We start from the raw sequence: 56,379 nt of genomic DNA, 5'->3' as shown, positions 1-56,379 counted from the left end.
CGTTGGCCACGTCGACGGAGCCCTTCTTCAGGGCCGCGACGGTCAGCGGGCCGCCGGGGTCGGTCGGCGTGATCTCCTTGAAGGTGACCCCGTAGACCTCAGCCAGGCCCGGGACCCCCTGGGCGCGCGTCTTGAACTCCGGGCTCGCGCCGAGGGTGAGATCCTTGGCCACCGGGGCGAGGTCCTCGATGCTGGTCAGCGAGTACTTCTCGGCGGTCTCCTTGGTCACCGTCAGCGAGTCCTTGTCCTCGGCGGCCGACTGCGGCAGCGTCTGGCTGCCCTCCGGAAGCACGTCCTGGAGCGCGTCGTAGACGTCCTCGGGGGCGGAGACGTTCTCCGGCAGGTTGCCGTCCGTCAGGTAGGACAGCAGGCCTCCGTTGTACTCCGGCAGCAGGTTGATGTCACCGCTCTTGAAGGCCTCCATGTAGACCTCGCGGGACCCGATGTTGGGCTTGGTCTCGACCTTGACGCCCTCGGCCTCGAGAGCCTGGGCGTACATCTCCATGAGCAGCTCGCTCTCGGGGAAGTTGGCCGAGCCGACGACGATCGTGCCGCCGCCTGAGTCGGAGTCCGATCCCGAGTCGAGCGGGTCACCGCCACAGGCGGTGAGGGTGCCTGCCACGGCGAGCGTCGCGAACAGGTACGCGGTGGTGCGGATTCGGCGGGACATTGAGATACCTCTCGGGTTGCTGGGTTAGTCAGCCGGCGGGTTCGGGGCGGAGGGTGGTCGGGCGGTTGCCGGCCTCGCGGCCGTCGACGCCGGGCGAGACGAGGAGTCGCTGTACGCCCGCGAGCGCCAGGTCGATCGCGACCGCGAGCACGGCGAGCACGATCGCTCCGGCGACCACCTGGTCGTACTGGAGCGTCGCCAGCCCGTCGAAGAGATAGCGGCCGAGGCCGCCGAGACCGGCGTACGCGGCGATGGTCGCGGTCGAGACCACCTGGAGCGACGCGTTGCGCAGGCCACCGATGATGATCGGCAGGGCGATCGGGACCTCGACGCGCCAGGCGATCTGGGTCTCGGTCATGCCGACTCCTCGCGCCGCGTCGACGGTCTCGTCGCCGACGGACTGGATGCCGGCGTACGTCGTGGCGAGGATGGGCGGGATGGCGAGCACGACCAGGGCGATCGTGACCGGGACCAGACCGATCCCGACCAGGCCGAGCGCGAGCATGAGTACGCCGAGGGTCGGCAGCGCGCGGCCGGCGTTGCCGAGGTTGATCGCGATCAGGGCGCCGCGGCCGGTGTGGCCGATCAGCAGACCGATCGGGAACGCGATCGCGGCCGCGATCGCCAGGGCGAGGACGGTGTAGCCGAGGTGCTCGAGGATGCGCTGGGGGAAGCCGTCGGGGCTGGTCAGCGACCAGTTGGCGGCGTCGAGCAGGTAGTCGAGACTCATCGCGCACCCGCTCGCGCCCACGGGGTGAGCCCGCGCTGGAGGGCGACGATGAGGACGTCGGCGATGACCGCGAGGGCGACCGAGAGGACCAGACCGATGATGATCGGCGGCAGGTAGAAGCCGAGCTGGAACCCGCGGGTGAAGAGCTGTCCGAGGCCGCCGATGCCGATCAGGGCCGCGATGCTGACCATGCTCACGTTGGCCACGGTCGCCACCCGCAGACCGGTCAGGATCACCGGCATGGCCAGCGGCAGCTGGACTCTGAACCAGCGGCGTACGGGGCCATAGCCCATCGCGGTGGCGGCCTGGAGGACGGTGGTGTCGACCGCGTCGAGACCGTCGGCCGTCGTACGGACGAGCAGGGCGAGCGAGTAGAGGGTGAGCGCGATGACCACGTTGACCGGGTCGAGGACGCTGGTGCCGAGGATGCCCGGGAGCAGCAGGAGCAGCGCCAGCGACGGGATGGTGTAGATCACGCTGCCGGCGGTGAGCGCGATGTGGCGTGCCGGGACGTAGCGATGGACCAGGGCGCCCAGCGGCAGGGCGAGGACGAAGGCGATCGCCACCGGGATCAGCGCGAGCCAGATGTGTTGCACGAGCGCGGTGAGGATGTCGTCCGCGTTGGTCTCGAGATAGCGCCAGAGGTCCTTCACCCGGCCTCCTCCGCGGAAGCCAGGGCCGCCAGGCGCTCGCGGTGCTGCGAACGTACGCTGCCGGCCAGGTCCTCGAGCAGGACCAGCCCGTCGGCTCGACCCTCGGCGTCGACGCGGATCGCCGCGCCGGCGGGCGAGAGGATGACCAGGTCGGTGACCGTACGCAGGTTGGCGCCCTCGCTGAAGGTGCCCTCGGTCGGGAGGAGGCCGTCGGAACCGCGCCAGCCCAGCGGTCGGCCGTCCTGGTCGACCTCGAGGGTGAGGCTATCGACAACGTGATCGATGGGCTTGAGCGCGACCGAGCTCCCGTCGGCGAACCCGAGGCCCCGGAAGCCGCGGTCGCGCCCGACGAGCGAGGCGACGAAGTCGTCGGCCGGGGCGGCGAGAAGGTCGGCGGGCGGGGCGAACTGGGCCAGGCGGGCACCCTGGGCGAAGACGGCGACCTTGTCGCCGAGGCGGATCGCCTCGTCGATGTCGTGGGTGACCAGGACGATCGTCTTGCCGAGCTCGCCCTGGAGCCGGAGCAGCTCCTGCTGGAGGTCGTCGCGTACGACCGGGTCGACGGCCGAGAACGGCTCGTCCATCAGCAGCACCGGCGGGTCGGCCGCGAGCGCCCGGGCGACCCCGACACGCTGCTGCTGGCCGCCCGAGAGCTGGGCCGGGTAGCGCTCGCCGAGGTTGGCGGCGAGCCCGACGCGCTCGAGCAGGTCCAGGGCGCTCGTGCGGGCTTCCCGGCGGGAGATGCCCTGCAGGATCGGGACGGTCGCGACGTTGTCGAGGACCGTGCGGTGCGGGAAGAGCCCGGCGCCCTGGATCACGTAGCCGATCTCGCGCCGCAGCTGCGCCTCCGGGCGGCTGGTGACGTCGTCACCGTCGATCAGGATCCGGCCGGAGGTCGGCTCGATCATCCGGTTGATCATCCGCAGCGCGGTCGTCTTGCCGCATCCGGACGGTCCGACGAACACGGTGATCTTCCCGGTGTCGACCGTCAGAGAGAGGTCTTCCACGGCAACGGTGCCGTCCGGATAGCGCTTGGTCACGCCCTCGAACTCGATCACAGCCACCGCTCCTGTCTGTTGTTCTTCACCTGCGGACGCCGTTGCACAAGATCCTCAGCCTGCCAGATCTGGGGAAGGAACCGAAGATGTTAAACGGACAGGGACGTCGGGTTCGCCGTCCGAGCCTCGCTCCTCGATGCTTGAAATCTGCCACATTCCTGGACCCGATGCCCGAGATGCCGACCCGGCGCGGCGCAGGTCGTTCAGTCCTCCAGCGGGCGCAGCTCGTCGGCGTAGGAGACCGAGACGCGGCGCATCACGCCGTCGTCGCTGATCGCGTACTGCCCCATCCGCCACAGTGGCGGCGAGTACGCGTGGATCGAGACCGCGCCGTCGACCGCACCGCTCATCCGGTGGATGTGATCGGGCCCGAAGCCGAAGCTGCGACCCGCGCCGACCTCCCGTTGCACGGGATCGCCGCCGAACCTCGGCTGCTGCTCGAAGACCGCTCCGTGGGTCACCGCCACCGCGCCCGAGGAGATGTCGTGGTCGTGCCAGCCGGTGTCGTCGACGGTGTTCCAGCACAGCAGCCAGACGTCGATGTCCTTGTCCCGGTAGAGCGAGACGTAGTGGCGCCCGCCGGTGTCGTGGCGCACCAGGTGCTCCCACCGCTCGGGGTGTGCTGCGAGCTCGTCGACCCAGGCGCGCAGCTCGCCGGGAGCGAGCGTACGTCCCGGCAGCTCGGGCAGTTCTGCGCCGCTGAGGACCGTGTCGGCGGCCGGCTCGGTCACGGTCGGTTCGGTGATGGTCATCGGTCTCCTCCGGTGAGCAGGTGGTGCGGGTTGGCGACGAAGATCGCCCGGCTCAGGGCCTCCCCGAGGTCGGGATCGGTCGGCTCGGCGTAGGGCCGGTCCGAGCCGTTCACCAGCGGGTCCACGCCGACCACGCGCGACATCGCGTCGATCGCCTGGGTGCCGTAGGACGAGGTCTCGTAGTAGACGTGCCGGTCGATCGCGCCGAGCTCCCCGCCGCGCTGTGCGAGGCGCTCGTGGTGCAGCGGCGCGAGGCCGGCCAGCGCCACGAACGCGATCCGCAGGGTCGGCAGCAGCGACCGCCCCGCGACGTGCCAGGAGTGCCATGCGGCGCTCTGCTGGGCGACGTACGAGGTGAGTGCGGGCCACCAGCCGGGCAGCTCGCTCGCCGGGCCCGGGTCGGCGGGTCCCGGGTGCACGAGGACGGGCAGGTCGGCCTGCTGGGCCGTGGCCAGGACGGGAGCCAGGGTCTCGAGCGCGGACGGGGTCGTCAGCGCCGTCGCCGGGACCTGGAGGCCGTGGACGCGGTCGTGCGCCAGGACCTTGGCGAGGCCGTCGAGGTCCGGTTCGACGAGCGCCGGTGCGGCCCACAGTCCGTAGTCGGCGGGCAGGTCGTCGGCGAAGCCGTGCCAGGCGTCGAGCAGTCCGTGTGCCTCGCCCGGGGCGAGTGACTCGATCCCCAGTGGGCTCGAGAGCGAGAGCAGGACGAGGCCGTCCTCCTGTGCCGCGTGGCGGGTGAGGTCATGATCTGCCGGGTCGACGGAGTAGGGCGGCTCCCCGTCGAGGTGGAGCACCCAGCCATCGAGGTACGGAGGCTGCCGCCGGCGGCGCAGCTCCTCGACCAGCGCGGGCGGCCACAGGTGCTGGTGGACGTCGACCTGGCGCTTCATGCGCTAAGTCAATAGGTTTAGTTGTGATTAAGCAAGCCTACCCGCCGGTGAGGCACCATGGCGGGATGACCGACACGAACACCCAGATCCTGCTCCGCGCTCGCCCGGTCGGTGAGCCGACCGCCGAAGACTTCTCGATCGTTGCCTCCGAGGTGCCGGCGCCAGCGGAGGGCGAGGTGCTGCTGCGTACGAAATTCCTCTCGCTCGACCCCTACATGCGCGGGCGGATGAGCGATGCACCCTCGTACGCCGCTCCGACCGCCCTGGGCGACGTGCTGCCCGGTGCCACGGTCGCCGAGGTGGTGGAGTCGCGGGATCCGTCGCGGCAGGTGGGCGACGTGGTGCTGGCGTACGGGGGCTGGCAGGCATTCTCCGTCGCACCGGCCCAGCACACCCGCCGCCTCGACCCGTCCGTCGCACCGGTCTCCACCGCGCTGGGCGTGCTGGGGATGCCGGGGTTCACGGCGTACGCGGGTCTGACCCAGATCGGGCAGCCGAAGCCCGGCGAGACCGTCGTGGTCGCGGCCGCGACCGGTCCCGTCGGCGCCACGGTCGGACAGATCGCGAAGATCCTCGGCTGCCGTGCCGTCGGCATCGCGGGCGGACCGGAGAAGGTCGCGCATCTGACCGAGCTCGGCTTCGACGCTGCCCTCGACCACCGCGCACCCGACTTCAAGGAGCAGCTGAAGGCGGCGGTCCCCGACGGGATCGACGTCTACTTCGAGAACGTCGGCGGACATGTGTGGAACGCGGTGCTGCCGCGGCTCAACAAGTTCGCCCGGGTGCCGGTCTGCGGGATCGTCGCGCACTACAACGACACCTCCGCTCCCGAGGGACCCGACCGGGCGCCGGGACTGATGCGGCAGGTGCTCAACAAGTCCCTGCTGATCAGGGGTTTCATCCAGACCGAGTTCGTCCGCGACCACGAGCAGAAGTTCCTCGCCGAGGCGACCGGCTGGCTGGCCGAGGGCAGGCTCCGCTACCGCGAGGACATCACCGAGGGTCTCGAGAACGCGCCTGCCGCGTTCAACCGGATGCTTCGCGGTCAGAACTTCGGCAAGACGGTGATCAAGGTCAGCTGACCCGGATCACGCTTCGGGGGCCCCCTCCTCAGGGGCGGTGGCCTCCGGGGCGGGGTCCTTGACGGTCGGGAACTCTTCGGTTCCAGCGAGGGTGCGGAGGTACTCCCTGATGGTGATGTCCTCGGGCATGGTGGTTCCGGCCGCGAACTCAGCGACGCAGTTGGCGACCACGGCGTCGTACGTTGCCTTGTCCACCTGCTCGAGCGTTGGGTAGACCGTGGTCGTCGCCGTCGTGCAGGGCTCGGTGAGCGTCTCTTCCGTCGCGGCGTCCGTCGGCGTCGGCGTCGGGGTGGGCGTCGGGGTCGGGGTGGGCGTCGGAGTTGGGGTCGGCGTGGGCGTGGGCGTGGGCGTCGGGGTGGGCGTCGCCGTCCCGGTCTCGCCACCCGACGGGCTGTCGTCGGAGCCGGGGTCGCCCGTGGTGTTGTCGGTCGGCACTGGCGACTTGCTCGGTGCTGGATCCTCGACCGGCGCGGCCTTGGTCTCCGACTTGGTCGTCGGCTTGACCGTGCTCGACGTGCGCGGGAGGGGGGACACGGTGGTCCGCATCGAGGAGGTCCCACCGTCCACGCTCGGTGAGCCGGGGAACTCGCCGTTGCGGTACTGGTCGGCGATCTTCAGCACCGCCTCGACGTACGTGTCGCTCTGGTTGTAGCGGTAGACCGCGGACTGGGCGCCGGAGTCGGTGCTGACGTCCTCGGCTCCGGCGCACAGGTAGGCCGCGGTGGCGACGGCAGCATCGTCGACGTCCTGGGGGTCGCGGCGGTTGTCGCCGTCACCGTCGGTGCCCACGACCGTCCAGGTGGAGGGGATGAACTGCATCGGGCCGACAGCGTGGTCGTACACCGTGTCGTGGTCGTAGAGGCCGTTGTCGGTGTCGCGGATCGCCGCGTAGTTGCCGGCGCCGTTGAGCTGCGGGCCGATGATCGCGGGGAGGGCGAGGCCGTTGGAGTTGAGCTCGCTGCCGCCGAAGCGGCCGTGGTTGCTCTCGACCATGCCGATCGCGGCGACCAGCGCCCAGTCGATGCGGCAGGGGGCGTCGGCGTCGTTGAGCACGGTGGCCGAGCGCTGGTACGCAGCCAGGGCGACCGCCGGGATCGACAGCTCCTCGGCGTTGGAGGCCAGCCTCACTGCGTCGGTCGGGGTCAGGTTCTTCACGCCACCCAGGCCGTTGGAGATGCCGAGGGGGTCCTGAAGGGCGCCCGGATCGGGAAGCTCAGGCTGCTGATGACCGGTGTCGAGGCGTGCCTCGTTCGGGGCCAGAACCGCGAAGGCAGCGGTCAGCGCGACGGCGGCAACGGCCCGAGGCCCGATGCTGGTCAGCGCCGCTGTACTGATGCTTCTGGCCCAGAATTTTCGGGGTTCTTTGGTCATGCCGGTCTCACCTCTTCCACGCGTGGGGTACGTGTCCGTCCCATGAGCCTACCCAGGTATTCCATTTCTGCGCCTGGCAATTAGAAATCCCCCCACCTTGGTGATGAACGGCAACGGTCGGGCCACCTGACGTTGGGCTGGTGTTCCCCGGTACGCCGCCTGGGCTCACCTTCCGCCTGTCACCGTGGACGACATGACTGAACGGACTCGTCTGTGGATGGTTCCGCTGGTCGCGGCCGCGGGTTGGGGCGTCGGTTTCCTTCCCCAGCTCGTCCAGCCGCAGCCGCTCCTGCTCGCCCCGATGGTCGCCGAGCTGGTCTCGTTCACGCTGCTCGCCGCCGCGCTCGGCGGGCTCGCTGCGGGGCTGCGTCCGGACCGCCGGCTGCTCAGTGCCGTGCTCGCCGGCACCGGTGTCGTCGCCGCGGTCTTCCTCGGGCTGACGTTCGCCGCCGGGCCGGCGGCGACCAACCCGTCGATGCTGACCCATCTGATCGCCATCGCCGCGATCACGACGGTCGCCGGTCTCGCCGCCGGGATCGCCGCGAGCCTCGGGCCGTGCGTGCTGCGGGCGCCGATGCTGGCCGCGCCGGCCGTCTGCGTACCCCTCTGGCTCGACGGGATGCTCCCCGGCGAGCTGCCGTCGTCGGTCATCGACGCGCTGCTGGCGGCTGCCCTGGTGACCGTGCTCGTGACGTCCGTACGCCGCGCCGTCGATGTCGTCGCCTGGGTGCCCGCCTGGATCCTGGGCTGGGCGATGCAGACGCTGCTGACGGTGCTGGTGGCCATCGGCGTACTCATCCAGGAGGGACGCTCGGTCGACGCCGGGCTGCTCTCCTCGCACCTGGTCTACTTCCACGAGCGCTGGAACGAACCCGCGGTGCACTACCCCGCCGGATGGGCGCTCGCCGGAGTCCTGGCACTGGCGATGGTGGCGTGGAGGCTGCGTGACACCCTTCGGGTGTGAAACGTACGCTCATCACTGGAGGCACCCGCGGGATCGGTGCCGCTGTCGCTCGTCGGCTGGCGGCTGACGGCCACTCGCTCGTGCTCGGGTACCTGTCCGACGAAGCTGCTGCCGTCGCGACGCGCGACGAGATCAGGGCGCTCGGGGTCTCTTGCGAGATCGTGGCCGCGGACATCACCACCGACGCCGGGATCGCCGCCCTCTTCGAGGCTGCCGGCCCGGTCACCGGCGTGGTCAACAACGCCGGCGCGACCTACCGCTACGCGCCCCTCGTCGACACTCCGACCGACGAGATCCGGAGGACGTACGCGGTCAACCTGGTCGGCCCCACGCTCGTCGCCCGCGCGGCCGTGTCCGCGCTCGCCGAGGGTGGGGTGATCGTCAACATCTCCTCGGGTGCCGCCACGCTGGGATCACCGGGAGAGTACGTCCACTACGCCGCCGCGAAGGCCGGCATCGACGCGCTCACCAAGGGCCTCGGGCTCGAGGTCGCCCCGCTCGGCATCCGGGTCGTCGCGGTCGCCCCCGGGCTCACCGAGACCGACATGCACGCCAACACCGGCGACCCAGGCCGGATCGCGCGGATGGCACCCCAGATCCCGATCGGCCGAGCGGGCTCACCCGACGAGGTCGCCGAGGCCGTCGCCTGGCTGATGAGCGAGAAGGCTGGGTACGTCACCGCGACGACGCTGCGGGTGACCGGCGGGCGGTGATGCCCGGACCAGGACCGCGGCGTACACAGCGAGGTAACGCGTTCGACGTCGTGTCGTGCCCCCACGCGGTTGCCCGATGGACAACAATCTCCTCATGAGGCCCCAGGTCGTCGCGCATCGCGGCGCCAGTCATGAGATCGCGGAGCACACCCTCGCTGCGTACGTCGCAGCCCTGGATGCGGGCGCGGACGCCTTGGAGTGCGACGTACGTCTGACCATGGACGGGCATCTCGTCTGCGTCCACGACCGTCACCTGCGCCGTATCGGCGCGCGGGGGCTGGTCTCGGAGATGACCCTCGCCGAGCTGCAGGCGATCGACTTCGCGGCCTGGAAGAACGGGTTCTGGGAAGGGGAGGACGAGCAGCCCGACCGGGACATGCGGGGCGTGCTCACGCTGCACCGGCTGCTGCGGGTCGTGCGGGACTACGGTCGGCACGTCGAGATGGCGATCGAGACCAAGCACCCGACGCGCTACGGCGGGCTGACCGAGGGGCGTCTGGTCGACGTGCTCAACGACTTCGGTTGGGCGGGTCCGGGCAGCCCGGTGCGGGTGATGAGCTTCTCGTTCACGGCGCTGCAGCGGGTAGAGCGGCTGGCTCCGGGCGTACCTCTGGTCCAGCTCGTCGACCGCGCCGCCAACTGGTCGCTCCTGCGGCACGCGATCGGCCCGGACTGGTGGCTCGGTGCCAGCATCGAGATGCTCACTGCCCACCCGAAGCTCGGGCGTCGGCTGGCGTCGAAGGGCCGCAACCTCCACGTCTACACCGTCAACACCGAGGAGCAGCTCAAGCTCTGCCTCGACCTCGGGGTCAATGCGGTCATCACCGACCGGCCGGGGTTCATGCTGGAGCTGCTCGGCCGCTGAGGCGTGTTACCTGGCGCGCGGGCCCGGCAGGTTAGGGTTTGGCCGTGGCCAAGAAGTCCCGAGTCAAGAACCGTCAGGCGGCTGCGGCCCCGACGGACGGTCCCAACCCGCGCGCGGCGTGCCCGTGCGGGTCCGGCAAGCGCTACAAGGCGTGCCACGGTGCCGCCGGCGGCGCGTTCGTGGGGCGCCCGTTCGAGGGCCTGCCCGGCGAGTGCGACCTGGTCGCGCTGCGTGAGCTGGTGCCCTCGGCGACGGTGTCGCTGACGGTGAAGGGCTTCGAGTCGACCCCGGTCACGCTGGGCACCCTGCTGCCCGGCGCCGCGCCGGCGATGTCGCGCGACTCCGGTGAGGTCTGGGCCGGGCTGCAGGTGCAGCACAACTACGGCGACGTGTCGCGCGATGTGGCTGCGGCGCTGCTCCAGGCCCTCGAGGCGCGGGCGTCGGGTGAGTCCGGGATCTTCGGCCTGACCACCGCACCCGGCGACGGGCCGCGGCTGCAGGACCTGATCACCAACTCCTCGCTCGACGTCACCGTCCACGAGGGCTTCGACTGGTGGCTCGCCGACGTCGAGGACAAGGGCGACTTCGAGCACGCGCTCGAGCACGCCAACGAGTCGGTGCTGCCGACGCTGCGACTGGCGTCGGTCGAGGCTGCGTACTGGACCTCGGTCGGCTCCAAGGAGCACCTGCGTTGGGTGATGCCCGAGCCCGAGGACGCGCTGCTGACCGCGCTCGCGCGCCTGCACGTGACCGGCGAGGACGTGATCGTCCCCGACGCTCGTTTCGTCGGCATGTTCCGTGCCCACGGTCTGCTCGCTCCCGTCTGGGACCTGCCGGTCGGCACCGGCGCCGAGGCGCTCGAGGAGCCGGCGGTGGCGTTCAAGAAGCTGCTCGACGAGGCCCTCGCCGACGACTCCGAGATCACCCCCGAGGTGCGCTCCGCTCGCGCCGGGCTCGCCAACCGACAGGTCACCATCCGCTGAGGTGGATGCTGACCGAGTTACCTCGGTCAGCACTCACCTACTTCGTGGAGTTCCGCGAGGGAAGCGACAGTTCACCGAGTTACCTCGGTGAGCATTCGCCGCTCACGCCTGCTCCACCGGCAACCAGAGCTCGCACGAGGCGTACGTCTCGGTGAGCTCGAGGTAGCGCAGGATCGACGGGCCGGGGCGGAGCCGCCACGGGTTCGACGGGAACCAGTCGGTGGCGGTCGCCGCCCAGAGCCGCTGCAGCGTCTCCGGGTGCGGGCCGCTGGAGGCGAAGACCGCCCAGGAGCCGGCCGGCACGGTGATGCTGTCGAGCCCGTCCGGAACCTCGGCCGACGGCGTGACCGCGACCCCGTGCAGGTAGGTGATCATCGATCCCTCCGGTGCATCGGGCGACGCCGACTCGGTGACGGCGAGGATGCCGCGCGGGTCGGTGTCGTTGAGCTCCTTGAGGCGGACATGCTCCTCGGGTGCGAGCGAGGCGATGTGTGCCTGGATGTGCGGGTTCACGCCTTCGTAGATCAGCGGGACCTTGGTGGCGTGGCCGACGAGCCGGAGCTCGGGCATGTCGTTGATGGTGACGTCCATCGGGGTGCTCCCTTCGACGCTCAGACGGAACCTGAGCGTGGGTTGTGTGCGTAGCGGACCACCGGATCGGCGTACGTCGGCCGGAGCCGTTCCGTGCACGGCACGGAACGCGCGCCCGAACGCCTCGGTCGAGCCGTAGCCGTAGCGCACCGCGACCTCCAGGAGGTCAGGGGCACCGGCCACCAGGTCGGCCGCTGCCAGGGTCATCCGGCGGCGGCGTACGTAGTCGGACAGGGGCATCCCGGCCAGCGCCGAGAACATCCGGCGCAGGTGGTACTCGGTGGTGCCGTGGTCGCGAGCGACCCGAGCCACGTCCACCTCGCCGGTGAGCTCTGCTTCGACCAGGTCGACCAGGGTGTTGAGCGTTCCGATCATGTGGTCCTCCTTTCGCCATCAAGCCTCGCCCGGAAGCAACCTCCGGCGCCCGACTATCCTGGCCCGGTTCGATCAGGTTCAGTCGGACCGCGAACGCAGCCGGAAGGCCTGCAGGCGGGAGTAGCCCTTCACGCTCGTACGCCGCATCTTCTCGACCTGGAAGCCGTCGACGTCCTCGAGCGCGGCGGCGGCGTTCTCGTCGACGACCACCGACGAGGGCCGGGCGACGGTCGTGAGGCGGGCGGCGATGTTGACCGTCGGACCGAAGACGTCGCCGAGCCGGAGCACCACGTCGCCGTAGGATATCCCGGCTCTGACGTGCGGAAACGCGCTGTCGCGATCCTCTCCGAGGGCGGCCAGCTCAAGGGCGGTCCGGGCGGCCGCAGCGACGTCCTCGAAGGTGAAGAACACCCCGTCGCCGAGATACTTGATCACCCGTCCGCCGTGCTCGACGACGACGTCGGAGCAGGTGTCCTCGAACTCCTCGACCCAGTCGACCAGCTCCTTGTCGCTGAGCCGCTTGGAACGGGAGGTGTAGCCGACGATGTCGACGAAGCCGACCGCCAGCGGCACGGCGGAGGCGTCCGCGACGGTGAGCATCCGCCGCGCCGCGCTGACCAGATGGCGGCGCCAGACATAGTCCTGCAGCGACTCGACCAGCGGCAGCACCTGCCCTGTCAGGGCGACCAGGTCCTCGACCTCGTCGCCACCCCGCTCCCGGGCGACCTCGGCCAGCAGGGACGTCTGCCACTCGGCCAGGCGCGCGTAGGACCGTCCCCAGGTCCGCACGAGCGCGGCCTGGCGGTCCTCGCTGAGCACCCCGAGGCGTACGAGCTCCTGCGTCATCCGCAGCGCCTCGACATCGGCCTCGGTGAAGGCGATCTCGTCCTCGCCGGCGTGCGGGAAGCCGAGATGGTGCCACAGGTCCTCGGCGACCTCCATAGGCACGCCGACGGCACCCGCGACCTCGGCGCGGGTCAGCGTGGGCGTCTGGCCGAGAACGAAGGACTCGACCACGGCGAGCGCCTCGGCCAGCTCGATGTCTGCCTCACGGCTACGACCCTGACCGAGGCCCTCGTCAGCCTGTTCGTCGAGCGTCAGGAGCCGAACCTGTCCTTGGCGACCTTCTCCAGCGCCCTCGCGAACGTCGGCATCTCGACGGACAGCTGCTGCAGCTTGTCGGCGCTGAGGTGGATCAGGTCGAGCGGGGTGAGAGCGACGATGGAGGCCGTGCGCAGCGAGCCCCTCATGATCGCCGCCTCGCCGATGATGTCACCGGGACCGCACTGGGCGATCTCCTCCTTGTCCCGGCGGACCGAGACGGTGCCGTCGAGGATGATGTAGGCCTTGTCCGGCGGGGTGTCCTCCCAGATCGGCGACCAGCCCTCCGGCAGGTGCACGCGGGTGCCGGTGGCGCTGATGTGCGCGATCTCCTTGGGCGTGAACATGGAGAAGAACGACTCGGTCACGAGGGTTTCCTTCGGGGTCGGCTGTGGGGTGGCTGCCGCTATGTGACGGCAGTTACAGAGATCAACGATGTTCGTCTACAGGGGTTACCCGCGAGTGAAGTTGGCTATGCGGGCAGCGGGTCGCGGGCGATCGGGCAGCTCATGCATCGCGGGCCGCCGCGGCCGGAGCCCAGCTCGGAACCCGCGATCGCGATGACCTCGATGCCGGCGGCCTCCAGGGCCCCGTTGGTCTGCGTGTTGCGCTCGTACGCCACGACCACGCCCGGCGCCAGTGCCAGGGTGTTGTTGCCGTCGTCCCACTGCTCGCGCTCGGCCGCGACCGGGTCAAGCCCGGTGTCGACGTGGTGGAGCTTGTCGATCCCCATCGCCTCGGCCGCGACCTCGAGGAACGGGCGCGGGGCCGCGATGTTCAGCTGGCCGTCGCCCGCGGGGGTCACGGCGTACGCCACCAGCGAGTCGACCGCGTTCGGGTAGATCACCATCTTGTCGGTGTTCACCAGCGTGGCGATGGTGTCCAGGTGCATCGTCGCGCGCTCCTGCGCGATCGGCACCGCGAGCACGGTGTGGGCGAGCTCCTCGGCGAAGACCTGGCGGGCGAGCCGCTCGGCCCCGGCGGGAGTGGTGCGCTCACCGACCCCGACCGCGACGACACCGGGAGCGAGGAGGAGTACGTCCCCACCCTCGACGTGCTCCAGGTGGGCTCCGTGCAGCCGCGGGCTGGCCCGGAAGCGCGGGTGGAACTGGTAGATCAGCTCGGTGAGCGCGGTCTCGCGCTTGCGAGCCGGCATCGCCAGCGAGGTGACCGTGGCCCGGTCGCGGATCCACACCGACGAGTCGCGGGTGAAGAGCAGGTTCGGGAGCGGGTCGATCAGGAAGTCGTCGTGGGCGAGAAGGCTGGTGACCAGGCCGTGGCCGCCGCGTACCTCGTCGTTGCGGACGCCGGCGGTCAGGTGGTCGGTCAGCTCGGCCGGCCCGGCGTCGGCGAGGGCACCGCTCAGGTAGTCGCGCAGGGTGTCGCCGAGGGTGAGCGAGCCCAGCACGTTCTCGAGCGCGAGCTTCCGCGCCTCGGGCACCTCGAGGGTCTCGGTGAGCAGGTCGGTCAGGTAGAGCACCTCGACGTCGCGATCCCGCAGCGCGGCCGCGAAGGCGTCGTGCTCGTCCTGTGCCCGCTTCACCCACGGGATGCCGTCGAAGAGCAGCTTGTCGTTGTTGCGCGGCGTCAGCCGGGTGAGCTCCCGGCCGGGCCGATGAAGCATAACCGTACGCAGTCGTCCGACCTCGCTGTCGGCGCCAAGTTCAACCATGCCGGGCAGCCTAGGCGAACGCCGCTCAGGCGAACACCTCGACCAGCGTCAGGATGCCCAGGACGAGGCAGACGACGGCTCCGACGTAGTGCAGGACGTGCAGCTTGATGAACCGGAGCAACGTACGTCCCAGCAGCACCGCGAGCCCCGAGACTGCGAGCAACGCGGCCCAGGAGCCGATGAAGACCGAGACCGGGTCGTGGTAGCGGGCCACCAGCGAGACGCTCAGCAGCTGGGAGAGGTCTCCCCACTCGGCCGCGAAGAGGACCATGAAGCTGGCCAGGACCTGGCGGAACCCGCGTACGTCCTTGGCCTTCTCGGCGAACTCGCTGCCGTCGTCCTCGGACGCGATGCCGTGGTGGCGGCGCCCCTCGATGAAGAGGAACACCGCGCCGCCCAGGAAGAGCAGCGCCGCGACGACGTGGACCAGGTCGGTCGGGAGGAGCGTCGCCACCCCGCCGATCGCCACCGCGATGAGCGTCTGGACCGCGAACGCCGCGCCCACGCCGAGCCACACGAAGATCGGCCGGTACTTCGTCGACAGCACCAGGGTCGCCAGGAACGTCTTGTCCGGCAGCTCGACGACGAAGATCGCGGCGAAGGCCAGCGCGACGACGGTGATGTCCATCAGGGTTTCCGTTCCAGTTCTTTACGTCCGGCCCTCATCGTCGCACCCCGGCTCGACCAGCGGTCGAGCGAGGGCGGCGGCCTTGGCCTCGGCGAGTACGTCGATCGCCGGGCGATCGAGTGCTGCGGCGACGCGGGCGACGTCGTCCCACTCCGGCTGCAGGTTGACGACCTCGTCGTCGAGGCGGGCGGCCTTGACCGCGATCGGGTGTCCGTCGACGACGACGGTCAGCATCTCGCGGGGCAGGGCGTGCTTGACGACCTCGTGCTCGCGTACGCCGATCGTCGAGGTCTCCCGGAAGAACCCGCGCCGGACCGCCTCGGCGGCGGCGGGACGGGTGAGAGCGTGGAGGGTGTAGGCCGGTCGGCCCTTCTTCATCAGGATCGGCGTGGCCCAGGCGTCGTGGGCGCCGGCGGAGAGGAGCGCGTCGAGGGCACCGGGGATCAGCCGCGGCTCGAGATCGTCGATGTTCGCTTCGATGACGAGCTCGATCTCCGTGCCTGCCTCTGCCGCAGGATCCGCCCGCACTTCCCCGCCATGGCGGGATTCTGCCCCCGCCCCGACAGCCTCGCCGACCAGTATGCGGAGCGTGTTCGACCAACCCTCCGGATCCCTGCCGCCCGCGCCGACACCGATCGCCGTGGTCGTCATCGGCGGCTGAGCCCCCCACCTCGTCGCGAGAGTGGTGAGGAGCGCGGCGCCGGTCGGCGTGCACATCTCCATCGCCGGGTGTCCGGGCGACCCCGCGTAAGAAGGTACGCCGGTGAGCAGCCGCGCCACGGCCGGCGGGGGCACCGGGAGGGTGCCGTGGGCGGCCCGGACCGACCCCGATCCGACCGCGACCGGCGAGACCACGACCGCGTCGGCGCCCAGGTGCACGAAGCCCGCGCAGACCCCGACCACGTCGGCGATCGCGTCCAGCGCTCCGACCTCGTGGAAGTGGACCGACTCGGGAGAGATCCCGTGCACGGCGCCCTCGGCCTCGGCCAGCCGCTCGAAGACCCGCAGCGCCAGGTCGCGCACCGCGTCGTCCAGAGCGGCGTCGGTCAGCAGTGCCCGGACGTCGGTCCAGGTCCGATGGTGGACCGAGTCGGCGATCGAGACATGACACCGGGTCGCGGCCAGCGCGCCACGGGTCACCTGCGAGGCGGCGAGATCCACCGGCTCGGGGGCGACCGCATCCACGGCCGAGGCGATCACCGAGAGAGGCACGCCGGCGCCGACGAGCGCGCCGAGCAGCATGTCCCCCGAGGCTCCGGAGGACGCGTCGACCCAGACGACGCTCACCGAGCTCGCCGCGCGATCCGAGCCGCCGCGACCCCGGCGCCGTAGCCGTTGTCGATGTTGACCACGGTCACGCCCGGCGCACACGAGTTGAGCATCGCCAGCAGCGCGGCCAGCCCGCCGAAGGAGGCGCCGTAGCCCACGGACGTCGGCACCCCGATCATCGGCACCCCCACCAGCCCGCCGACCACGGAGGGCAAGGCACCTTCCATCCCCGCGACGACGATCAGGCAGTCGGCGTCGTCGAGCCGGTCGCGTACGGCCATCAAGCGGTGGATCCCGGCGACGCCGACGTCGGTGATCCGCTCGACACCGGCGCCGTGGACCCGGCACGTGAGCGCAGCCTCGGCCGCGACCGGCCCGTCGGAGGTCCCGGCCGCGACGACGCACACCCGGCCCTGCGGGGTCGGCAGTGGCCCGAGCGTGACCGCACGGGCCTCGGCGTCGTGGACCGCCGTCGGCAGCTCGGCCGCCACGCGGGCGGCCGCCTCGGCGGAGACGCGGGTGGCCAGGACGGCCCGCGCGGGATGCTCCTCGTGCAGTCGGCGAAGGATCGCGACGACCTGTTCGGGGGTCTTGCCGTCGGCGTACACGACCTCGGGGTCACCGGTGCGGCGCTCCCGGTCGAGGTCGACGCGGGCGAACCCGAGGTCGGCGGTCGGCTCGTCCGGCATCGCTCAGAACCGCGCCGGGTCGGCGGGGTAGACCCCCAGCAGCTTCACGTCGGTCGTGAAGAAGGCCAGCTCCTCCAGGGCCCGCTTCAGCCCCGGCTGGTCCGGGTGGCCGTCGACCTCGGCGAGGAACTGGGTGGCGGTGAACTTGCCATCCACCATGTAGGACTCCAGCTTGGTCATGTTGACGCCGTTGGTCGCGAAGCCGCCGAGCGCCTTGTAGAGGGCCGCCGGGAGGTTGCGTACGTTGAAGATGAACGAGGTCACCACCGGACCCGCGTCGGCGGGAGCCTGGATGAAGTCGGGCGAGAGCACCACGAAGCGGGTGGTGTTGTGGTCGGCGTCCTCGATGTCGGTGGCGAGCACGTCCAGTCCGTAGATCGAGGCGGCCAGCGGCGGGGAGATCGCGGCCATCGTCGGATCGCCGGCCTCGATCACCTCACGCGCGGCACCGGCGGTGTCGCCGGAGACGACCGGCGTGAAGCCGTGCTCCCGGATGATGTTGCGGCACTGACCCAGGGCATGGACGTGGGAGTGGACCGTACGGATGTCGTCCAGGTGGGCGCCCGGAAGGCCGAGCAGGTGGAACCGGATCCGCAGGTAGTGCTCGGCGATGATGTGCAGGTTGGACTCGGGAAGGAAGTGGTGGATGTCGGCCACTCGCCCGGCCAGGGAGTTGTCGATCGGGATCATCGCCAGCGACGCCTCACCCGCCTCGACGGTCGCGAACACGTCCTCGAACGAGGCGCACGGCACCGACTCCAGCTCGGGGTAGTGCCGCTGGCACACCATGTGTGAGTTGGACCCTGGTTCGCCCTGATAGGCGATGCGATGTGGCTCGGACACAGCGACAGTCTAGATTCGCCCGATGTGCTCGCTCTTGCAATTCTCAGTCTGCTGACAGCAATCGCCGCCCTGGTCCTCGCCGGAGCGGCCTGGCAGAAGACGAAGGACGTACGTCGCCCCGACCCTGCCGCCGTCGAGTCGCTGCCGACCGACGTCGCCGGTCTGCGCGCCGAGGTCGCGGCCCTGCGCGCCGAGTCGGCGATGAACCTGCGCCACCTCGCGGTCGTGCGCTTCGATGCCTTCGGGGACGCCGGCGGTCACCTGAGCTGGTGCCTGGCGCTGCTCGACGACAACGGCGACGGGGTCGTGCTCACCTCGATCCACGGCCGCACCGAGGCGAGGTCGTACGCGAAGAGCATCAGCGCCTGGAAGTCCTCCCAGCTGATGTCGCCCGAGGAGACCGAGGCCGTCCAGCAGGCCAAGCCCAGGAGCTGATCGGGGCTGATCCGAGCCCAAAAACGACGCCGGCACGCTCGGGCGTGGCGGGGGAACCGTTCCGAGCGTGCCGGTTTCAAACCCGGGCTGCGGGTGGGACGGCCCGGGAGTCGACCACTGGTCGCGGGGGATTTCCGACCAGTGTGTGGGTCTTGCCACGTCGCCGGCCGGAGTCAGGCTTGAGCCCGGTCGAAGACGACGACTCGGCTCACGCCGAGTCGTGTCAGACACCTTATGAACATTTACTTGTCAACAAGACATCTGTGTCGGCGAGTCGGCTCGGTTTTGCCATGAGAATCGACGCCAAACGCGCCGAAAGCACGCAGAAAAAGGGACTTTAGGCCCTGATTACCGGGACTTCGGGCCCGCCGCGTGTCGGTGAGATTCGGGACCGAATCGGGACTGGCCGTCAGCGTGGCACGCGGACGAGCAGGCGCCCGGGAAGACACTGCATGCGGAGCTCGCGACCCTCGGAGATCGTGTCGCCGTCGAGCTGACGCGGCTGGTCGTGGTTGGTCCGGATCACGACGCTGGCACCGGTCATCCGGTTGACCAGATTGTCGGTGCGCGGCCGCTTGCTCAGCACCCGGACCGCGAGCGGGAGCCAGGACCAGAATCGCTGCGGATAGAGCAGCACCACGTCGATGAGCCCGTCGTCGAGAGCGGCAGCCGGCAGCAGCGGCATGTTCGCCTGGAGGTAGCCGACGTTGCCGACCACGACCGTGCGCGCCCGGTGCCTGGTGAACTCGCCGTCGTCGACGGAGATCTCCAGCCGCATCGCCGGGAACATCAGGCTCTTGAAGGCGGAGAGGACGTACGCCATCCAGCCGATCCGCTTCTTGATGTCCTCGTTGACGCCGCTCATGATCGCGGCGTCGAAGCCCATCCCGGCCATGACCAGGAAGTTGGTGTCCTCGAGGTTGTCGCCCGAGACCTCGACCAGGTCGATCGCCTGGTCCTGCCCGGTGAGCGCGACGTCGATCGCGGCGCGGATGTAGAGCGGGATCGACAGGTTGCGGGCCAGCAGGTTGCCGGTGCCGCCGGGGACGATCCCGACGGCGATGCCGGTGCCGGCCAGGGCGGAGCAGACCTCGCGTACGGTGCCGTCGCCACCACAGACGAGGACCAGGTCGGCGCCCTCCGCCTGGGCCGCCAGCGCCATCCCCTTGCCCGGGTCGTCGACCGTGGTCAGGTGCCAGGTCGGCGTCTTCCAGCCGGACTCCCTGGCCATCGTGGTGACCATCGTCTTGAAGTGCTCGACCGACTCGACCTTGATCGGGTTGAGGACGACCGCGATCCTCCGGTTGCCACGCACCGAGTCGACCAGCGGCCGACGTCCCAGCGCGTGCGAGGCGGGCAGCGGCGTGTAGAGCGCCATGCCGAGGAAGACGGCACCGGCGGCGAAGAGGATCCCGCCGAGCACGTCGGAGGGGTAGTGGCGTCCGAGGAAGACCCGGTCGGCGGCGACGAGCACCACCAGCAGGATGAGACCGGTGTAGGCCAGCCGGCGGATGCCGCGGCGGCGCACGAACATCGTCACGACCACCGCGATCACACCCGCGAGCACCGCGATCCCGGTCGCATGACCGGAGGGGTACGCCGGTGACTCGTGGAACCACGACGCCAGCTGCCACGCGGGCCGGTCCCGGTCGACGAGCAGCACCACCGCACGGCGCACGACCAGCGTGATCACCACGACGCCGAACACGTAGACCGCGGCGCGCAGGTACGTCCGGAACAGTCCCGCCGCGACCAGGAGCGCGACGCCGACAGCGAGGTACCACTCGGTGGCCACCTCGACGATGTGCCAGAAGTCGAGCATCCAGCCGTGCTCCGCGGTCACCGCCGTCGCGTCCCGGCCGAGCTCGTCGATCGTCGAGACCGGCGGCCACCCGTTGATCCCCGCGATCCCGATCAGGGCGCACAGAGCGAACAGCGAGGCCGCCCAGAGCAGCAGGGCACGGCGCGAAAGGTCAAGCACGGTGAGTCAGTATGCGCGATACGTCTTCCACACAGTGAATGAACGGGCTGGACAAAAGCCGAGGCAGTGGCCGGAGGAAAGCGCTATCGTGCGCTTTCCGCGCATGATTCGGGTCGGCGCCGGCACCCCTCGGTCCCTCCTCGTTGTGAGGTCTCTCATGCGCTCTCGCGCTTCCGCGTACGCCCTCCTCGGGCTCCTGTCCGTCCCCGCCCTCGCCCTCGGTGTCGGTGGCCTCCTCGCCGGCTCCGCGGCCGCGGCAGAAGGTGACTGTGGCGGCAAGCCCGTCACCGTCGACCTCAGTATGGAGGGTCAGGCGCCCACTGAGGGCGACGACGTGATCCTGCTCGCGCCCGACCAGAACGTCACGCTGCACTCTCTGGGTGGTAACGACGTCATCTGCTTCAGGCCCACCTCGTACATCGGCACCGTCTATGGCGATGGGGGCAACGACACGATCTTCAGCAACTCCCGGCCGAACGCGATCCGCGGGGGTGATGGCGATGACGTGATCCATGGCGGCGACACAACGGATCATCTCTACGGCGACGGCGGGAACGACACCATCCATGGGGGCGCCGCCGCAGACGCGATCGTTCCGGGTGCAGGCGCTGACACGGTTCACGGAGGCGCTGGTGCGGACCGGATCCAGGTCACGTCCTCCGATGCTGCTGGCGACGTACTCGACGGTGGATCGGAAGACTCGGCGAAGGACATCTTCTACCTGTTCAGCTCGGCGTCGGGGATCACCTACGACATGACGTCAGGCGCAACCAGCTGGGCAGCCGAGGCTGACGGTTTCGAAGCCTTGACCGGAACGAACCATGCAGATGTGATCACCGGCACCGATGGTGACGACACCATCGATGCCGTGGCCGGCAACGACCGGATCGACGCAGGAGCCGGGAACGACACGCTCCAGGACGGTGCCGGTGAGGACGTCGTCCATGGTGGCGACGGCGAGGACACGTTCCTCGGTAATCACAATGGCCCATACACCGACTACGACGAGCTGTGGGGCGATGGCGGGAACGACACGATCACCGGCGGCGCCTACGGAGCGTTGGATCTGATCAGCGGCGACGATGGCAACGACACCTTGAGCAACGGTGAAGGTGCCGCACGAGTGTTCGGCGGGCTCGGGGACGATGCGATCACTCTCGACGGCAGCATGAGCTCGGCTGCGTACGGCGGTGACGGCAGCGACACGATCCGCGTCGGGGCGATCGGTGGCGACGCCAACGGTGGCAACGGCAACGACGTGATCTACGGAGGATCTACCTCGCTCTCCGCCAACGGTGACGCCGGGGACGACAAGATCTACGGGGCTGCTGAGTCCAACTACCTCAGGGGCGGCGCCGGGAACGACCTCATCGAAGGCGGCGTCGGCAAGGACGAGCTGATCGGTGGTCCGGGCCTCGACTCGATCCACGGAAAGGCCGAAGCGGATGCGATCTACGGCGACGAGGACTACTACAGCCCGACGGTGGGCTCGTCCGACACCATCGATGCCGGAGAAGGCAACGACACCGTCAAGGCTGGTCCCGGCAACGACACGGTGAGTGCCGGAGAAGGCGCGGACTCCGTCACGGGTGAGGCCGGCAGCGACCGCATTCTCGGTGGCGGCGGGAACGACCGTCTGAAGGGAGACGCCGGCAACGACGCGATCGAGGGTGGCAGTGGCAACGACACCCTGGAGGGTGGAAACGACACCGACTCACTGCGCGGCGACAGCGGCGACGACGTGCTGGCGGGCAACTCCGGCAACGACTCTCTGAACGGCGGGACCGGCATCGACACAGCGTCCTACGCGACCGCCGACAACCCCGTGACCGCGAGCCTGTCCCGGGCGACCGGTGGTGGCGGCAGCGACACGCTCGCTGGGATGCAGAACCTGAAGGGCGGTCCCTACTCCGACCGCCTCACCGGCGACGGCGGCGCCAACGTACTCCTCGGTGGCGGCGGCAACGACACGATCCTGCCCGGACTTGGCAACGACCGCGCGGAGGGTGGTTCGGGAACCGACACCGTCGAGTACTCGAACGTACGCAACGGCGTGAAGGTCGCGCTCAACACGACCTCGGTGCAGTCGACCGGCGCGGGAGCGGATCGTCTGCTGACCTTCGAGCGACTGACCGGCACCAACTACGCCGACGTCCTTCGGGGCAACTCGGCCGCCAACAAGCTGGTCGGCCTCGGCGGTTCGGACCGGATCGAGGGCGGCTCGGGTAACGACTCGCTCTATGGCCACTCGGGCAACGACCGCCTCTACGGCGGCTACGGCCGTGACTACGGTGACGGTGGCACGGGCAGCGACAGCAGCTCGTCGGTCGAGCGGCGCGTACGCATTCCGTAGCCCCAGAGGTACGGGAGAGGTACGGGTTCGGGCGGCAGCACCGGTTGGCCACACTGCCCCTTTCGAGTTCCGAGAACATGAATCGAGAGGGATCCATACGATGAAGACATCGGTGCGGTTGCGCATGGGCGGCCTGCTCGCGGCGGCAGCTGTGGCAACGGGTGGACTGGTCGCCGTGGACGCGGGCACGGCGCCCGCGGAGGCCGCGGTCAGCTGCACGATCAGCAGCCCGAAGACCGTACGTCCCGGCAGCACCGGCAGCTGCGTGACGCTGCTCCAGAAGGTGCTCGGTGGGCTCAGGCCGGACGGTTCGTTCGGGTCCGCGACGACCGCGCGGGTGAAGGACTACCAGCGTGCGAAGGGGCTGTCGGCGGACGGCATCGTCGGGTCGCGTACGTGGTCGAAGATCAAGGCGGGCATGTCCGGCGCCGGCACGATCGTCTCCTCGACCGCCACCGCGAACTGGTACGCCTGCGTCATCGTCCGCGGCGGCCAGTCGATCCGCTACACGGTCACCAACAAGCGCAGCACCGGCTGGAGGCAGGCCACCATCACCACCAGCGGCTCGCTTGCCGACCCGGTGATCAATGGATGGATTCCTAGCAAGGGCTCGCGTTCGACGGCCTCGAACACCAACGGATTCCGGACGTCCTACCCGGCCTCGGCCGCCTACATCACCTACACCGGCGGCACCTTCTTCACCAACGACTCCTACGCCTACGACTTCGCCAACAGGACGGTCTACCGCTCGTGGCTGCGCCCGTGCGGCAAGACCAGCCCGGTCTACTGGTGACCGGCCGATTACTGAAGTGAGATCTGGTGGTCCGGTCGACTAGCCTTGCCGCATGATCGACCCGCGCATCCTCCGCGAAGACCCCGACCGCGTACGTGCCTCGCAGGAGCGCCGTGGCGCGTCCTCTGACGTGGTGGACCGGGCGCTGTCCGCGGACAGCGCCCGGCGCGCGGCGATCGCGGACTTCGAGGCCAAGCGGGCCGAGCAGAAGCAGATGGGCAAGAAGGTGGCTCAGGCCAAGGGCGAGGAGAAGCAGCAGCTGCTCGCCGAGGTGAAGGACCTCGCGGCCGCCGTCAAGGCGGCCGACGCGGCCCAGGCGGAGGCCGAGGAGGAGTGGAAGAAGGCTCTCAAGGCCATCCCCAACCTCGCCGACGACGCCCCGGCCGGCGGTGAGGACGACTTCGTCCTGATCGAGAAGGTCGGCAAGCCGCGCGACTTCGCGGCCGAGGGCTTCGAGCCGCGCGACCACGTCGAGCTCGGCAAGATGCTCGGCGCGATCGACCTCGAGCGCGGCGCCAAGGTCTCGGGCAGCCGCTTCTACTTCCTGACCGGTGTCGGCGCCGAGCTCGAGTTCGCGCTGATCAACCTGGCGATGGAGCAGGCCCGTGAGGCCGGTTTCACCCAGGTCATCGCGCCCGCGCTGGTGCGTCCCGAGGCGATGGAGGGCACCGGCTTCCTCGACCAGGTCGACGACGGCGTCTACAAGATCGAGGACGACGACCTCTACCTGGTCGGCACCTCGGAGGTGCCGATGGCGGCGTACCACTCCGACGAGATCCTCGACCCCGACACCCTCCCGCGGCGCTACGCCGCCTTCTCGTCGTGCTTCCGCAAGGAGGCCGGCTCGGCGGGCAAGGACACCAAGGGCATCATCCGGGTCCACCAGTTCGAGAAGGTGGAGATGTTCGTCTACACCACCGTCGAGGAGTCGTACGCCGAGCACCAGCGTCTCCTCGAGTGGGAGAAGGCCTTCCTGGACAAGCTCGAGCTCGCCTACCAGGTCATCGACGTGGCCGCGGGCGACCTCGGTCCGAGCGCGCTGCGGAAGTTCGACTGCGAGGCGTGGATCCCCACCCAGGGGAAGTACCGCGAGCTCACCTCGGCGTCCAACTGCACCACCTTCCAGGCACGTCGCCTCGACATCCGGGCGCGAACGGAGAACGGCACGACCCCGGTCGCGACCCTCAACGGCACGCTGACCGCGATCACCCGCGCCATCGTCGCCGTGCTGGAGACCCACCAGCAGGCCGACGGCTCGGTGCGGGTGCCGAAGGCTCTGCAGAAGTGGCTCGGCCGCGAGGTTCTGGAGCCGATCCAGAAGTGAGCACGACCGAGAGCAGCATCGCCCGGCCCGGTGAGGCCGCCTGGCAGCCGAAGCTCGTCGCGCTCGACATCGACGGCACCCTGCTGCGCTGGATCGAGGGCACGGGCACGACCTCCGAGGCTCTCTCGGACAAGGTGCGCGATGCGGTCCGCCGGGCGTACGACTCCGGCGCCCACGTGGTGCTCTCCTCCGGTCGCTCGGCCCATTCGATGACCGGGATCGCCGACCTGCTCGGGCTCCCGGACGAGGGCGCGGAGCGGTTGTGGATCGTCGCCTCCAACGGAGCGGTGGTGCTCCGCTACCCGCCGGTCGACGTGGTGCACGAGGAGACCTTCGACGCCCGCGCGGCGGTGGAGAAGATCATGGAACGGCGGCCGAACGTGCTGGTCGCGGTCGAGAACCGCGGTCTGGGCTACCGGTTCAACCGACCGTTCCCCGAGGGTGAGCTCGACGGTGCTCATCTGATCGCTCCGATCGACGAGATGGTCGCCGAGCCGGTCTCCCGGGTGATCATCCGCGACCCGGACGCGACCCCGGAGGACTTCCTCGCCCTCGGCCGTGAGCTCGGTCTGCACGGCATCGACTACGTGGTCGGCTACACCGCCTGGCTCGACCTCACCCCGGTCGGTGTCTCCAAGGCATCGGGCCTCTCCTATGTCTGCGACGAGCTCGACCTCGAGCCGGCCGACGTACTCGCCATCGGCGACGGCCGCAACGACGTCGAGATGCTCGAATGGGCCGGTCGCGGCGTAGCCATGGGCAACGCCCCCGACGAGGTCCAGGAGGTGGCCGACGCCGTCACCGCCCACGTCGCCGACGACGGCGCGGCGCTGGAACTCTCCCGCTGGTTCTGAGAGTGCTGTTCTGGGAGTCTTTGCGCTCGTGACTCTTCCCACCACCATCATGACCGAGCGGCTGACGCTGCCGTTGTGGACCCGCGCCGATGTCGAGGCGATCCGCGATCCCGACGGCGGGATCGGGCGCCCGCAGAGCTGGCACCCGCAGTTCCCGCGCGAGGACGACCGCGACGCGGCGACGATGTGGGTCGAGGGCGACCGATGGAGCTCCCGCTACATCATGCGCAACGGCACCGTGCTCGGCTCGATCGGCTTCTTCGGGCCGCCCGAAGCCGCTCCTGACGGCACCCCGGAGACCGAGGTCGGCTACGGCCTGATCGAAGAGGCACGCGGGTGGGGTTTCGCGACCGAGGCGCTCAAGGGTCTGCTGGCGTGCGCCGACGAGGAGGGCGTACGCATTCGGGCCGCTGTCGAGCCCACCAACGCAGCCAGCCTCCGAGTGCTCGCCAAGTGCGGGTTCACCGAGCTGCGTGGCGCCGACGAGGACGGGCATCTGGTGATGGCCAGGCCGGTCCCCGGTGGCAGAATGGAAGAATGAGGACGCCGAAGCTCGTCGCCACCGACCTCGACGGCACCCTGGTCAGAGCGGACGGTTCGGTCTCGGACTTCACTCGTGGCGTGCTCGTGAAGCTCGAGGAGATCGGCGTGCCGGTCATCTTCGTGACCGGACGGCCGCTGCGCTGGACCCGCGAGCTCTTCGAGCACATCGGCAGCGTCGGGCTGGCGATCGTCTCCAACGGAGCCCTGGTCTGGGACGTCGCCGCCGACCAGCCCCGGCTGACCCGGCTGATCGAGCCGGCCCTGACCGCCGAGGTGGCGGCCGCGCTGAAGGAGAGCGTGCCCGGACTGGTCTTCGCGACCGAGTCGCTCGAGGGGTGGTCGTGCGAGCCCGCGTTCGCGACCCACACCGCCGACGCCCTCCGCCCCGCCAGGCGCGTCGCGTCGATCGAGGAGCTCGCCGACGAGCCGCTGATCAAGCTGCTCGCCCGCCGTGACGACCACGACGACGCCGACGAGCTGCTCGCTGCAGCGGCCGCCGTCGTCGGCGATCGCGTCAACGTCACCCACTCGTCGTTCCCGCTGCTCGAGATCAGTGCTCCCGGGGTCACCAAGGCCTCCACGCTGGAGCTGGTCTGCACCGAGCTCGGCATCTCCGCCGCAGACGTGATCGCCTTCGGCGACATGCCCAACGACCTGCCGATGCTGACCTGGGCCGGCACCTCGTACGCCATGGCAGACGCCCATCAGAGCGTGGTCGCGTGCGCGTCGCACCTGGCCCCCGGACACGAAGATGACGGTGTCGCGCGGGTCCTGGCTGGAGTCTTCGGCCTGTGACTGGTTTGATCTTCGCCATGCGCCGCGTCCCCCAGTTCCTCGCTGCCCTCGCTCTCGCGGTGACAGCGGTGGTCATGACGAGCCCCGCACCCGCCTCGGCAGCCCCGGTCACGGCTCCTGCGAAGTGCCCGGCCTTCGAGCTCAGCGACGCGGTCAAGGAGCCGCTGGTCTTCCACGCACGGGTGACCGGCCCCGGCAAGGCCACCAAGAAGGGCGGCCCGGTGGTCTACCCCGTGACCGTCGTCAAGGCGCTCAAGGGCGTCACCAGCGGCAGCAGCCTCGAGGTCGCGCTCAACCCCGGCGTGTGCCAGAAGAAGTCGCTGACCGCCAACGAGGACTACTACTTCTTCGCGCAGAAGAAGGGCGACACGATCCTCGCCGCCGGCAGCGCCCCGCGCGTCGAGGAGTACACCGACAAGCTCCAGGCCGAGATCGCCAAGGAGTTCCCCGAGGTGATCGCCCCCGAGCCTCAGCAGGTGAGCTTCAGCGAGCCCGCGTCTCCCGAGGGCCAGAAGCTCGTCGAGGTCGCCGCCCCGGGCGTCGTACTCGTCGTCGTCGGCCTGCTCGGCCTGATCATCGTGATGATTCTCGGGCGACGGAAGGCCGCGTAATCGGGGTCGTGGGCTCAGCCTCCGGCGCCCACCCCGGCGGCCGGAAGGCGTAGCTCAGCTTGAGCCGCCAGCCGTCGGCGCTGCGTACGTCGTTCCAGAGCTCACGGAACGCGCCGTACTCCAGCCGGAGCAGGTTGTAGGTGTCGACCTTGTAGGTCAGGCCGTACGTCGGGCGCTGCCGCTCGGGCTGGAACGTGCCGAAGAGGCGGTCCCAGACGATCAGGATGCCGGCGTAGTTCTTGTCCAGGTACTCCGGGTCGGAGCCGTGGTGGACACGGTGATGGCTCGGGGTGTTGAAGACGAGCTCGATCGGGCGCCAGAGCTTGCCGATCGTCTCGGTGTGCACGAAGAACTGGTAGATCAGGTTGATCGAGAAGGCGATGTAGATCGCAGCCGGTGAGATGCCGAGGAACGGCAGCGGCAGGAAGAAGAAGAACTCGAACCACGGGTTCCACTTCTGTCGCAGCGCGGTCGCAAACGTCATGTACTCGCTGGAGTGGTGCGCCTGATGGGCCGCCCAGCCGACTCGGGTCCGGTGCACGAACCGGTGGTTCCAGTAGTAGGCGAGATCGACGACCACGACCGAGATCGCCAGGCCCCACCACGTCTCCGGGATCTGCCACAGCGACGCGTAGGCGAAGATCGCCGCGTAGACCGCGAAGGTCAGGACCTTGAACACGGTCATCGACACGATCGAGCCGAGGCCCATCAGGATCGAGGTGCGCGCGTCCTTGAAGACGTAGCCGGCCAGGTTGTCGTCGTGGTCGAGCCATTTCAGCGCTGCCAGCTCGATGAGGATCGAGATCACGAAGAACGGGATCGCGTACGTCAAGGGGTTCTTCAACGGGTCGAGCATGTCGTTCATGGGGGACCTCCCAGGGATATGACCTTGGAGTAAGTTACCTCAAGGTCATATGCCACCGCTAGACTCTTGGTCATGTCACGGGCCAACGCTGGAACCAAGGGCGTCCCGCGCGCCGATCGCGAGCTGCAGATCCTGCGAGCCGCCTGCCAGGCCTTCGGCACCGTCGGGTTCGCCAAGGCGTCGGTCGCGGCGATCGCCGCCGACGCCGGCATCTCGAAACCGCTGGTCTACCAGTACTTCGGCTCCAAGGAGGGCCTCTTCCTGGCCAGCTTCAACTACGGCGCCGAGACGCTCGCCGCCGAGATGGAGCGGGTCGCCGCCGACGACTCGGTCGGCGTCGAGCGTGGTCTGCGCACCCTCGACGGGCTCTTCCGGACGCTCGAGCCGCAGCCGTGGCTGTGGCGGCTCCTCTTCGACCCGACGGCGCCCGACGACGGCGAGGTGGCTGCCGCCCGCGCCGTCTACACCGACCGGATCACCCGTCTCGCCGTCGAGGGCGTCGGCGAGCTGATGCGGCTCGTCGGTGACGACGATCCTCTCGACGCCTCCGCGCTGACCGCCGTCTGGATGAGTGCGGTCGATGCGCTGATCACCTGGTGGCTCGACCATCCAGGGGTCACGCCCACTCAGATGACGGAGCGATGCCATCGGCTGATCATCGCGATCTCCGGTGCCGCGCTGCCCGCAGCGGAACCCAGTAGCCTACGCGCGTGAGTATCGGCAGAGACCTCCAGTCCGCGATCTTCCGCAAGGGCCTGTTCGGCCGCCGCCCCGTGGTGCCGACCGAGCCCTCGGTGCTCGCCGAGGCTGCCCAGCGGGCGATGAGCAAGGAGGCCTGGGCGTACGTCGACGGCGGAGCCGGCCAGCAGCGCACCGTCGCCGCCAACACCGCCGCCTTCGACCACTTCCGGCTGGTGCCGCGCATGCTCACCAACGTCGAGAGCCGCGACCTGCGCACCACGCTGTTCGGTGTGGACATGCCGGCGCCGCTGATGCTCGGCCCGGTCGGCGTGCTCGAGCTCGCCCATTCCCGCGCCGAGCACGAGGTCGCCGCGGCGGCCCGCGCGACGGGCATCCCGATGGTGATCTCCACCCAGGCGTCCGTCCCGATGGAGGAGGTCGCCCAGGACCTGGGCGACACGCCACGGCTCTACCAGCTCTACTGGTCGAAGGACGAGACGATCGTCGAGTCCTTCGTACGCCGCGCCGAGGCCATCGGCTCCGACGCGCTGGTCGTCACCCTCGACACCCACATGCTCGGGTGGCGTACGCGTGATCTCGACCTGGGCTATCTGCCCTTCGCCCGGGGGCTGGGCATCGCTCAGTACACCTCCGACCCGGCCTTCCGCGCCCTCGTCGCGGCCCGGCTCGCGGACGGGAGCGGAACGAGCGTGCGACCTGGGCTCCGGGAGATCCCCTCGGCCCTCACCGCGGTCGCCTCGATGGCCCAGCACCATCCCGGCAAGCTCGTCGACAACCTCCGCTCCGGTCATGCCCGAGCCGCGGTCGAGACCTTCCTCGACGTCTTCTCCCGCTCCGACCTGATCTGGGACGACCTCGACCGGCTCCGGGAGATGACCGATCTGCCGATCGTGCTGAAGGGGCTCCAGGCGCCCGAGGACGCCCGCCGCGCGCTCGAGCACGGCGTCGACGGGATCATCGTCTCCAACCACGGCGGCCGCCAGGTCGACGGCGCCATCGCCTCCATCGACGCCCTGCCGAGCATCGTCGACGAGGTCGACGGCCGCATCCCGGTCCTCTTCGACTCCGGCATCCGCTCCGGCGCCGACATCCTCAAGGCGCTCGCCCTGGGTGCCGACGCGGTCCTCCTCGGCCGCCCCTACGTCTACGGCCTCGCCCTTGCCGGCGCCGCCGGTGTCCAGGCCGTCATCGAGCACATGATCGCCGAGCTCGACCTCTCCCTCGGCCTCGTCGGCTGCCGCTCGGTCGACGAGATCGGCCGCGAGCTCCTCGGCTGAGTTCGAATGAGGCTGGGAGCGCGCCGGGACGCGCTCCCAGCCTCACAGCCGGATCAGATCGTCTTCGCGTACGACGTGATCGTCTTGGAGGTGTACCCCGTCCGGGATCCGATCACGGTCACGGTGACCTGCTTGCCGTTCCAGGCCTTGCGGAGGAACAGCGAACCCGACGTGCCTCGCTTCACGACCGTTCCGTTGATCTTCCAGACGTACGTGACCGACGACGGCGACGGCGACCAGGTGCCGCGCACCGCGGTCACGGTGTGGCCGTACTCGACGGTGCCCTTGAGGTAGGGGCGCGGAGCGGTGAACGTCCCTGAGACGACCGTGGCGGTCTTCGCGCTGGTCACCGTCTTGGTCGTGTAGCCCGATCGTGCCCCGACCACGCTCACCGTGATCTGCTTCCCCTTGGCCGAGGCCGGCACGACCAGCTGGTTCGAGGTGCTCGACTTGATGGTGGTGGAGCCCGCCTTCCAGACGTACGTCACCGTGCTCGGTGTCGGCGACCAGGTGCCCCGTGACGCGGTCAGCGTCCTGCCGACCTTGGCGGTGCCGCTGATCGTCGGCGTCGGCGCCACGAAGACCCCGACCACCTTGACGACCTTCGTCGTCGACCATGCCGGCGCGCCGGGGAAGGCTCGGTAGGTGTAGGTGAGGGTGTGAGAGCCGACGGGAAGCTTCTTCGCCGGAAGCGTCACCGACTCCGTCCGGGCGTCGAACGTCGCGGTGCCGAGGACGGTCGACCCCTCGCTGACGGTGGCCTGGCCGTACGGTGTCGCCGCGTCCGCGCTGAGCGTGATCGCGGAGGTGTAGGTGCTTCCGTAGCCGTAGGAGGAGCCGCCGCTCACCGTGATCGCGGGTGGGGTCGCCACGACCGTGTCGCTGCTCGCCACGTCGAAGACGTAGCTCGACGTCTGACTCCAGTTCCCGGCACGGTCGACGGCGCAGGCGACGACGCGTCCCTCCAGGTACACCGCACGCGCGTCCGGGGTGTAGGAGAAGCCGGTCGTTGCGGTCGCCGGGACCGAGGAACCGGTGCCGCAGGATGCGCTCGAACCGCCGGAGATCCGGTACGTGCTGACGTCGGAGCCGCCACCACTGATCCAGAAATAGCCGGGGATCCCGGCGCCCCCGCGGGGTTCGTCCGCGACGTAGACAGCCTCGCCGCCGACGACCGGGGTGATCGTGGGCGGCGCCGGATCGGTGCGGTCCACCCCGAACGTGCAGTGCGCGGAGCCGCCCACCTCGCCGTAGCCGTCCTGAGAGGTCACCCAGAGGTCGTACAAGGCTCCGTCCGCAAGCAGCTCGGGCGGGATCGACACGGCGATGCGCGCATCGGCGTACTGCTCCGTGGCGGTGCGCTCGAAGAGTGGCGTGCTGCTCTCGGGGGACTGACCCGCCGGGAAGACCTGGAAGGTCGCGGTCACCTTCTCGCCACCGCCGTGGTGCGGGACGTCCGGATCAGCGACGTACGCACTGGCGTAGACCTCGCTGTTCAGCCACTGCGGCGTCGAGGTGCACGACCGGGTGCCTGGGTAGAACTCGCCGACCTGGAGGTTCACCGGCGCCGCGGGGGCGCGGTTGAAGGTGATGCGCAGGGCGCCGCTCTTGACCTGATTCCAGCCGCAGGACATGCAGGTCTCGTCGGCTGCCTTGAGGCCGAGCGTCAGGGAACCGTCACCGGACGCGGCTCGCTTGGCGAGGTCGGTGGCGTCGAAGCCGAAGTAGCCGTTCCATGCCGGCGTGCCGCCGCAGCCGCTTGCGGCGTACGTCTTGACGGCCGTGGGGCTCTGCGACCAGTCGGCGTCCTGGTAGAGCTCGAGCGCGCCCGGTCGGCAGGTCTCCTCGTCCACCCAGGCGAGGTCGGCGCTCACCTGGAACGTCGCCGACACGATGTCCTCGGGGGAGAGCTCCGCCAGGACGTTCTGGTCGAAGTCCCAGACCATGCGCTGACTCGAGGGCGTCTCGTCGCAGGCGTCGATGATCACCGTGCCGTAGTCATCCTCGGGGGCGACCTCGGCCGGGTCGCAGAAACCGACCCAGGTTCGGTCGTCGAACTGGTCGAAGGTCGTCGAACCGGTGAGGGAGTTGTGGACGGTGCCGCTGGTGGCGTACACGGTCGTCGGGACGATGGGGAGGGGATCGTCGGCCGAGGTTTCAGCCGTTGCCGGTGCCGGGACCAGCGTGAGAGCCGCGCTCATCACGCCGGCCGCCGTTGACGCGGAGATCAGCGCAATCGTGCGCCGATGTAGAGACATGTGTGCTGCCTTCGAGACGGGTCAGCGCCGACCATGGCGCTGCCGAGGTGGGGACGAAGCCGGGCGACCCTGAGCGGATACCCCATGAGGCGTCCTCGCGCCGGACCGGCGGAATCTAGCATCAGCGGCGCGCGCTGTCCGGCGGTTGGTGTTGAACCCGCGGTGAGCAGGGACACGCCTGGGTAGCGCCAAGTTCATACTTTATGAGGGGGCGCGATCTGAGGACCCCACTTACGATGCAAGTGATGAACCCGCAATCTCCGCCAGACATCGTCGTGATCGGCGGCTCCAACATGGATCTCCACGCTCGGGCGCACGAGCAGGTGGTGATGGGTTCGAGCATGTCCGGATCCGCCGGCCTCTCGCCTGGCGGGGTGGGTCGCAACGTCGCGGAGAACCTCGCCCGGCTGGGTGACTCGGTCGCGTTGGTCTCGGTCGTCGGCGACGACCCGATCGGCGACGAGGTGATCAGCTACACCGAGGACGTCGGCGTCGACTGCACCTACGTCCGCCGCCGGGCAGACGTACGCACCGGCACCTACAACGCCGTGCTCGACTCCTCCGGTGAGCTGGTGGTCGCGGTGGCGGACATGGCCGCGACCGACGAGTTCTCCCCGCTGGTCGTGGAGGCGGCCCGCGACCTGATCAAGAACGCTCGCGGTGTGCTCGTCGAGGGCAACATCCCGGTCCGCACCGCTGACGTGGCGATCGACCTGGCCCGCGAGTTCGACGTGCCCGTCGTGTTCGACCCGGTGTCGGTGCCGAAGGCGAGGCGGGCGCGCGAGCTGATCCGGGCCGACCGCGAGCTCTATCTGGTCACGCCCAACCAGGCCGAGCTGGCCGCTCTGACCGACCTGCCCGCCGGCACCGATGCGGAGATCGAGAAGGCCGTCCACTCGCTGCACGACCGCGGTGTCGGCGTCGTCTGGGTGCGCCTCGGCGCACGCGGCTCGGTGATCAGCTACGGCGACATCTATCAGGAGCTTCCCGCCGTGCCGGCCGACGTCGTCGACGTCACCGGCGCGGGCGACGCGATGCTCGCCGCGTTCACCCACGAGCTCCTCCGGGACGTCGACCTGGTCGCGGCGGCCCGGTTCGGGCACGCCGCGGCAGCGCTGACCTGCGGCACCCACGACACCGTCCGGATGGACCTCAGCGAGAGCCTCGTCCGGGAGCTGGTGTGAAGGTCCGGCTCACCGAAGAGGTCGGGGTCGCGCTCGCAGAGGGCCGCCCGGTCGTCGCGCTGGAGTCGACGATCATCAGCCACGGCATGCCCTATCCCGACAACGTCAAGATGGCCACCGAGGTCGAGCAGATCGTGCGCGACAACGGCGCCGTCCCGGCCACGATCGCGCTGCTCGACGGCATCCCTCGTGCCGGGCTGTCGCCCGACGACCTGGAGCTCCTCGCCTCCGACCCGGACGTCACCAAGGTCAGCGTCCGCGACCTCCCCTACGTCGTCGCCCGCGGTCTCCACGGCGCGACCACGGTCGCGGCCACCATGCGCCTGGCGGCCATGGTCGGGATCAGGACGTTCGTGACCGGTGGGCTCGGCGGCGTACACCGGGGCGCGGCGACGTCCTTCGACATCTCCGCCGACCTGACCGAGCTCGCCCGCACCCAGGTCGCGGTGGTGAGCGCCGGCGTGAAGTCGATCCTCGACATCGGGCTGACCCTGGAGACTCTGGAGACCTACGGCGTGCCGGTCCTGGTCAACGGGAGCGACGAGTTCCCGGCCTTCTACTCCCGCAGCTCCGGGTTCGCGGCGCCGCTGCGCATCGACGGACCCGGCGAGGCTGCCGCGGTCATGAAGTCGACCTGGGAGCTCGGCCTCCCCAGCGGCCTGGTCGTCGCCAACCCCGTTCCGGCCGCCGACGAGATCCCCGCCGAGGTGATCGGGCAACACATCGACCACGCCCTCGCCGACGCCGAGGCCCGCGGCATCCGAGGCAAGGAGATCACCCCGTTCCTGCTCGCCAGGATCGTCGAGCTCACCGGCGGCGACTCGCTGGCGACCAACATCGCGCTGGTGCGCGACAACGCAGCCTTCGGTGCGCAAATGGCCGCATCGTACGTCGCCGCATGACGAACGATCACCACTCGTTCACCCCGGCGACACCGCACGTGGCCTAACGTCTCGCCTACCTATGCGTTGATCCTCCCGTGACCGATAGCCCCCACATTGGCCCGACGATGACGGCCCCATCGAGGCGCACCTTCCTCAAGGCCGGCCTGATCGGTGGAGCCGGTGTCGTCGCCGGCCCGATGCTGTGGACGCAGGCGGCCAGGTCGGCCGCTCCGGCCACCGGCGTACATCTGTCGTACGGTGCCAACCCGGTCAAGCAGATGAACGTCTCCTGGTCGACCGCCGGGTCAGTGCAGGCGCCGCGCCTCGATCTGGGCGTGACGCCCGACTACGGACTCACCCTCCGACCCGAGTCGCTCTCCTCGATCCGGGTCGACAGCGTCTACCACCACGTCGACCTCAGCGACCTGCGACCGGGCACGCGCTACTACTACCGGCTCAGCCACGACGGGGGCACCGCGACCAGGGGCTCGTTCACCACCGCCCCGAAGACCACGGGGTCCTTCCGCTTCGCCGCCTTCGGCGACATGGGCGTCGCCGAGGACGCCGCGCGCAACGTGAGCCTGATCCGTCAGCAGCGCGCCGAGTTCGCGTTCGTCGTCGGTGACATCGCCTATGCCGACACCGGCGGCCAGGGCAAGAGCGGAGAGCAGCAGCAGGACTTCGGTGTCTGGGACGAGTTCCTGACCCAGATCCAGCCCAGCGCCAACGCCATCCCGTGGATGACCGTCGTCGGCAACCACGAGATGGAGAACGGCAACGGCGAGCTCGGCTACGACGGCCACCGCGCTCGCTTCCGTCACCCCGGCAACGGTGCCGGCGGCGGACAGGAGACCTACTCCTTCGTCCGCGGCAACGTCGCCTTCATCGCCCTCGACGGCAACGACGCGACGTACGAGTACACGCGGAACGCGGGCTACCTCGGCGAGACGCTCGACAGCTGGCTCGAGGAGCGGCTGGCCACGTTCCGGGCCCGCAACGACATCGACTTCATCCTGGTCGGCTTCCACCAGTGCGCCTACTGCACCAACATCGCGCACGCCTCGGACGGCGGCATCCGCGACCGCTGGGAGGCACTCTTCGACCGCTACCAGGTCGACGTCGTGATCAACGGCCACAACCACTGCTACGAGCGCACCCACCTGATGCGCGACGGCAAGCCGGTCCAGGAGGCGCCGCGCGGCGCCACGGTCAGCACCAACGAGGGGACCATCTACATCACCGCCGGCGGCGGTGGCGGCTCGACCTATCCCGACGTTCTCCCGGTGCTCTCCTACTACACGGACAAGAACGGCCTGAAGATCCCCGAGCCCACGACCTACCGCGCCGTCGGCGACGCGACCCACTCGGTCGCGTTCTTCGATGCCCACCCGCGCGACGCCCACGGGACGGCGAGGCTGGACCTCGAAGTCATCGCCACCGACGGCTCCGAGGTCGACACGCTCACCATCGCTAGGACGCGCTGATGCGCACCCAATTAGAGTTGATGCGCGTGGGGGGAATCAGAAGGAGGAAGCCGAGGTTGCTCAGCGTCGTCGTGCCTGTCTACAACGTGGCCGACTACGTCGCCGACAGCCTCGACAGCATCCTTCACCAGCCGTTGCGTGAGGTCTGTGCCATCGAGGTGATCGTCGTCGACGACGGCTCCACCGACGGGTCGGCCGAGATCGTCAAGGGCATCGCCGCGAACGACTCTCGGGTCACGCTGATCTCCCAGCCCAACTCCGGTGTCTCGATCGCGCGTCACACCGGGATCGAGGCCGCCACCGGTGACCTGCTCACCTTCGTCGACCCCGATGACATCCTCCCCCGCGACGCCTGGAGCACGATGGTGAAGACGCTGCGGCGTACGGGCTCCGACTTCGTCGTCGGCTCGGCCGAGCGCGTCACCCTCGTGAACGGCGAGGAGCGGAGGTACGTCACCCCGCTGATGCGCCGCAACCACACCCGGACGCGTCTCAGGTGCCGGATCGAGGACGCCCCGCTGATGCTCGCGGACGTGTTCGTGTGGAACAAGGTCTTCCGGCGCTCCTTCTGGACCGACAACGAGATCACCTTCCCGGAGCGCACCCGCTATCAGGACCAGGTGGCCCTGACCCAGGCATTCTTGGCCGCCAGGAGCTTCGACATCCTCAGCGAGGTCGTATACGACTGGCGGGTCCGCTCCGACCTCTCCTCCGCGACCCAGAAGCGCGCCCAGATCGCCAACCTGCTCGAGCGGATCACCACCAAGCGCCAGACCGTCGAGCTGGTGGCCGGCTCGGGCTCGGCGAAGCTGATGCGCACACTGCGCACCGAGATCCTCCCGATCGACATGTGGGAGCACTTCCGTGCGGCCGTCAACCCCACCACCGAGGACCCCGACCGCTACTGGTCGCTGCTGCGCGGCGCCGTCCTCGAGTTCTGGTACGACGCCGGCGTCCCTTTCGAGGAGACCACCGTGCCGCGTGGCCAGCGCCTGATGGCCTGGCTGGTCTCGCAGGACCGCCGTGACGACCTCGCCGCCCTCATCGAGACGATCGACGAGCGCGGCCCGGCGAGGGGCATCGAGGCGTTCGCCGCCGCGGAGGACCTGCCCGTCGGGCTCTGACCGCTCGGGATCCAGGCGGCCCCGCAGAAGCCCTGGGGTGTATAACACGGCCCTAGTGGCTCAGGGACCTAAGACCTGCGATATACCCAGATGCGTAGGCAATTGAGCGATTCCCGTTGCACGCGTGTTCCCCGGGGGGCAGGGTGTGGGGACCCCTACGTCATTGCTTCGAGGAGCCCCCTGAATGCCCAGCGTCGAGCTGTCGGCCGGTCCGATCGATTTCGAGGATACCGGCGGTGATGGCCCCGTCCTCGTACTCCTCCACGGAGTGCCGATGGACGGCCGTCTGTGGCGCCGTGCGCTGCCCTACCTCGGTGGCTTCCGGGTGATCCGGCCGACGCTGCCGCTGGGTGGTCACCGGCGGCCGATGCGGCCCGACGCGGACCTCAGCCAGCAGGGTGTGGCGAACATCCTCGGCGACTTCCTCGACGCGCTCGACCTCCACGACGTCACCCTGGTCCTCAACGACTGGGGCGGTGGCCAGTTCCTCATCAACGCCGACCGCACCGACCGCATCGCGCGGATGGCGCTGGTGGCGTGCGAGGCTTTCGACAACTACCCGCCCAAGGCCGCCAGGCCGCTGGCGGTGCTCTCGAAGGTGCCGCCGCTGTTCACCGCCGCGCTGCAGCTGCTCCGCATGGAGAGCTTCCGGCAGGCGCGCGGGGGCTACGGCGGGATGTCGGTCGACAAGAGCTACCACCTCTACGACGACCTCGTTCACGGCTGGTTCGCGCCGGCGCTGACCGACCGGGCGATCCGCCGCGACTTCATCAAGTTCGCCGGCGGCGCTCCTGGTCGTGACAAGCTGCTCGAGCTGGCCGAGGGCCAGCAGAAGTTCACCAAGCCGGTGCTCGTCGTCTGGGCCGATCAGGACACGATGATGCCCGCCGAGCACGGTCCGCGTCTGGCCGCTCACTATCCCGACGCGCGGCTGGAGATCGTCAAGGACTCCTCCACGCTGGTTCCGATCGACCAGCCCGAGCTGCTCGCCGGGCTACTTCGTGAGTTCGTGCTCGGTGGTCGCGGCCCGGTTGACCCGGTACGCGAGGAAGCTCGGGACGAGTAGCGCGCACAGCGCGATCCCGAGCAGATTGAGCAGGCCACCTCCGGTGGTCGCGATCGCGGTGCCGACCACGGCCGCCGCGCCTCCGTGCAGGACGTCGGCGACCCGCGGGCCACCCGCGACGACAACCGTGAAGACCCCCTGCAGCCGGCCGCGTACGTTGTCGTCGGCCGCCGACTGCAGGATCGACATCCGGATGGCCGCGGAGGCCACGTCGGCGGCGCCGGCGACCATCATGAAGAACACGGCGAGCCCCAGCATCAGCATCGTGGTGCGCTTGTCCACGGCGAGATCCGCGAACCCGACGGTGAGCCCGAACAGGGTGATCCCGAGGGCCCACACGCCGATGCAGTAGATGACGACGCGGCCCTGCGCCTCGATCCGCGAGACCCAGCCGGAGAAGATCCCACCGATCACCGCGCCGGCCGGGATGGCCGCGAAGAGCAGCGCGAACGCGATCCCGCCCTCCGAAGGACCGCCGAAGGACTCGTGGGCGATCTGCGGGAACAGCGCCCGCGGCATCGCGAAGACCATCGCGATCAGGTCGACGACGAAGCTCATCATCAGCACCGGCTGATGCCGCAGGTAGGCGAACCCGTCCCACACCGAACGCAGCCCGGGAACCTTCGAGCCGGCGCCCTCGACCGGGATCCTCGGCAGCAGCACGACCGCGTAGAGGGTCGCGAAGAGGGTGACGGTGTCGATGGCGTACAGCCAGGTGAACCCGGTGAACGGCAGCATCACGCCGGCGACCAGCGGTCCCGCGATCGCGCCGGCCTGGAAGACCGTCATGCTGAGCGAGTTGGCGGCCGGGAGCAGGTGCGCGGGGAGGATCTTGGGCAGCAGCGAGTTCCGGGTCGGCTGGTTGACCGCGAAGAAGGCCTGCTGGACCGAGAAGAGGCACAGCAGCAGCCAGACGTTGGTGTTGCCGGCTGCTGCCTGGAGCCAGAAGAGCGCGCTGGTGCCGATCAGTCCCGTGGTCGAGACCATCAGGATCGTACGCCGGTCGAAGTGGTCCGCGAGCGCGCCGCCGTAGAGGCCGAAGACGATCAGCGGGACCAGTCCGAAGACACCCGTCAGCCCGACGTACGCCGACGAGCCGGTGTCCGCGTAGATCTGGGCAGGCACCGCGACGACGGTCAGCTGGGCGCCGATCATGGTGATGATCCCGGCGATCCACAGGCGCCGGAAGTGCGGCTCGTGGAGGGGGCGCGTGTCGGCCACGGCGCCCTTGAGCTTGGCGGTGATGCTCATCGCTGTGCGGTCGTCGACATGGTTACCAATGCTAAAGGAATGAATTTACCTGGAGAAATTCCGATGAGAGGTGTCGGATCGGGGTGTAGACGTTCGTAGCAAGGGTGAGAGGCGGTCACCGAGGCCGTCCGACACGAAGGAGTGAGCACCATGGCCAAGTACCTGATGTCTGTCTGGGGTCCCGACTCGGACTACGAGAAGGAGAACTACGGCTACGCCTCGCAGGAGGAGATGATGGCCTCGTTCGAGGCGACCGGGAAGTTCAACGACAAGCTCCAGCAGGAGGGCTACTTCGTCTTCGCCGACGGCCTCGATGCCGCCAAGACGGCGACCGTCGTCGACGGTCAGGGCGAGAAGCCGGTCATCACCGACGGCCCCTATGCAGAGGCCAAGGAGTACATGGCGGGCTTCTGGATCATCGACGTCCCCGACCTCGATGTCGCTCTCAAGCTTGCCGCCGAGGCCTCCGCGGCCTGCCTGGGCAAGGTCGAGGTGCGCCCGATGCAGACCGGCCCCGAGGCGTGAACCGCTGTTGACGGATATCGACGCGGCGATCACCCGGACCCACCAGGAGGAATGGGCCCGGGTGGTCGCCAGCCTCGCCAAGCGCTTCGGCGACCTCGACATCGCCGAGGAGGCCGCGGCCGAGGCGTTCACGGTCGCAGTCGAGCGCTGGCCGCTCGATGGCGTACCCCCGAACCCGGGCGCCTGGCTCACCACCACCGCCAACCGCCGCGCGATCGACCGGATCCGCCGCGAGTCCAAGCGTGACGACAAGCAGAAGGAGGCCGTCGCGATGCACGATGACACCCCGCACGAGCCTCTCGGCGCCATCGAGGACGACCGGCTCCGGCTGCTGTTCACCTGCTGCCACCCCGCGCTCGCGCCCGAGGCGCGGATCGCGCTGACGCTGCGTATGGTCGGCGGCCTGACCGTGCCCGAGATCGCGAACGCCTTCCTGGTCCAGGAGACCACGATGGGCCAGCGGATCACCCGCGCGAAGACCAAGATCAAGGCCGCCCACATCCCCTACCGGGTCCCCGAGGCTGCCGACCTCCCCGAGCGCGTCTCGGGCGTCCTGGCCGTCCTCTTCCTGGTCTTCAACGAGGGCTACCTCTCCTCCGGCGACCACGAGAATCCCGTACGCGGCGACCTGACCCTCGAGGCCATCCGGCTGACCCGGCTGGTCCGTGCCCTGCTCCCCGACGACGGCGAGGTCGCCGGCCTGCTGGCCCTGATGCTGCTGATCGAGGCGCGGCGTACGGCACGGATCTCGGCGACCGGCGAGCTGGTCCGGCTCGACGAGCAGGACCGCGGCTCGTGGGATCTCGCGCTGATCGCCGAAGGCCATGCACTGGTGCGCGAGCGGCTCGAGGTCGTCGCCAACGGCGGCCCGCGACCCGGGCGCTACCAGATCCTGGCCGCCATCAACGCGGTCCACACCTCGGTGCGCGACGCCCGCGACACCGACTGGTCCCAGATCGTCGCGCTCTACGACCAGATGATCCGGGTCGACGCCTCGCCGATCGTCCGCCTCAACCGGGCGATCGCCGTCGCCGAGCTGGACGGCCCCGAGGTCGCGCTGGCCGAGATCGACCGGCTCGGCCTGGACGGCTACCACGCCTTCCATGCCACCCGAGCCGATCTGCTGCGCCGCCTCGGCCGCAGCGGCGAGTCCCGTGCGGCGTACGACAAGGCCATCGAGCTCGCCGAGAACGCCGCCGAGGTCGCGCTGCTGACCAGGCGCAGGGACCAGCTGGGTGGAGGGTGATTTGCCGTGCTGTTGGGGTAGTCCGGGAGCGAAATGCCTATTACTCGTCGGTAAATAGGCAGTTCGCTCCCGGACTACCCCTACGACGGTGTCGGATCGGGACACTCGCGTTCGTAGTACAGGTAAGAGGCGGTCATACCGGAGACCGCCCGGAGACGAGGAGACGATACGCATGCCCGAATACCTGATCGTGTTCAACGACGAGTGGGTTCCCGAGCACACGATGGAGGAGCTCGAGAAGAAGCGCGACACCTCGATGGCGGTGATCGAGGAGATGAAGTCCGCAGGCGTCTACGTCTACGGCAACGGAGCCCTCGACGCCTCGACCGCGCTCTTCAGCGTCGAGGCCAAGAACGGCGAGCCGGTCTTCACCGACGGCCCGTACGTCGAGACCAAGGAGCACCTCGGTGGCTTCTGTGTCATCGAGGCCCCCGACGAGGACGCGGCGCGCCACTGGGCGGGGCGGCTGACGGTCGCGCTCGACTGGCCGCAGGAGGTCCACCGGTTCCCAGACATGTTCCCGACGGAGGAGTGAGCATCGCACCTGGACGCTTCGCCGAATCTCGGCGGCGAAGCGTTTCAGGTCGTGGCAGGCTTGCCGCATGACGCCAGAGCCGCTTGCCCTGCCCGAGACCGAAGCCGCGGAGAGCTGGGTCAAGGAGCGTACGTCCGCGACCCTGACCCACGTGCGGGAGCTGGCCGAGAAGCTGCGGACCGCGCCGCCGAGCGAGGCGACCGAGGTGCTGAACGCCTGGGACGAGCTGTCCCTGAAGCTCGGCTCGCTCGGTGGCCTGGCCGGCCTGCTCGCCAACGTCCACCCCGTCGAGGCGGTCCGCACGGCGTGCGAGGACACCGAGGTCGAGGTCGACCGGCTGCGCACCGAGCTCACCCAGGACCAGGCGCTCTACCGCGTCTTCGCGGACCTCCCCGCCGACCAGACGGACGCCCTCGACCCGCTGGCCAAGCGGCTCCTGGAGAAGACGCTGCAGGACTTCACCCGTGCAGGCGTCGACCGCGACGACGCCACCCGGGCCCGGCTCACCGAGATCAACGAACGCCTCACCGAGCTCAACCTCGAGTTCTCCCGGGTGACCCGGGACGACGTACGCATCACCCTGGCCACGCCCGAGCAGCTGGACGGGATGCCGGCCGACTGGCTGGAGGCGCACCCGGTCAACGACAAGGGGCTCGTGGAGATCACGACCGACTATCCCGACGCGCTTCCCGCTCGGATGTTCGTGAAGGATCCCGCGATCCGTCGCGCCGTCACCGTGGCCTCGCTCGAGCGCGGCTGGCCGCACAACGAAGCGGTCCTGAAGGAGATGTTCGCGCTGCGTCACGAGCTGGCCAACCTGGTCGGCTACGAGGACTGGCCGGCCTTCGATGCCGCGGTGAAGATGATCGGCGAGGGACCGGCGATCCCCGAGTTCATCGACAAGATCGCCGGCGCCGCCGAGGGGCGGATGAAGCGCGACCTCGAGGTGCTCCTCGACCGCTACGACCGCGACGTCCCCGGCGCCAGCGCGGTCTCGGCCGCCGACGCGCTCTACTACGAGGAGCTGGTGCGGCAGGAGAAGTACGACGTCGACAGCCAGGTGGTGCGTACGTTCTTCGACTTCGCGAAGGTGCACCAGGGTCTGCTGGACGTCACCGGCCGGCTCTTCGGGCTGCGCTACGAGCCGGTCTCCGACGTCGTCACCTGGCACGAGGACGTGAGCGTCTTCGACGTCTATCAGCAGGACGGCGACGAGCCCCTCGGCCGGATCTATCTCGACCTCCACCCCCGCGAGGGCAAGTACAAGCACGCGGCGCAGTTCGACCTCGCCCCCGGCGTGAAGGGCCGGCAGCTCCCCGAGGGCGTGCTGGTCTGCAACTTCTCCCGCGGCCTGATGGAGCACGACCACGTGGTGACCCTCTTCCACGAGTTCGGCCACCTGATCCACCACGTGCTCGGCGGGCAGGGCGAGTGGGCGCGCTTCTCCGGGGTCGCGACGGAGTGGGACTTCGTCGAGGCGCCGAGCCAGATGCTCGAGGAGTGGGCCTGGGACGCCGACGTACTACAGACCTTCGCCACCAACGCGGCCGGCGAGCCGATCCCGGCCGACCTGGTCGCGCGGATGCGGGCCGCGGACGACTTCGGCAAGGGCTACCACGCCCGGCAGCAGATGTTCTACGCCGCGATCTCCTACTGGTTCCACAAGGAACAGCCCGACGACCTGACCAAGCGGCTCGAGGAGCTCCAGGCGGCGTACTCTCCCTACCCCTATATCGAGGGCACCCACTTCTTCGCCAACTTCGGCCACCTGGGCGGATACTCCTCGGCCTACTACACCTACATGTGGTCGCTGGTCATCGCGAAGGACCTGTTCAGCGCCTTCGACCGGGACAACCTGTTCGACCCCGAGGTCGCCGGCCGCTACCGCGATCTGGTGCTCGCCCGCGGCGGCGAGAAGGACGCCGCCGATCTGGTCGCCGACTTCCTCGGCCGGCCCTACTCCTTCGATGCGTACGCGGCCTGGTTGGTCTCTTAGGGCTCGTTTCACCCTGTTCGATACATAGGGCGCCACATTGTAAATCCTTTGCTTATTTGCGTCCGCTGGAGCGCCAAACTTGCGTCTGGGTCGCATCTGGACGAACGTCGGGACTAAGCAGAGGTGCCTGTTGCGCGCATCACTCGGGCTGCTCGTCGATCTCAGGCACCTTCTCAAGAAACCCTATTGAGGGGAGAGACAATGGATGCCATAAAGGACATCGACTGGGTGAGTCTCGGCAGCAAGGTGCTCGCCGCGATCGTCATCCTGGTGGTCACGTGGATCATCGCGAAGATCGTCGCTTGGGCCTTCGCGAAGCTGACCTCGAAGATCCCGGTGCTCCAGAAAGCCGGAAGTGATGGCGACAGCATCGGCAAGAGCCTCGGTTCCGTGGCTGCCCTGTTGGTGTGGCTCTTCGGTCTGATCGCGCTGCTGGACCTGTTCGAGCTCAGCTCTGTGCTGACGCCGATCCAGGGCCTGCTCGACGGTGTGATGGGCTTCCTGCCCAACCTGATCGGTGCGGTCTTCGTCTTCATCGTCGGCGCGCTCGTCGCCAAGGTCGTCCGCCAGCTCGTCGAGACCGCGCTCGGCGCGGTCCCGTTCGACAAGTGGATCGGCAGCGGCAGCAAGCTCTCCGGCCAGGTCGACCAGACGGTCGGCGTGGACACCACCGCCGACCCGTACGACGCACAGGCTGCGCGCCCGGGCACCGCCGCCCAGATCGTCAAGGTCATCGGTCTCGTGCTCTACGCGATCATCATGATCGTGGTGGCCATCGCCGCTCTGCAGATTCTCGGGATCAACTCGATCTCGCGGCCCGCCGAGCTCATGCTCGCCATGATCCTGGCCGCGATCCCGAAGATCATCGCCGCCGCGATCCTGCTCGGCATCGGAGTGGTCATCGCCCGCTTCGCCGCCGACATCCTCGGTCAGCTAATCGACGGCCTCGGCTTCGACCAGGCCCTCCACTCCATGGACGTGCTGCCGCAGGGGCAGAGCGCTACCCCGATCGTCACCAAGGTGATCCAGATCGGCATCGTGCTCTTCTTCGCCGTGATGGCGGCGCAGATGCTGGAGTTCCCGCAGATCACCGCGTTCATCGCCGAGGTGCTCGAGCTGGGTGGCAAGGTCATCTTCGGTGGCGCGATCATCGCCGCCGGTGTCGTGATCGCCTCGGTGCTCGCGAAGATCGTGCCTGGATCGGCCTCGCAGATCCTGAAGTACGCCACGATCGTGCTCTTCGTCGCGATCGGGCTGAAGTTCATGGGTCTCGCCGACTCGATCATCAACCTCGGCTTCGGTGCCGTGGTCGTCGGTGGTGCCGCTGCCGCGGCGCTCGCCTTCGGTCTCGGCGGTCGCGAGGCTGCCGCCCGGCAGCTGGAGCGGCTCCAGGCCGAGAGTGCCGCGCGTTCGGCTGCTACGCCGACCGCTCCGAACCCGACGCCGCCGCAGACGCCTGGCGTCTGATCGCACTCACGACCCTCAGGGTCTGACTCAGGGAGCCCCCGGATTTTCCGGGGGCTCCCTTCATTTGCCTTGAATCACTCTGATCACCGGCGTAAGATCACGATATATCGCGAAGGAACGCGATCCAGTCTTCCGACAGTAAGTGAGAAACCTGATGACGTACAACAACAGCAACCCTTGGGGTGAGTGGATCGACCAGATGGGTCGAGAGTTCGGCAAGGGCGGCCCGCGCCGCTCCCATGGCTGGCAGGGCGGTCCCGGTTGGGGCGGACCTGGCGGTCCCGGTTGGCAGGGTGGCCATCACGGTCGCGGTCGTGGACCGGCTGGTCCGCCGCCGTGGATCGCGGCGCTGCTCGGCTTCGAGAACCAGCCCCCGCAGCGGCCCGGTCCCCGGGTCCGTCGTGGTGACGTACGCTCCGCGATCATCTATGTGATGGCTGAGGCGGCCGAGCAGGGCCAGGTGATCAACGGCTACCAGGTGATCCAGCAGATCTCCGAGCGCAGCTCGGGTGAGTGGCGGCCGAGCCCCGGCTCCGTCTACCCGACCATCCAGCAGCTCGAGGACGAGGGTCTCGTGGAGTCCGACGACGAGCACGGCCGCCGGGCGATCCGGCTGACCGAGGCCGGCAAGACCTACGCCACCGAGCACGCCGACGAGCTTGCAGGCGTCTGGACGCCGTTCGACAAGGCCGTCGACAACGCTCGCAGCCAAGGTCGCGGCGGCCGTGGTGGCCCCGGTGGCCTGGGCGACCTGGCCGGCTTCGGAGTCCTCGGCGGCGAACTCGCCCAGGTCCTCCCGGCCGTGTGGCAGCTCGCCACCTCCGGCACCGACGCCCAGCGCCAGGCAGCCGCCGACGTCCTCGCCGACACCAGGCGCAAGCTCTACGGCATCCTGGCGGCCGGCGACGACGAGCACACCGTGACCGCCGAGCAGGTCGACGAGATCGACGAGGTCGAGGAGTCCGAGGACGGCGAGCCCGGCCCCGACCCGAAGCCCTGATGTCCCCAACGACAGGTGCCCCACGCTCTCGAGCGTGGGGCACCTGCTGATGTGAGGGATGGGTCAGAGGGCGTCGAGGTGAATGGCCAGGTGGCGGTGGCCGACGGCCTCGTAGCCGACGATGGTGACGACTGGCGCGAGGGCGACGACGACGAGGCACCAGGCCACGGGCACGCCCGCGATCGCCATCGCGACGCTCGCAACGAGCACGGCCATGGTGAGGGCGACCAGGACGATGTGGAACGGGTCGATGACGTGCATGAACAGGTTGTAGAGGAGATAGAGGACCAAGGCGTACACGCCGACGGGGAGGGCGACAGAGATGACCGTGCCGACCTCGCCGAGCTTGGACTCGTGCTCGAGCAAGTAGGCGGCCACGTGCAGGCCGGCTCCGGTGGCCGCGATCGCGGCGAAGAGCAGGATGTGGCCGTAGCCCCAGAGGAACGAGCGGTCGCGGCGCCGCTCGAGCATCGTGGCCCAGGGGATCGTGAAGTAGGTCCACCACTGGCCGAAGGTCAGGCCGATACCGGCGGCGAGCAGCAGGATCGCGTCGAGGCTCCACCCCAGCTCGGGCTCGTGGACGATCGCGGACATCACCGCGACGGTGCCGATCACGCCCTCGCCGAGGGTGATGATCGTCAGCAGGCCGTAGCGCTCGGCGATGTGGTCGGCGTGCCAGGGAGTGCCGCCGAAGTGACGCTCGGCGATGAACGGCCCGACCAGCTCGATCACCAGAGGCACCATCATCGCGGCGAACGCGGTCGCCACGTCGAGCGGCAGGATGGCGATGACGCACCAGAGCACCTGCGAGCCGAGGATGGAGACGAGGTAGATCCGGTGCGCCCCGCGTCTGCCCGGGTCCTGGCGCCAGGCCCGCAGCCACTGGCCGCAGAGCGCGACCCGCATCACGACGTACCCGGCGATCATGATCTCGTTGTGGAGCCGCTCGCCCTCGTGAACGCTCTCGAACATCTCCGGCAGGCCGAGGGCCATGATGATCACGCCGACCATCTGCAACATCGTGAGCAGCCGGAACGCCCAGTCGTCGGTGTCGTAGGCCGAGGCCATCCAGGAGTAGTTGATCCACGCCCAGCAGATCGCGAACGAGGCGAAGCAGAACGCCACGATCCCTGCCACGATGTGGCCCTCCGCGAGCTGATGGGCGAGCTCGTTGCCGCTCATGCCGAAGGCCACGACGAAGGTGAGGTCGAAGAGCAGCTCCAAGGGAGTCGCGGCCCGATGCTCCTCGTGCGGGTCGCGTCCGGTCATCTGGCGCAGGCGGCTGGTTGCAGTCACGCTGGTGAGGATAGGTCCTGAGGCGTACGTTTCGTCGCATGAGCGAAATCCTGATCAAGGTGCGCGGGTCGCACACTGTGGAGGTGGCGGCGGAGCGAGGGGTGGTGTCCGCCGAGATCCGGTTCGACGGCCCCGCGCCGGAGCCGGTGATGGAGCAGCTGCGGCGTGCGCTGCATGGCGTGCGTACGGAGCTCGAGCGGCTCGAGCAGGAGGGTGCGATCAAGAGGCTCGTCATCCAGCGGGCGCGCATCTCGGCCGAGCGGCCCTGGCACAAGGACGGCAAGCAGCTGCCGCTGGTGCACCGCGCAGCGGTCGGTCTCTGGGCGGAGTTCGTCGACTTCAAGGCGCTGGCGACCTGGGTCGGCCGCACCGCGGGCAACGAGGGTCTCCGGGTCGACCACGTCTCGTGGCAGCTGACCAAGGAGACCCGGCTGAAGGTCGAGCGAGAGGTACGCCAGGAGGCGGTGCGCCAGGCCAAGGTGCGTGCCCAGGACTATGCCGATGCGCTCGACCTCGGTCCGGTCGCGGTCCGGAGCATCAACGACGTCGGCGTCAACCAACAGGTCGCGTACGCGGCTGACGTGGCCATGCCGGTAGCGACTGAGATGGCCCGGGGCAAGGCGTCGACCGCCCCCGACCTGGCCTTCGACCCCGACGACATCTCGGTCTACGCCGAGGTCGAGGCCGCCTTCACCGTCGCAGCGAAGTAAGGGTCACCTGGCGACGGCGTCGAGATGGGCGTCGAGGCGCTCGGGGGAGAGCAGGTGGTTGATGACCACCGCGGCACAGCCGACCATGCCGGTGGAGTCGGCGTGGGTGGAGGGGACGAAGGTCAGGTCGCGGGTGGCCAGGGCGGTCGAGCGGGAGTAGACGGTCTCGCGTACGCCTGCGGTGTAGAGGTCGAAGGCACCGGCCATGTCGCCGCCGATGACGACGACCTCGGGGTTGAGCAGGTTGATCGCGATCGCGAGCACCTCGCCGAGCTGGCGACCGGCCTCGCGCAGCAGACCGCGGGCGATGGCGTCGCCGGCGAGCGCGGCGGCGACCAGGTCGCGGATGTGTCCGGCAGAGACGCCCGAGTCGACCAGGCCCTGGGTCAGTGCCCAGCCGGCCGCGACCGTCTCCAGGCATCCGGTCGCCCCGCAGCGGCAGGGGCGCTCGCCGGCGGACTCGACCCGGGTGTGGCCGATCTCGCCGACGGCACCGGCGTGGCCGCGCAGCACTCGGCCGTCGGCGATGACCGCGAGGCCGAGACCGGTCGACGCCTTCACGACGAGCGCGTCCCGCGGGTTCAGCCCGCTGCCGAAGAGCTCGGCCGTGGCCAGCGCGTCGGTGTCGTTGACGAGCACCAGCGGCCCGTCGGTGAGGCGGTCGAAGTAGGGGTCGAGCGCGACGCCGTCCCAACCCCGCATCACCGGTGAGTCGACCGAGACCAGGCGGACGGGGTCGACGACGCCGGGCAGGCTCATCCCGACACCGAGCACCGGCGGCTCGATGCCCTCCAGGAGCCGCTCGAGCCGGTCGGTGACTTCCGGCATGAGGTCGTCGGCGGCGATCCCGACCTCGTGGTCACGGGTGTCGCCGGCGAGCTCGCGGCCGTCGAGGTCGAAGACGGCGAGCTGGCTGCGTGAGCGCCCGATCGCCACCGCCAGCACCACCCCGGCGTCGGCGTTGAAGGTCAATGAGCCCGGCGGCCGGCCACCGGTGGAGGCGAGCTCCTCCCCGGTGAGGATCAGCCCGGCGTCGACGAGCGCCGAGACCCGGGAGACCACAGCCGTACGCGACAGACCGGTCGTCTTCTGCAGATCGCTGCGGGTCAGGGCGCGTCCGGAGCGCACCAGAGCGAGGACATCGGCGGCGGTTGTCATCTCGGGCATGGGAGCAGAGTACCCTGCTTATGTCTTCCAAGTACCAAAGATTTACTTGTATCGATCCAAAGATCGTGTCAAAGTGTGCCAAAGCACACTTCCTTTGGAGGACCCGTGACTGCCGTTTCCCCCACCGTCGCCGACGTCACCGCTCGCCTCATCGAGCGTTCCGCCGCCACGCGGGCCGACTACCTGGACCGCATCGCGGCCGCCCGCGTCGCCGGGCCCGCTCGCGGCCGGCTCGCGTGCAGCAACCTGGCCCACGGTTTCGCGGCGTCCACCGCCCCGACGAAGGCCGAGCTCAAGGTCATCAACCCCGGCGCGAAGCCCAACGTCGCGATCGTGACCTCCTACAACGACATGCTCTCCGCGCATGCGCCGTACGAGACCTACCCGCCGCTGCTCAAGGCCGCGGTCATGCGGGCCGGCGGGCTGGCGCAGGTCGCCGGCGGCGTACCCGCGATGTGCGACGGCATCACCCAGGGCCGCGACGGCATGCAGGTCTCCCTCTTCTCCCGCGACGTGATCGCGATGTCGGCCGGGATCGCCCTCTCGCACGACATGTTCGACGCCGCGCTGATGCTCGGCGTGTGCGACAAGATCGTGCCCGGCCTCCTGATCGGGGCTCTCTCGTTCGGCCACCTGCCGACCGTCTTCGTGCCGGCCGGCCCGATGTCTTCGGGGCTCCCCAACAAGGAGAAGGCCCGCGTCCGCCAGCGGTACGCAGCAGGCGAGGCGACGCGCGAGGAGCTGCTCGAGGCCGAGGCCGCCAGCTACCACTCCCGCGGCACCTGCACCTTCTACGGCACCGCCAACTCCAACCAGCTGCTCATGGAGGTGCTCGGCCTGCACCTGCCGGGCTCCTCGTTCGCATCGCCGGACACCCTGCTGCGGGCCGCGCTCAACCGTGCCGCGGCGGCGCGCGCCACCGAGCTCGCTCTCGAGGGCGGCCCGGGCGTGGGCGAGATGATCGACGAGAAGTCGATCATCAACGCCTGCGTCGCGCTGCTGGCCTCGGGTGGCTCGACCAACCACACCATGCACCTGGTCGCCATCGCCCGCGCCGCCGGGATTCAGCTGACCTGGGACGACATCTCGGACCTCTCACCGGTCGTCCCGCTGCTCAGCCGGATGTACCCCAACGGCTCCGCCGACGTGAACCACTTCCACGCCGCCGGCGGCGTCGGTTTCTTGATCCGCACCCTGCTCGAGGCCGGCCTGCTCCACGAGGACGTCACGACGATCCTGGGGCCTGGCCTGTCGGCCTACACCCAGGAGTCGCGGCTCACCCGCGACGGTGAGATCGAGTACGTCGAGGGTGCGCCGGTCTCCGGCGACCTCGACGTGCTGCGCCCGGCCGACGACCCGTTCTCGCCCGACGGTGGCCTGCGGGTGCTGCGCGGCGAGCTCGGCACGGCGGTCATCAAGACCTCGGCGGTCGCGCCCGAGCACCAGGTGGTCTCCGCTCCCGCGCTCGTCTTCGACGACCAGGCCGACTTCCTCACCGCCTTCTCCGAGAAGCGCCTCGACGGCCGTGACTTCGTCGCGGTGCTGCGCTACCAGGGCCCCGCGGCCAACGGGATGCCCGAGCTGCACAAGCTCACCCCGGCGCTCGGGGTCATGCAGGATCGCGGCCAGCACGTCGCCATCGTCACCGACGGCCGGATGTCCGGCGCGTCGGGGAAGGTGCCCGCAGCCATCCACCTCACCCCCGAGGCCGCGCTCGGTGGGCCGCTCGCCCGCGTACAGGACGGTGACCTGATCACCGTCGACGCCGTCGCCGGCACCCTGAGCATCGGCGTCGACGCCGACGAGTTCGCGCACCGTCCCGCCACCGGTCGGGCACCGCTCGACGCCGAGTGGCGCGGCACCGGCCGAGAGCTCTTCTCCGCCTTCCGTGCCACCGTCGGCTCTGCCGACACCGGCGCCTCCGTCTTCCCCTTTGCTTCCATTGAGCAGAGCGCCGCTACGTCCCAGGAGACCCCCGTCCATGTCTGACCTCACCTCCGCCGACCTGCTCGACCTCTCCCCGGTGATCCCGGTCGTCGTCGTCGACTCCGTCGACCAGGCGGTGCCCGTGGCCCGCGCCCTCGCCGAGGGCGGCGTGCCCGTGGTCGAGCTGACCCTGCGTACGCCGGTGGCCCTCGATGCGATCCGGGCCATCGCCGAGGAGGTGCCGGAGGTCCTGATCGGCGCCGGCACCGTGACCACTCCCGTGCTCGCGAAGGAGGCCGCCGCGGCCGGGGCCCAGTTCCTGGTCTCGCCGGGTGCCACCCCGACGCTGCTCGGCGCGATGCGCGACACCGGCCTCCCGTTCCTGCCCGGCACCGCCACCGTCTCCGAGGCCCTCGCGGTGCTCGAGACCGGCCACACCGCGATGAAGTTCTTCCCGGCGGAGGCGTCCGGTGGCGTGAAGTTCCTGGGCTCGCTGCCGTCGGTACTGCCGGACGTACGCTTCTGCCCCACCGGCGGCATCTCGCTCGCCACCGCTCCCAGCTATCTGGCTCTGGCCAACGTCGGCTGCGTCGGCGGTTCCTGGCTCACCCCGGGCGACGCGCTCGCCTCCGGCGACTGGGACCGCGTGACCGCGCTCGCGGCCGCCACCGCCGCCCTCCGCTGAAATTGCGACCGAGTCGGCGCGTTCGAACGCGCCGACTCGGCGTGCTTTTCGGTCAGAACGCGCCGGGTCAGCGGTAGAGGAGGTACTGGCGGCGGGTCGCGTCGAAGGCGGCCAGCTCGTCTCGCCAGGCTGCCTCGACCTCGGCGCCGGTGGCGCCGGCGTCGATCTGCGTACGCAGCCTCGTCGATCCGGTGAGCTTGTCGATCCAGAACGGGCGGGCGGTGTCCCAGGAGTCCTGGCGCCAGGCGAACTGCGGGTAGAGCGCCTTGGCGGTGACCAGCATCTCGACGCCGGTACGGACGGGATCGAAGCGATCGCGGTCCTGGATCGTGACCTGCACACCGCCGCAGACCTGGCCGGCGAACTTGTTGACCGAAGGGTTGAAGTACGCCTCCCGGAACGTCACGCCCGGCAGGTTCGCCTCCTCCAGCGCCGCGGCCCAGCGATGGTCGACGAACGGCGCCCCGATCAGCTCGAACGGCTTGGTGGTGCCGCGCCCCTCGGAGAGGTTGGTGCCCTCGAACATGCAGGTGCCGGGGTAGGCCAGCGCGGTGTCGGGGGTCGGCATGTTGGGGCTCGGCAGGACGAAGTCGAGCCCGGTGTCGGCGTACAACGTCCTTCTCCGCCATCCGGAAACCTGGACGACGTCGAGCTGGGCCAGCCGCCCGCCGGCGTGCTCCTCGAGGAACTCCCCGTCGAAGAACCGGGCCAGCTCGCCGACCGACATCCCGTGCTGCTGGACGATCTCACGGGCGCCGACGCCCGAGGTGTACGCCGCGGTCATCATCGGTCCGCGGGCGGTTCCGCCCACGGGGTTGGGGCGGTCGAGGACCACGAAGCGCTTCTCGGCCGCGACGGCCGCCTGCATCGCCGTCCACATCGTCCAGATGTAGGTGTAGAACCGGGAGCCGACGTCCTGGATGTCGAAGACGACGGTCTCGACGTCGGCGGTTGTGAACAGCTCGGTCATCTTCGCCACGTTCGCGCCGTAGGCGTCATAGACGGTCAGTCCGGTGCGCTCGTCGACGAAGGTGCCCTCGGAGCCGCCCGCCTGAGCGGTGCCGCGGAAGCCGTGCTCCGGCCCGAAGACACCGGCGATCTGGACCGCGCCGGACTCGTGCATCTCGTCGACGATGTTGCGCAGGTTGCGGAGCACGCCGGTGGGGTTGGTGATGATGCCGACCCGATCGCCCGATAGCACCGACCAGCCGTCACCGGCGGCTCGCTCGGCGCCGGTCCTGACCGCCTCGCCACCGCCCAGCGGTGAAACCTGCTCGGTCGAGGCTCCCGCCGAACCGGTGAGAAGCGGCGCCGCCACGGCGCCGGCCGCGGCAGCGCCGAGCAGACGGCGGCGGTCGATCCTGGGGACTTCAGTGCTCATGGGGTGCTCCTGTACCGAGGGGGAGGATCACCTTGCAGGCTAGCCCTGAAGACGGTGCATGGCAGGTGATTCGACCGTTCGTCCCGGCAGATCGACCGTTCGTCGTCGTGTGGGTCGGATGGGGCTGGACAGGATCCCCGGATGTGACCAAGGTCACAGGTCGTCCAACCCCACTTCGACAGATCTCGGAGGTGACCCATGCCGTCCTCGTCCAAGGGCTCGTGGATCCTTGTCGGGGTCCTCCTGTTCGCGGCAGCAGCGCCGTCACTCGCGGTGCCGCTGTACGCGAAGGAGGATCCGACGTTCGCCGGATTCCCGTTCTACTTCTGGTTCCAGCTCGTCCTCATCCCCTGCTCGGTCCTGTTCACGACCATCGCCTACTTCGTCGCCAAGGCCGCGTTCCGGCGTGACCGTGCCGCCGCCGGGCGCCCGTGGAAGGAGGGTGGCCAGTGAGCGCGGTAGCAGTCTCCGTCTTCGCCTTCCTCTTCCTGCTGGTCACCATCCTCGGCTTCTCCGCGGCGCGCTGGCGCCGGGCGAAGTCGATGGACAACCTCGACGAGTGGGGTCTGGGCGGCCGCGGCTTCGGTACGTTCGTGGCCTGGTTCCTCATCGGAGGCGACCTCTACACGGCGTACACCTTCATCGCGGTGCCCGCGACGCTGTTCGCCGGCTCGGCGGTCGGGTTCTTCGCGGTGCCCTACACGATCCTCGTCTACCCGCTGATCTTCGCGTTCCTGCCGAAGCTGTGGTCGGTCTCGCACAAGCACGGGTACGTCACCCCGGCCGACTTCGTCGTCGGCCGCTACGGGTCCAGATCCCTGGGCCTCGCCGTCGCGGTCACCGGCCTGCTGGCCACCATGCCCTACATCGCACTGCAGCTGGTGGGCATGGAGGTCGTGCTCGAGGTGATGGGTCTGCAGAGCGACTCCTCGAACTGGTTCATCCGTGACCTGCCGCTCTTCATCGCGTTCGCGGTGCTCGCCGCCTACACGTACTCCTCCGGGTTGCGGGCGCCGGCGCTGATCGCGTTCGTGAAGGACTCGCTGATCTACATCGTGATCATCGTGGCGATCATCTACATCCCGTCGCAGCTCGGCGGCTGGGGCAACATCTTCGACACGGTGCAGAACAGCTTCGACACGTTCAACACCGAGAATGCCGACGCGATCGCCGCCGGCGACGCGGCTCCGAAGGCGCTGTTCCCGACCCAGGCGGCCGGCCAGTGGGCCTACGCCTCCCTGGCCCTCGGCTCGGCGCTGGCGCTGTTCATGTACCCGCACTCGATCACCGGCGTCCTCTCCACCCGAAGCCGCAACGTGATCCGCCGCAACGCCTCGCTGCTGCCGGCGTACTCGTTCCTGCTGGGGCTCCTGGCGCTGCTCGGGTTCGTGGCCCTCGCGGCGGGGGTGATGGTCGGCGACCCGCCGAACCCGCAGCTGGCGATCCCGCAGCTCTTCGAGGACCAGTTCCCGGCGTGGTTCGCAGGTGTCGCGTACGCGGCCGTCATCATCGGTGCGCTGGTGCCGGCGGCGATCATGTCGATCGCGGCCGCGAACCTGTGGACGCGCAACATCTACAAGGCGTACCTGAAGCCCGACGCGACCCCGCAGGACGAGGCCAAGCAGGCCAAGATCGTGTCCCTGGTCGTGAAGTTCGGGGCGCTGATCTTCGTGCTGGCGCTCTCGAAGTCGTACGCCATCAACCTGCAGCTCCTCGGAGGCGTCTGGATCCTGCAGACCCTGCCGGCGATCGTCGTCGGCCTCTACACCCGGTGGTTCCACCGCTGGGCGGTCCTGGCCGGCTGGGCGGTCGGGATGGCGTACGGGACGATCGTCGCGTACGGCGTCTCCTCGCCCACGCAGGAGCACTTCGGCGGACCGTTGGCGCCGTTCCCGGGCACGGAGACGCCGATCTACATCGCGCTCACCGCGTTCCTGCTCAACCTCATCGTGGTCGTCGTCCTGACCCCGATCCTGAGGGCGCTCAACGTGCCGGACGGGGAGGACGCCACCTCGGCATCGGACTACTCGGTCGACGCCGGCGACGAGGGCGTCGTCGAGGAGCTGAGCTCGACGACGGAGGTGCGCTGAGCCCTACTGAGTCGGACACAAAGTCCCGCAAACATGTCTCAATGACGTGTTTGCGGGACTTTTTCCCCTTTTCTCGGAGAACCGCAACATCAGAGCATGGATGTACGTAACAAGTACTGAAGGCTCTGATTCGGACCTAACTCGGGAGCGTCCATGGTGAGCAATGAGGCTGTGACGGCCTCGACGAGCAGTCGAGGCCACGGTGTACGCCGCGCCGCGATGGCTCGTGGCGCCGGACGCGCCGCGACGGTCGAGCATCGAACCGAGCAACGGATCCATGTGGGCGATTGGACGCCGGGGGGCGTCGCCCTGCATGGATCTACCACCGGGCGTGAAGCTGGCCAGTCGTCTCAGACTGCTGATCCGTCCGGTCCGATGGGTGGGGCTATGAGCGTGACCAGGACCTCGCTCGCCCTGCTCGGCGGGACCCCGTCCGCGCCAGCCGCGATCCCCGTGCGCTCGGGCGCCGGGTGCAGGCGCTGACGGGGTCCCGCATTCCCTCATCACCCGAACACGTCAGGAGAACGCGATGAACTCGAAGGTCCTCCGGGGGCTTAGGCGATCGGTGGCGGTGACCCTTGTGGCAGGTGGCCTGCTGGTCGCCGGTGCCGCGGTCACCTACGCCGACTCGCAGTCAGTTGAGCAGTCGGACAGCCGGGCGGCCCCGGCGGC

At 69.4% G+C, this 56,379-nt stretch carries 53 protein-coding genes and 1 pseudogene (2 of these 54 running past the window's edge); 32 read left to right on the top strand and 22 right to left on the bottom strand.

Features of this window, described 5'->3' with window-relative positions; genetic code table 11:
* The 6 genes and pseudogenes from ACW14X_RS13700 to ACW14X_RS13675 form a co-directional block, all read right to left on the bottom strand.
* Positions 1-670, bottom strand: the 5' portion of a protein-coding gene (locus tag ACW14X_RS13700; RefSeq protein WP_457165921.1) for an ABC transporter substrate-binding protein. 257 nt of this gene lie to the left of the window's left edge; 670 of the gene's 927 nt are visible here — the first part of the coding sequence; it begins with the start codon at positions 668-670; the stop codon falls past the left edge of the window.
* 28 nt (positions 671-698) lie between these two features.
* Positions 699-1,400, bottom strand: coding sequence for an ABC transporter permease (locus ACW14X_RS13695; protein WP_457165920.1), 702 nt, complete (start codon positions 1,398-1,400; stop codon positions 699-701).
* Positions 1,397-2,053, bottom strand: a complete 657-nt coding sequence (locus ACW14X_RS13690) for an ABC transporter permease (protein WP_457165919.1) — start codon at positions 2,051-2,053, stop codon at positions 1,397-1,399. The genes ACW14X_RS13695 and ACW14X_RS13690 overlap by 4 nt, the downstream gene beginning before the upstream one ends.
* Positions 2,054-2,388: 335 nt before the next feature.
* A pseudogene (locus tag ACW14X_RS13685) lies at positions 2,389-3,111 on the bottom strand (ABC transporter ATP-binding protein); the annotation flags it as partial.
* A 203-nt stretch (positions 3,112-3,314) separates the two neighbouring features.
* Positions 3,315-3,863 carry a cysteine dioxygenase gene (locus ACW14X_RS13680; RefSeq protein ID WP_160025951.1) on the bottom strand — a complete coding sequence of 183 codons (549 nt, stop codon included), beginning with the start codon at positions 3,861-3,863 and terminating at the stop codon, positions 3,315-3,317.
* Entirely contained in the window at positions 3,860-4,753 is an 894-nt protein-coding gene (locus tag ACW14X_RS13675) for an amidohydrolase (protein ID WP_457165918.1), read from the bottom strand. The genes ACW14X_RS13680 and ACW14X_RS13675 overlap by 4 nt, the downstream gene beginning before the upstream one ends.
* 65 nt (positions 4,754-4,818) lie before the next feature.
* Between ACW14X_RS13675 and ACW14X_RS13670 the strand changes: the two genes are divergently transcribed.
* Positions 4,819-5,835, top strand: a complete 1,017-nt coding sequence (locus ACW14X_RS13670; RefSeq protein WP_160025949.1) for an NADP-dependent oxidoreductase — start codon at positions 4,819-4,821, stop codon at positions 5,833-5,835.
* A 6-nt stretch (positions 5,836-5,841) separates the two neighbouring features.
* Here ACW14X_RS13670 and ACW14X_RS13665 read toward each other — a convergent pair whose 3' ends face one another.
* A complete protein-coding gene (locus ACW14X_RS13665) occupies positions 5,842-7,206 on the bottom strand; it encodes a lytic murein transglycosylase (RefSeq protein ID WP_160025948.1) in 1,365 nt (454 codons plus the stop codon).
* 193 nt (positions 7,207-7,399) lie between these two features.
* Here ACW14X_RS13665 and ACW14X_RS13660 point away from each other — a divergent pair, with 193 nt between their 5' ends.
* The 4 genes from ACW14X_RS13660 to ACW14X_RS13645 all read left to right on the top strand — a co-directional run bounded on the left by ACW14X_RS13660 (position 7,400) and on the right by ACW14X_RS13645 (position 10,731).
* The gene (locus ACW14X_RS13660) at positions 7,400-8,170 is read left to right on the top strand and encodes a hypothetical protein (RefSeq protein ID WP_160025947.1); all 771 of its coding nucleotides are present in this window, start codon (positions 7,400-7,402) and stop codon (positions 8,168-8,170) included.
* Positions 8,167-8,883 (top strand): SDR family NAD(P)-dependent oxidoreductase, encoded by a 717-nt coding sequence (locus tag ACW14X_RS13655; RefSeq protein WP_457165917.1) that lies wholly within the window; start codon positions 8,167-8,169, stop codon positions 8,881-8,883. Before ACW14X_RS13660 ends, ACW14X_RS13655 begins: the two co-directional genes overlap by 4 nt.
* A gap of 94 nt (positions 8,884-8,977) precedes the next feature.
* A complete protein-coding gene (locus tag ACW14X_RS13650) occupies positions 8,978-9,748 on the top strand; it encodes a glycerophosphodiester phosphodiesterase family protein (RefSeq protein ID WP_400469235.1) in 771 nt (256 codons plus the stop codon).
* 44 nt (positions 9,749-9,792) lie between these two features.
* Positions 9,793-10,731 carry a DUF5926 family protein gene (locus ACW14X_RS13645; protein WP_350717874.1) on the top strand — a complete coding sequence of 313 codons (939 nt, stop codon included), beginning with the start codon at positions 9,793-9,795 and terminating at the stop codon, positions 10,729-10,731.
* Between the two features lie 102 nt (positions 10,732-10,833).
* On the opposite strand, the gene ACW14X_RS13640 is transcribed toward ACW14X_RS13645, so the two are convergent.
* The 8 genes from ACW14X_RS13640 to ACW14X_RS13605 all read right to left on the bottom strand — a co-directional run bounded on the left by ACW14X_RS13640 (position 10,834) and on the right by ACW14X_RS13605 (position 17,899).
* Positions 10,834-11,697, bottom strand: coding sequence for an AraC family transcriptional regulator (locus ACW14X_RS13640; RefSeq protein WP_457165916.1), 864 nt, complete (start codon positions 11,695-11,697; stop codon positions 10,834-10,836).
* A gap of 78 nt (positions 11,698-11,775) precedes the next feature.
* The gene (locus ACW14X_RS13635; RefSeq protein ID WP_457165915.1) at positions 11,776-12,714 is read right to left on the bottom strand and encodes an adenylate/guanylate cyclase domain-containing protein; all 939 of its coding nucleotides are present in this window, start codon (positions 12,712-12,714) and stop codon (positions 11,776-11,778) included.
* Positions 12,715-12,794: 80 nt separating this feature from the next.
* Positions 12,795-13,166, bottom strand: coding sequence for a cyclic nucleotide-binding domain-containing protein (locus tag ACW14X_RS13630; RefSeq protein ID WP_160025941.1), 372 nt, complete (start codon positions 13,164-13,166; stop codon positions 12,795-12,797).
* Between the two features lie 104 nt (positions 13,167-13,270).
* Positions 13,271-14,470, bottom strand: coding sequence for an arginine deiminase (locus ACW14X_RS13625; protein WP_160025940.1), 1,200 nt, complete (start codon positions 14,468-14,470; stop codon positions 13,271-13,273).
* Positions 14,471-14,495: 25 nt separating this feature from the next.
* On the bottom strand, positions 14,496-15,098 hold the full coding sequence (locus ACW14X_RS13620; protein ID WP_457165914.1) for a TMEM165/GDT1 family protein: 603 nt from the start codon (positions 15,096-15,098) through the stop codon (positions 14,496-14,498).
* 21 nt (positions 15,099-15,119) lie between these two features.
* Entirely contained in the window at positions 15,120-16,385 is a 1,266-nt protein-coding gene (larC, locus tag ACW14X_RS13615; protein ID WP_457165913.1) for a nickel pincer cofactor biosynthesis protein LarC, read from the bottom strand.
* A complete protein-coding gene (gene larB / locus ACW14X_RS13610) occupies positions 16,382-17,056 on the bottom strand; it encodes a nickel pincer cofactor biosynthesis protein LarB (protein ID WP_457165912.1) in 675 nt (224 codons plus the stop codon). The genes larC and larB overlap by 4 nt, the downstream gene beginning before the upstream one ends.
* Positions 17,057-17,059: 3 nt before the next feature.
* Positions 17,060-17,899, bottom strand: coding sequence for a prephenate dehydratase (locus ACW14X_RS13605; protein ID WP_160025936.1), 840 nt, complete (start codon positions 17,897-17,899; stop codon positions 17,060-17,062).
* A gap of 24 nt (positions 17,900-17,923) precedes the next feature.
* On the opposite strand from ACW14X_RS13605, the gene ACW14X_RS13600 reads away from it, so the two are divergent.
* Positions 17,924-18,334 carry a DUF4446 family protein gene (locus tag ACW14X_RS13600; protein WP_378816584.1) on the top strand — a complete coding sequence of 137 codons (411 nt, stop codon included), beginning with the start codon at positions 17,924-17,926 and terminating at the stop codon, positions 18,332-18,334.
* Between the two features lie 409 nt (positions 18,335-18,743).
* On the opposite strand, the gene ACW14X_RS13595 is transcribed toward ACW14X_RS13600, so the two are convergent.
* Complete coding sequence (locus ACW14X_RS13595) at positions 18,744-20,315, bottom strand: YegS/Rv2252/BmrU family lipid kinase (RefSeq protein ID WP_457165911.1); 1,572 nt, start codon at positions 20,313-20,315, stop codon at positions 18,744-18,746.
* A 157-nt stretch (positions 20,316-20,472) separates the two neighbouring features.
* Here ACW14X_RS13595 and ACW14X_RS13590 point away from each other — a divergent pair, with 157 nt between their 5' ends.
* The 7 genes from ACW14X_RS13590 to ACW14X_RS13560 all read left to right on the top strand — a co-directional run bounded on the left by ACW14X_RS13590 (position 20,473) and on the right by ACW14X_RS13560 (position 27,588).
* On the top strand, positions 20,473-22,668 hold the full coding sequence (locus ACW14X_RS13590) for a calcium-binding protein (protein ID WP_457165910.1): 2,196 nt from the start codon (positions 20,473-20,475) through the stop codon (positions 22,666-22,668).
* 100 nt (positions 22,669-22,768) lie between these two features.
* Positions 22,769-23,461: a peptidoglycan-binding domain-containing protein gene (locus ACW14X_RS13585; RefSeq protein ID WP_457165909.1), complete on the top strand. Its 693-nt coding sequence runs from the start codon at positions 22,769-22,771 to the stop codon at positions 23,459-23,461.
* A gap of 52 nt (positions 23,462-23,513) precedes the next feature.
* Complete coding sequence (serS, locus tag ACW14X_RS13580; RefSeq protein ID WP_160025931.1) at positions 23,514-24,785, top strand: serine--tRNA ligase; 1,272 nt, start codon at positions 23,514-23,516, stop codon at positions 24,783-24,785.
* Positions 24,782-25,639 (top strand): HAD family hydrolase, encoded by an 858-nt coding sequence (locus ACW14X_RS13575; RefSeq protein ID WP_457165908.1) that lies wholly within the window; start codon positions 24,782-24,784, stop codon positions 25,637-25,639. Before serS ends, ACW14X_RS13575 begins: the two co-directional genes overlap by 4 nt.
* Before the next feature lie 28 nt (positions 25,640-25,667).
* The gene (locus ACW14X_RS13570; RefSeq protein ID WP_457165907.1) at positions 25,668-26,180 is read left to right on the top strand and encodes a GNAT family N-acetyltransferase; all 513 of its coding nucleotides are present in this window, start codon (positions 25,668-25,670) and stop codon (positions 26,178-26,180) included.
* Positions 26,177-26,977 (top strand): HAD family hydrolase, encoded by an 801-nt coding sequence (locus ACW14X_RS13565; RefSeq protein ID WP_160025928.1) that lies wholly within the window; start codon positions 26,177-26,179, stop codon positions 26,975-26,977. The genes ACW14X_RS13570 and ACW14X_RS13565 overlap by 4 nt, the downstream gene beginning before the upstream one ends.
* Positions 26,974-27,588: a hypothetical protein gene (locus ACW14X_RS13560; RefSeq protein ID WP_160025927.1), complete on the top strand. Its 615-nt coding sequence runs from the start codon at positions 26,974-26,976 to the stop codon at positions 27,586-27,588. Before ACW14X_RS13565 ends, ACW14X_RS13560 begins: the two co-directional genes overlap by 4 nt.
* Here ACW14X_RS13560 and ACW14X_RS13555 read toward each other — a convergent pair.
* Positions 27,551-28,453 (bottom strand): sterol desaturase family protein, encoded by a 903-nt coding sequence (locus tag ACW14X_RS13555; protein ID WP_457165906.1) that lies wholly within the window; start codon positions 28,451-28,453, stop codon positions 27,551-27,553. The genes ACW14X_RS13560 and ACW14X_RS13555 overlap by 38 nt on opposite strands.
* Before the next feature lie 72 nt (positions 28,454-28,525).
* Here ACW14X_RS13555 and ACW14X_RS13550 point away from each other — a divergent pair, with 72 nt between their 5' ends.
* The gene (locus tag ACW14X_RS13550; RefSeq protein WP_160025925.1) at positions 28,526-29,167 is read left to right on the top strand and encodes a TetR/AcrR family transcriptional regulator; all 642 of its coding nucleotides are present in this window, start codon (positions 28,526-28,528) and stop codon (positions 29,165-29,167) included.
* The gene (locus ACW14X_RS13545; RefSeq protein ID WP_457165905.1) at positions 29,164-30,432 is read left to right on the top strand and encodes an alpha-hydroxy-acid oxidizing protein; all 1,269 of its coding nucleotides are present in this window, start codon (positions 29,164-29,166) and stop codon (positions 30,430-30,432) included. The genes ACW14X_RS13550 and ACW14X_RS13545 overlap by 4 nt, the downstream gene beginning before the upstream one ends.
* A gap of 53 nt (positions 30,433-30,485) precedes the next feature.
* Here ACW14X_RS13545 and ACW14X_RS13540 read toward each other — a convergent pair whose 3' ends face one another.
* The gene (locus ACW14X_RS13540) at positions 30,486-32,633 is read right to left on the bottom strand and encodes a hypothetical protein (protein WP_457165904.1); all 2,148 of its coding nucleotides are present in this window, start codon (positions 32,631-32,633) and stop codon (positions 30,486-30,488) included.
* Between the two features lie 302 nt (positions 32,634-32,935).
* Here ACW14X_RS13540 and ACW14X_RS13535 point away from each other — a divergent pair, with 302 nt between their 5' ends.
* From ACW14X_RS13535 to ACW14X_RS13515, 5 genes are all read left to right on the top strand, one after another.
* The gene (locus tag ACW14X_RS13535) at positions 32,936-33,874 is read left to right on the top strand and encodes a carbohydrate kinase family protein (RefSeq protein ID WP_400469180.1); all 939 of its coding nucleotides are present in this window, start codon (positions 32,936-32,938) and stop codon (positions 33,872-33,874) included.
* Complete coding sequence (locus tag ACW14X_RS13530; RefSeq protein WP_457165903.1) at positions 33,871-34,776, top strand: pseudouridine-5'-phosphate glycosidase; 906 nt, start codon at positions 33,871-33,873, stop codon at positions 34,774-34,776. Before ACW14X_RS13535 ends, ACW14X_RS13530 begins: the two co-directional genes overlap by 4 nt.
* Positions 34,777-34,883: 107 nt before the next feature.
* On the top strand, positions 34,884-36,242 hold the full coding sequence (locus ACW14X_RS13525) for a purple acid phosphatase family protein (protein WP_457165902.1): 1,359 nt from the start codon (positions 34,884-34,886) through the stop codon (positions 36,240-36,242).
* Positions 36,242-37,366, top strand: coding sequence for a glycosyltransferase family 2 protein (locus ACW14X_RS13520; protein ID WP_457165901.1), 1,125 nt, complete (start codon positions 36,242-36,244; stop codon positions 37,364-37,366). Before ACW14X_RS13525 ends, ACW14X_RS13520 begins: the two co-directional genes overlap by 1 nt.
* A gap of 184 nt (positions 37,367-37,550) precedes the next feature.
* A complete protein-coding gene (locus tag ACW14X_RS13515) occupies positions 37,551-38,432 on the top strand; it encodes an alpha/beta fold hydrolase (RefSeq protein WP_350717907.1) in 882 nt (293 codons plus the stop codon).
* Here the strand turns inward: ACW14X_RS13515 and ACW14X_RS13510 are convergent.
* A complete protein-coding gene (locus tag ACW14X_RS13510) occupies positions 38,361-39,683 on the bottom strand; it encodes an MFS transporter (protein ID WP_457165900.1) in 1,323 nt (440 codons plus the stop codon). The genes ACW14X_RS13515 and ACW14X_RS13510 overlap by 72 nt on opposite strands.
* Before the next feature lie 150 nt (positions 39,684-39,833).
* Between ACW14X_RS13510 and ACW14X_RS13505 the strand changes: the two genes are divergently transcribed.
* From ACW14X_RS13505 to ACW14X_RS13480, 6 genes are all read left to right on the top strand, one after another.
* On the top strand, positions 39,834-40,208 hold the full coding sequence (locus ACW14X_RS13505) for a YciI family protein (protein ID WP_160025918.1): 375 nt from the start codon (positions 39,834-39,836) through the stop codon (positions 40,206-40,208).
* Positions 40,209-40,215: 7 nt separating this feature from the next.
* Positions 40,216-41,454: an RNA polymerase sigma factor gene (locus ACW14X_RS13500; RefSeq protein WP_457165899.1), complete on the top strand. Its 1,239-nt coding sequence runs from the start codon at positions 40,216-40,218 to the stop codon at positions 41,452-41,454.
* A 172-nt stretch (positions 41,455-41,626) separates the two neighbouring features.
* Positions 41,627-41,989 (top strand): YciI family protein, encoded by a 363-nt coding sequence (locus ACW14X_RS13495; RefSeq protein ID WP_457165898.1) that lies wholly within the window; start codon positions 41,627-41,629, stop codon positions 41,987-41,989.
* 67 nt (positions 41,990-42,056) lie between these two features.
* Positions 42,057-43,985 carry a M3 family metallopeptidase gene (locus ACW14X_RS13490; protein ID WP_160025915.1) on the top strand — a complete coding sequence of 643 codons (1,929 nt, stop codon included), beginning with the start codon at positions 42,057-42,059 and terminating at the stop codon, positions 43,983-43,985.
* 201 nt (positions 43,986-44,186) lie between these two features.
* Entirely contained in the window at positions 44,187-45,452 is a 1,266-nt protein-coding gene (locus ACW14X_RS13485) for a mechanosensitive ion channel (RefSeq protein ID WP_160025914.1), read from the top strand.
* Between the two features lie 154 nt (positions 45,453-45,606).
* Entirely contained in the window at positions 45,607-46,452 is an 846-nt protein-coding gene (locus tag ACW14X_RS13480; protein ID WP_201451167.1) for a PadR family transcriptional regulator, read from the top strand.
* A 63-nt stretch (positions 46,453-46,515) separates the two neighbouring features.
* Here ACW14X_RS13480 and ACW14X_RS13475 read toward each other — a convergent pair whose 3' ends face one another.
* Positions 46,516-47,748: a low temperature requirement protein A gene (locus ACW14X_RS13475; RefSeq protein ID WP_457165897.1), complete on the bottom strand. Its 1,233-nt coding sequence runs from the start codon at positions 47,746-47,748 to the stop codon at positions 46,516-46,518.
* Between the two features lie 38 nt (positions 47,749-47,786).
* Between ACW14X_RS13475 and ACW14X_RS13470 the strand changes: the two genes are divergently transcribed.
* Complete coding sequence (locus tag ACW14X_RS13470) at positions 47,787-48,458, top strand: SIMPL domain-containing protein (RefSeq protein WP_457165896.1); 672 nt, start codon at positions 47,787-47,789, stop codon at positions 48,456-48,458.
* Positions 48,459-48,461: 3 nt separating this feature from the next.
* Here ACW14X_RS13470 and ACW14X_RS13465 read toward each other — a convergent pair whose 3' ends face one another.
* Complete coding sequence (locus ACW14X_RS13465; RefSeq protein ID WP_457165895.1) at positions 48,462-49,625, bottom strand: ROK family protein; 1,164 nt, start codon at positions 49,623-49,625, stop codon at positions 48,462-48,464.
* Between the two features lie 105 nt (positions 49,626-49,730).
* Here ACW14X_RS13465 and edd point away from each other — a divergent pair, with 105 nt between their 5' ends.
* Together edd and eda are read left to right on the top strand one after the other, a co-directional pair.
* Positions 49,731-51,614 (top strand): phosphogluconate dehydratase, encoded by a 1,884-nt coding sequence (gene edd, locus ACW14X_RS13460; protein ID WP_457165894.1) that lies wholly within the window; start codon positions 49,731-49,733, stop codon positions 51,612-51,614.
* Complete coding sequence (gene eda, locus ACW14X_RS13455; protein WP_160025908.1) at positions 51,607-52,236, top strand: bifunctional 4-hydroxy-2-oxoglutarate aldolase/2-dehydro-3-deoxy-phosphogluconate aldolase; 630 nt, start codon at positions 51,607-51,609, stop codon at positions 52,234-52,236. Before edd ends, eda begins: the two co-directional genes overlap by 8 nt.
* Before the next feature lie 67 nt (positions 52,237-52,303).
* On the opposite strand, the gene ACW14X_RS13450 is transcribed toward eda, so the two are convergent.
* Positions 52,304-53,617, bottom strand: coding sequence for an exo-beta-N-acetylmuramidase NamZ family protein (locus ACW14X_RS13450; RefSeq protein ID WP_457165893.1), 1,314 nt, complete (start codon positions 53,615-53,617; stop codon positions 52,304-52,306).
* Positions 53,618-53,815: 198 nt separating this feature from the next.
* Here ACW14X_RS13450 and ACW14X_RS13445 point away from each other — a divergent pair, with 198 nt between their 5' ends.
* The 3 genes from ACW14X_RS13445 to ACW14X_RS13435 form a co-directional block, all read left to right on the top strand.
* Complete coding sequence (locus ACW14X_RS13445) at positions 53,816-54,070, top strand: DUF3311 domain-containing protein (protein WP_350717928.1); 255 nt, start codon at positions 53,816-53,818, stop codon at positions 54,068-54,070.
* The gene (gene mctP / locus ACW14X_RS13440; protein WP_350839939.1) at positions 54,067-55,707 is read left to right on the top strand and encodes a monocarboxylate uptake permease MctP; all 1,641 of its coding nucleotides are present in this window, start codon (positions 54,067-54,069) and stop codon (positions 55,705-55,707) included. The genes ACW14X_RS13445 and mctP overlap by 4 nt, the downstream gene beginning before the upstream one ends.
* Before the next feature lie 571 nt (positions 55,708-56,278).
* Positions 56,279-56,379, top strand: partial view of a hypothetical protein gene (locus ACW14X_RS13435; RefSeq protein WP_457165892.1) — the 5' portion only. 358 nt of this gene lie beyond the right edge of the window; the window shows 101 of its 459 coding nt (coding positions 1-101); the start codon lies at positions 56,279-56,281; the stop codon falls past the right edge of the window.

The sequence above is a fragment of the Nocardioides sp. YJ-D4 genome, from assembly GCF_054031495.1.
The sequence above is the reverse complement of the archived record's forward strand: the minus strand, read 5'-3'. Positions and strand labels throughout refer to the sequence as shown.

Bases quoted from the DNA above. Each gene is read 5' to 3' on its own strand.
- ACW14X_RS13695 (WP_457165920.1), bottom strand. From the start codon at position 1,400: ATGAGTCTCGACTACCTGCTCGACGCCGCCAACTGGTCGCTGACCAGC.
- ACW14X_RS13680 (WP_160025951.1), bottom strand. From the start codon at position 3,863: ATGACCATCACCGAACCGACCGTGACCGAGCCGGCCGCCGACACGGTC.
- ACW14X_RS13675 (WP_457165918.1), bottom strand. From the start codon at position 4,753: ATGAAGCGCCAGGTCGACGTCCACCAGCACCTGTGGCCGCCCGCGCTG.
- ACW14X_RS13670 (WP_160025949.1), top strand. From the start codon at position 4,819: ATGACCGACACGAACACCCAGATCCTGCTCCGCGCTCGCCCGGTCGGT.
- ACW14X_RS13665 (WP_160025948.1), bottom strand. From the start codon at position 7,206: ATGACCAAAGAACCCCGAAAATTCTGGGCCAGAAGCATCAGTACAGCG.
- ACW14X_RS13660 (WP_160025947.1), top strand. From the start codon at position 7,400: ATGACTGAACGGACTCGTCTGTGGATGGTTCCGCTGGTCGCGGCCGCG.
- ACW14X_RS13650 (WP_400469235.1), top strand. From the start codon at position 8,978: ATGAGGCCCCAGGTCGTCGCGCATCGCGGCGCCAGTCATGAGATCGCG.
- ACW14X_RS13640 (WP_457165916.1), bottom strand. From the start codon at position 11,697: ATGATCGGAACGCTCAACACCCTGGTCGACCTGGTCGAAGCAGAGCTC.
- ACW14X_RS13625 (WP_160025940.1), bottom strand. From the start codon at position 14,470: ATGGTTGAACTTGGCGCCGACAGCGAGGTCGGACGACTGCGTACGGTT.
- ACW14X_RS13620 (WP_457165914.1), bottom strand. From the start codon at position 15,098: ATGGACATCACCGTCGTCGCGCTGGCCTTCGCCGCGATCTTCGTCGTC.
- larB (WP_457165912.1), bottom strand. From the start codon at position 17,056: ATGCCGGACGAGCCGACCGCCGACCTCGGGTTCGCCCGCGTCGACCTC.
- ACW14X_RS13590 (WP_457165910.1), top strand. From the start codon at position 20,473: ATGCGCTCTCGCGCTTCCGCGTACGCCCTCCTCGGGCTCCTGTCCGTC.
- ACW14X_RS13585 (WP_457165909.1), top strand. From the start codon at position 22,769: ATGAAGACATCGGTGCGGTTGCGCATGGGCGGCCTGCTCGCGGCGGCA.
- serS (WP_160025931.1), top strand. From the start codon at position 23,514: ATGATCGACCCGCGCATCCTCCGCGAAGACCCCGACCGCGTACGTGCC.
- ACW14X_RS13565 (WP_160025928.1), top strand. From the start codon at position 26,177: ATGAGGACGCCGAAGCTCGTCGCCACCGACCTCGACGGCACCCTGGTC.
- ACW14X_RS13555 (WP_457165906.1), bottom strand. From the start codon at position 28,453: ATGAACGACATGCTCGACCCGTTGAAGAACCCCTTGACGTACGCGATC.
- ACW14X_RS13550 (WP_160025925.1), top strand. From the start codon at position 28,526: ATGTCACGGGCCAACGCTGGAACCAAGGGCGTCCCGCGCGCCGATCGC.
- ACW14X_RS13540 (WP_457165904.1), bottom strand. From the start codon at position 32,633: ATGAGCGCGGCTCTCACGCTGGTCCCGGCACCGGCAACGGCTGAAACC.
- ACW14X_RS13535 (WP_400469180.1), top strand. From the start codon at position 32,936: ATGAACCCGCAATCTCCGCCAGACATCGTCGTGATCGGCGGCTCCAAC.
- ACW14X_RS13525 (WP_457165902.1), top strand. From the start codon at position 34,884: ATGACGGCCCCATCGAGGCGCACCTTCCTCAAGGCCGGCCTGATCGGT.
- ACW14X_RS13520 (WP_457165901.1), top strand. From the start codon at position 36,242: ATGCGCACCCAATTAGAGTTGATGCGCGTGGGGGGAATCAGAAGGAGG.
- ACW14X_RS13515 (WP_350717907.1), top strand. From the start codon at position 37,551: ATGCCCAGCGTCGAGCTGTCGGCCGGTCCGATCGATTTCGAGGATACC.
- ACW14X_RS13510 (WP_457165900.1), bottom strand. From the start codon at position 39,683: ATGAGCATCACCGCCAAGCTCAAGGGCGCCGTGGCCGACACGCGCCCC.
- ACW14X_RS13505 (WP_160025918.1), top strand. From the start codon at position 39,834: ATGGCCAAGTACCTGATGTCTGTCTGGGGTCCCGACTCGGACTACGAG.
- ACW14X_RS13495 (WP_457165898.1), top strand. From the start codon at position 41,627: ATGCCCGAATACCTGATCGTGTTCAACGACGAGTGGGTTCCCGAGCAC.
- ACW14X_RS13490 (WP_160025915.1), top strand. From the start codon at position 42,057: ATGACGCCAGAGCCGCTTGCCCTGCCCGAGACCGAAGCCGCGGAGAGC.
- ACW14X_RS13485 (WP_160025914.1), top strand. From the start codon at position 44,187: ATGGATGCCATAAAGGACATCGACTGGGTGAGTCTCGGCAGCAAGGTG.
- ACW14X_RS13480 (WP_201451167.1), top strand. From the start codon at position 45,607: ATGACGTACAACAACAGCAACCCTTGGGGTGAGTGGATCGACCAGATG.
- ACW14X_RS13470 (WP_457165896.1), top strand. From the start codon at position 47,787: ATGAGCGAAATCCTGATCAAGGTGCGCGGGTCGCACACTGTGGAGGTG.
- ACW14X_RS13465 (WP_457165895.1), bottom strand. From the start codon at position 49,625: ATGCCCGAGATGACAACCGCCGCCGATGTCCTCGCTCTGGTGCGCTCC.
- eda (WP_160025908.1), top strand. From the start codon at position 51,607: ATGTCTGACCTCACCTCCGCCGACCTGCTCGACCTCTCCCCGGTGATC.
- ACW14X_RS13450 (WP_457165893.1), bottom strand. From the start codon at position 53,617: ATGAGCACTGAAGTCCCCAGGATCGACCGCCGCCGTCTGCTCGGCGCT.
- ACW14X_RS13445 (WP_350717928.1), top strand. From the start codon at position 53,816: ATGCCGTCCTCGTCCAAGGGCTCGTGGATCCTTGTCGGGGTCCTCCTG.